This is a genomic window from Celerinatantimonas sediminis (assembly GCF_046054195.1).
GTDB lineage: Bacteria > Pseudomonadota > Gammaproteobacteria > Enterobacterales > Celerinatantimonadaceae > Celerinatantimonas.
Window position 1 is genome coordinate 1 of record NZ_JBEQCS010000012.1, and the last position, 57,671, is coordinate 57,671.

Genomic DNA, 57,671 nt, shown 5'->3' on the forward strand with positions numbered 1-57,671 from the left:
ATGGTGGGTCGTGCAGGATTCGAACCTGCGACCAATTGATTAAAAGTCAACTGCTCTACCAACTGAGCTAACGACCCGTTCATGTCTTAACGGCGGCCTATAATACGGATTTCGCGGTGATGTGCAATAGAAATCTTTATCTTTTCGATCGTTTGCTTAGCAAATAAGCAAGTGTTCACCTCAAAAGGCGTTTACTGACGAAAAAACAGGCCACTTATCGCCAATTACCCAAGGCAATTGGCGATAGGCGAATATTATTTAAGTGATTTAAGCTGATTTTTAGCTAAATCTGCCGCACTAGACTGGGGATAATTTTGAATAACTTTATTAAAATAATCTTTGGCTTGGCTTACATTTTTGCTTTGTAATACCAATTGCCCCAATTTAAGTAATGACTCAGGAACTTTATTTGAATCGGGAAATTGCTTAACTACCGTTTCAAATTGAGCAAGCGCTTTATCCTGATGCCCCTGCGTAAATTGCAATTGTCCTAACCAATAATGGGCATTGGGTAGATAGCTCGACTTAGGATGCTGAGTTAAAAATGTTTCAAAAGCACTGATAGCCTCATCGAACTTACGATCTTGCATCACAAGCTTCACAGCATTTTCATAATCAGCTTCACCATCGCCACCAATCACCGGCTCATTATCTGCAGCATTTTTCTGACCAGCAGCATCAGTAGATTGAGCAGACGGTTTTGTATCAGATAAGCGACGTTCAAGTTCTTGATACAAGTCGCGCTGACGCTTCACTATCTGGGCAATTTGATGCTGCTGTTGTTCTATCTGCCCGTTAATTTGGGCTAATCTATCTGAAAGCTGATTGAGCTGCTGGCGAATTTGCAACTGAGAAGAGCTTCGGGCATTAAACATTCGCTCTAATCGAGCAATTCGCTGTTCTTGGGTCAAATCAGCCGTGTCATCAAAATTCATTCCTTGTAAATTAGGCGCTTGAACTTGTGATGAGTTTGCACTCCCAACCGATGTTGATGAATTATCGGTCGATGAACTTTGGGAGTTAGCAGCAGTAATCGTTGTTGCTGTAGGCTGAGAGCTCAAATCCGTTACCGGAGCCTCGGCATAACTCATATTTGCAAAAAAGGCGACTGCTAGTGCAGCCGCTGACAGTTTAATCTGCTTCATGATTCTCTCAATATACTAAAACAGCTCGACGGTTTTTCGCCATGCCATCTGCGGTGTGTGAATTATCAACAGGTTTTTCTTCACCATAACTAATTGTTGAGATCTGATCAGCTGAAACACCTAAGCTTTCCAGGTATTGAGCAACAGCTTTTGCACGGCGTTCACCCAAAGCAATGTTATATTCTGGAGTACCACGTTCATCGGTATTACCTTCAATCAGAACATGTACAGATGGGTGGTTACGCAAAAATGCCGCGTGATCTTCTAACAATTTAACAAATTCACTTTTAATGGTCGATTTATCGAAATCGAAATAAATAGTTTGATTTTGTTTCAGCTCATCAAGCTGTTTCTGTTGGCGTTCTTGAGGAGTAAGAACCTGGTCAGCAGAACCAATTTGAACACCATCTTGGCCACTCTGCTGGCTACCATTTGAACTTGCTGAACCAGCTGTTTGACTACCATTAGCACCAGATGTACCACTGTGAGTACTACATGCGGTTAACGCACCCAGGGTCAGTGCAATCAGAAGGCCTTTACAGTAAGTTTGTAGTTGCATTTAATTTTCCTTTTATCAAAAAGATATTAATTATTAGTTAAAAAAGGCGACCATGCTGGCGAACGAACATCTCCATCGCGAGCGGGCAAAGTTGCTTTAAAACGGCCATCGGTTGAGACCAACGCGAGAACCTGTCGATGTTTCACAACAGTACTATAAATAATCATACTGCCGTTTGGTGCAATACTTGGGGATTTGTCCAAAGAGGTATTGGTTAAAACCTGCATATAACCCGTTTTCAAATCCTGACGGGCAATTCGATATTCCCCATTGGTACGGTTAACCATGGCGATAAATTGATCATCAGGCGCGACTTCGGCACTTAAGTTCATATCCCCTTCCCAAGTTACTCGTGTGATAGAGCGATCCGCGAGGTTATAGCGATAAATCTGTGGGTTACCGCCTCGTTCTGAGGAGAAGAAGATAGATTTACCATCATGAGACCAATTTGGCTCAGTATCGATTCGAGGACTATTCGTGACACGCGTCAGGTGGTGCGATGCTAAATTTTCGATATAAACCTCAGGGTTGCCATCTTTAGAGAGCACTAATGCCATATTTTTACCATCTGGCGACCACGCTGGAGCACTGTTGATCCCCGGATAATGTGGCAATTTGTGACGTTGAGCCGGATGACCATTGCTGGCATAAAGATCCTGAATATAAATATTGGCCCGGCGGTTTTCCATGCTCACATAAGCAAGCTGTTTACCATCAGGTGACCACGCAGGAGAAAATACCGGCTCATGAGAGCGCAATAAAACCCGCTCGTTATAGCCATCATAATCCGCCACCCGCAGCTGATATGGGTATTTTGCTTTCGGGTTATAAACGACATAGGCAATCCGAGTTAGAAATGCCCCTCGCTCACCCGTTAAAGCTTTATAAACCCTGTCAGAGATCAAATGCGCATACTGGCGCAACTGTTTAGCACCCACGGTTCCAGTGCGGCTGAGCAAGATATGTTGGTTATTTTGAACCAACTGGCCATCTTGTAATTTTGATGCTCCTCCCATCTGCCCTTGAACTGCATCCACCAGCTGATATTGAATCTGATATTTACCAGGCGTCGGTTCACTAATTTGACCAACTAAAACCCCTTCAACCCCCATTGAAGCCCATTTCTGATAATCAACGTTATCAGCCTGATGAGGGGTCTGTGGCATTTTGGCAACGGCAATAGGATTAAACTTCCCGCTGCGACGCAAATCATCAGCGACTACTTTGCTTACATCAGTTGGTAATGCCCCGGCTCCAGTCCATTTAAAAGGAACAACAGCCACTGGCCGAGCTGAATCAACCCCCTGAGTAATCAGAATATCTAGGGCTGCAAAGCTGCGTGAAGAAAGTAGTAATAGCCCTAACGTTAGTAACGCTCTAAATTTCATCATTTAACCACCGGGTTTAAGTGTAATATTTAAAACTTTCATTTTAGCGAACACATCTGCATCAGATGAGACTGGAACCTGCTGAGTCTTATAAACAGCTGATGTTGCAGCGCTACATGCTCTTGGGTCACCTTTAACATTGCTGACATTTACAATAAAACCATTGCGTGCCAAGGTCACGGTCAAATTACAGGTTTTACCTTTTAATGAATTATCAATAATTACATTTTGCTGAATCGCAGAGGTAATCATGGCCTGATATTTTTGGATCTCAGACTGAACTTGCCTATTACGGCGAGCCTGCTGTTCAGCTTTCATATCGTTAAGCAGCTGCTGCTCTGCCTGTTGCTTACGTTTTAATGCAGCCGCTTTTTCACGCGCTTTACGAGCAGCCTCTTCTTTGGCTTTGCGCTCAGCTTCAGCTTTACGCTCAGCAGCTTCTTGGGCTTTTCGTTTAGCTTCAGCTTTTGCAGCTGCCTCTTCGGCAGCTTTTTCTTTAGCTTGCGCCTGTTTACGAGCTTTTTCAGCCGCTGCTGCTTTTTGCTGTGCTAGTTTACGCTCTAACTCAGCCTTTTTACGTTGCGCTTCTTCACGTTGGCGCTGAAGCTTAAGCTGCTTGAGTTTTTTCTGCTGCGCTAATTCTTGTTTTCGAGCTTCTTCTTGTCGCTTCTTAATATCATCTAAGCGTTTTTGCTCATCTTGGCGCTTTTTCAAACGTTCTTGTTTTAACCGCTCTACCTGCTGCTCAACTTGCTGCTGAGAAACAGCGGTCGCCTGAATAATCGGCTTAGATGAAGCAGTGGGTTGCTCTGGTTTATGTTTGAATGAAAAAGATAATGATAGTGCTGCAATTAACAACACATGCAATACGATTGAGATGACAATACTGAGGCGATAAGATGATTTCAAACTACTAATCCTATTACTAATGGTCGTCCGGTTGGGTCATCAATCCGACAGATGGAACCCCGGCCTGTTGGCTTAATAGCTGCAATAAGGCAATCACCTGATCATAGCGTGCATTCTTATCCCCGCGAACGACGACAGGTCTGTTTTTGTTAAGTTGCAATAGTGCCCGCACTTTAACAACCATCTGCTGAGCAGACAACTGTTTATGAGCATTCGCATTATTAGAACCATCATCTAAAAAATAATTGCCATGAGCATCCACTGTCGCCACTAATGGCGGCTGAGAATCTTTTGGCAGTGGCTGCGAGTCAGCCTGAGGCAAGTCAACTTTCACCCCTTGCGTAATAAGCGGTGCAGTTACCATAAAGATGATCAACAGCACCAGCATGACATCGATATATGGCACGACATTAATTTCCGCGACAACTTTACGGCGCGGACGATAGTGCCCTGGTAAAGGTGTTCTCACGATTCACTCCGAGTTTGGCTGTTCACCTGACGAGATAAAATACCGTAAAACTCTTCCATGAAATTGGTGTAGTGGTTTTCAATCCGAGCAAGGCGAGTGGTAAAGCGGTTATAACCAATAACAGCGGGAATCGCCGCAAATAACCCCATAGCGGTTGCAATCAACGCTTCAGCGATACCGGGGGCAACCATTGATAAAGTCGCTTGTTGAACGTCACCAAGGGCAATAAACGCGCTCATGATCCCCCAGACCGTTCCAAACAAACCGATATAAGGACTAATTGAGCCAATCGTTGCTAACATAGGCAACTGGTTTTCCAGCTCTTCTAATTCCCGAGAAAAACTAACCCGCATACTCCGATAAGTACTATCCATAATGGTATCGGGTTCACGCTGCCCACTTTTATGAAGCCTTGCGTATTCTTTAAAACCACTATGAAAAATCTGCTCCATTCCGACTAAGCGGTCCGAGCGAGCATTGCATTCTTGATAGAGTTTATTGAGATCAACTCCTGACCAGAATTGTTTTTCAAAGCGACCAGAAGATTTCTGCGCATAGTTAAATTGTTTGCGTCGACTGAGCATCATTGCCCATGAAATAACCGACATGGACAATAAAATCAGCATAACGAGCTTCACTAAAATGCTCGCCTGCAAAAATAAACCAATGATTGAAATTTCAGAGTGCACGCTGGAAGACCTCTTTCATTTTGGCTGGAATTGCTTTGGGTTTCATTAAGTTAGGATCAATCGATGCGATCATCACATCCGCACTTGCAATCAATACTGACTCCTGATTGTGGATCGCTTGGTGAAATAAAATCCCGACCCGACGTAATTTTTCGATCTCGGTTGTTACAGTCAATAATTCGTTAAAACGAGCCGGATGATGGTATTTAATATTTATTTCAGAAGCGACAAAGGATAACCCTTCGGCCATCAATACGTCTTGCTCATAACCAAACTCTCGAAGCATTTCGGTTCGACCACGCTCCATATATTTCAAATGGTTGGCGTGATATACGATGCCTCCGGCATCGGTGTCCTCATAATAAACTCTTAGTGTTAACTGTGCCATTCGACTACACAAAGACCCTTATCGACTAACGCAATTGCTCTACTATAACTGAATCAATTTTGTTTGTAAGGATAGGGAAAACACTTATTTACCTAGATGTTAGGTAATAATATTAAAACCTACCCCATTTTAGCGATTTAACATGTCAAAAATTTGATTCTAGCAATTACTATCCCTTTTTCCCAAAAAGAGATATCTTATTGATAATTTTAAGAACAAATAAATAAAAAAAGACTTTGGGCGACTTTTGATAAAAATCCATTTATTTTATCTGAGGTTTCACTTTACCAAAGTGCAAAAATGCCCGATCGGTTGCGATGCGACCGCGAGGGGTACGCTGTAAAAAGCCCTGCTGAATCAAAAAAGGTTCAAGCACATCTTCAATGGTCTCTTTATCTTCGCCAATAGCAGCCGCTATATTATCTAAACCAACAGGCCCGCCATCAAAGCGCTCAATCATCGCACTTAGTAGTTTTGTGTCCATATAATCAAAACCTGCTTCATCAACATTAAGCATCGCTAGTGCCTGTGAAGCAATATCACAATCGACAAAACCATCGTGGCGAACATCCGCAAAATCGCGTACTCGACGCAATAATCGATTCGCAATTCGCGGTGTTCCTCGCGAACGTCTGGCTATTTCTTCAGCTCCATCGGGGCTCATTGACATATTCAGGTAATGGGCACTGCGAGTCACAATCTGGGTTAAGTCTTGTGTGTTATAAAACTCCAAACGCTGCACAATCCCAAACCTATCTCGCAAAGGCGAAGTCAACATGCCCGCCCGAGTGGTTGCCCCTATCAGCGTAAATGGTGGAAGATCCAATTTAATGGAACGAGCAGCCGGGCCTTCCCCAATCATAATATCCAACTGATAGTCTTCCATCGCCGGATATAGCACTTCTTCAACCACCGCACTTAAACGATGGATTTCGTCAATAAATAACACATCCCCAGGTTCAAGATTAGTGAGCAAGGCCGCTAAATCACCGGCTTTTTCCAAAACTGGCCCTGAGGTCGTTTTGATATTCACGCCCATCTCATTGGCAACGATGTTGGCCAAAGTGGTTTTACCCAATCCTGGAGGGCCGAAAATCAGCAAATGATCCAGAGCATCACTGCGCTTACGGGCAGCTTCAATAAAAATCCCAAGTTGCTCACAGACATCGGCTTGGCCGGTGTAATCAGCAAGCGTTTTAGGACGCATTGCTCGATCGACAAATTCGTCTTCAGTTTGGGCCGCGGCGCTAATTAATCGATCTGATTCAATCATGACAAAAATTACCTAAATTAAGAAACCATACTCTTTAACGCAGAACGAATGAGCTGCTCACTTGTGAGCCCATCACTTGAAAGCCGGCCAATCGTTTTTTCGGCCATCGCAGGTTTATAGCCTAACGCAATTAACGCTTCAATCGCTTCTTCTTTAGCACTCACCGGTTCTTGCAAAAGACTCTGTTCAGAAGAGGCACTCGTGGTCATCGACAAATCATCGGATGGTTCAGTGCTCCAGTTTTTAAGCCGGTCTTTCATCTCAACCAGAAGCCGCTCTGCAGTTTTTTTACCAACCCCAGGAAGTTTGGTCAGAGCGCTAATATCGTCATGATTAATAGCCTGAATAAACTGTTGAGTATTGAGCCCTGATAAAATAGCCAACGCGACTTTTGGACCGATGCCATTGACTTTTATAAGCTCTCTGAACAATCGCCTTGAGGCTTCATCATGGAACCCATAGAGTAATTGGGCATCTTCACGAACAACAAAATGGGTAATTAAAGTAACCGTCTGACCAATCTCGGGCAGCTGATAAAAGCAACTCATCGGCAGTTGTAGCTCATAACCAACGCCAGCGACATCAACCAATACATACGGGGGTTGTTTGTGTTCTAAAATTCCTCGAAGCCGTCCTATCACGATCTCTTTTTCCGTTGCTTATAGTTGAGAATAGCTTAAACGGACACTGGATTAATATCCAGTAATTCTATTAGTGAATCACTTGAGTTGAGCCTTTAAAATATTAATGATAAAATACTCAATAAATTAAACCTGAACAAATAGGCTATCAAACATTATGAATGCAAAATCTAAATTTCTAATTAGTTCACTACTCTTTGCGGCAAGTTTACCGGTGATGGCGGCAAATATGCCAATAAACATTAATACAGCCAACGCGGAGCAACTTTCTGAGCTCTCTGGTATTGGTCCATCTAAAGCAAATGCAATTATTGCCTATAGAAAGGCCCATGGCCCATTTAAAGACATTAGTGAGATAACCAAAGTCAAAGGGATTGGCCCCAAATTACTCGAACATGATAAAGCTCAGTTGGCATTAAAATAGCTTTACAATTGCCTGCTCATGCAGGCAATTGCCCATCCATTAACGCATCTGATTGGGTAAAACGTGGTCCATATCATCAAAGGTCTGATTCTCGCCAGCCATAGCCCAAATAAAACTGTAATTACTCGTTCCACACCCGGAATGAATTGACCAGCTTGGAGAGATAACAACCTGTTCATTTTGAACAATAATATGGCGGGTTTGGGTTGGCTCTCCCATATAGTGAAAAACGATGTTTTCATCGCTTAAATCTAGATATAGATAGACTTCCATACGCCGTTCATGGGTATGAGCAGGCATCGTATTCCACACACTCCCGGATGCTAACTGAGTTAATCCCATCGATAGTTGGCAGGTGGGCAGAACATCTGGATGAATATACTGATTAATAACCCGCTGATTTGAGTTCTCAGCTTGACCGGCTTGAACTTTTTTTGCCATTTTTTGTGAAATAAACTGATTTGGATAGTGACAATGGGCAGGTGAGCTGACCGCATAGAATTTAGCCGGGAGATTTGCATCATCACTTTTAAAGCAAAGCTCTTGAGCGCCTTGTCCCACATATAAGCCATCAAAATGATTCAACTGATAACTTTGCTGATCAACGCTCACACTACCACTGCCGCCGATATTAATAATGCCTAATTCCCGGCGCATTAAGAAATAATCGGTGCCAAAGTGTTTTGGCTCTAAAAAATCGCCCAACACAAGAGGCTGACTCACAGGTTCAATCCCGAGCACTACCATGCGATCAACATGACTGTATGTACATTGTACCTGATTGGGCACAAACAAAGTTTCAACTAAGAACTCTTGGCGCAGCTTATCGGTGTCATAGTGCTTAGCATCCATTGGAGATGCTGAGTAACGAATATCCATAATGAGGGCTCCATATCACTTTTAATTTATATATAAGAAATTAATTTTATATTTGATATATTATTTTATTGTGACTGGCTTCCCATAGTTCATTGCATCTTTATCGATGCTTAAGGGTTTACCCAAGAATGGCCGAGAAAAAAACGATTTATAAAGCCCCTGCCCTTGATAAGGGACTGGATATATTAGAATTACTCAGTGAAGTTGAAACAGGGCTAAATACCCGGCAAATTGCCAAAGCACTCGATCGCAGCGTAAATGAAATTTTTCGCATGCTGTGTGTTCTTGAAAAACGTGGCTATATTAGCCTGGATTCCCGAACGAGTTGCTATCAGTTAAGCTTAAAGTTATTTGAGCTATCGCATCGCCACCCTCCTACTGAGCGTCTGCTAAGCGCAGCCAATCCAGCAATGGAACAGCTAAGCGCATCGACTCAGCAATCTTGCCATTTAAGCGTTTATCAAGCGGGAGGGCTGTTAGTTATCGCAAGGCAAGAAAGTCCTTATAAAATGGGCTTTAGTTTAAGGTTGGGGGCAATCATTGATATCTTTGGATCCGGTAGTGGCTATCTTTTGCTCGCCTATAGTAGCCAAACACAACAAGAGCAGATCCTTCATGAATGTCATGCCAGCGCACAAGAGCGCCAATTAATGTTAGATGCAATCGAACCGATACTTAAGCAAGGCTACCACATTGGCGAAAGCCCGCAGGTAAGCGGGTTAACCAATATTACCTACCCGATATTTTCACGCGCACAAGAGCTAATTGCGATTATTACGATTCCATTTTTGACGCTGAACTCCCAACGAATGCACCATCAGGTACAATCGTTGGAAAGTGCTCGTGTTGCTCTTGAACAGGTTGCCAGAGAACTAACACAAAGCCTTGGAGGGGTATTTCATCTACCCAATTAATGGGTTTGATAGTAGCTATTGAGAACTTGCCAGAAATGTTCAAGCTCATCATGAGGGAGCTGATTAATTCCGGCTGCGGCCGCACGTCCCCCACCACTTGGGAACTGTGAACAGATTTCATCAGCGCCACCACGGCGGTTAATCGGCGCTCGGACACTCACCGTATAGGTTCTATCACCGTTATCAGTGACAACGCCATGGGCTCGATCCGGATTTTGGTTTGCCAATTCATTACCATAAACACCACTCACCCGGCGACTAAATGGCGCGTCAGCAAGCGAGATAATAACAGCACTATCGCTTTGATAAGCAATAGGTGAGCTTTTTGCCTGTGCCATATCTTGTTGATAGGCTGACTGCAATTTCGTAAATACGGAATCTTGAAGCGCCATTAACTCAAACGGGTCGGGATAAGCGCGTAATCGCTCAAACAATTGCGCGGGATGGTAATGCAAATCGCTTACCTCTCGCCCATACCCATTATAATTGAGCAAAATCCCGAGCTCTTTAAGAAAATGAGTTTGTTTCTCGCTTAAAGCTAATGAATCAGCGAGCTTAATGGCTGTTTCCGTTAAATTGTCCCCAAATGCAGCTGCAATAGCCCAGCTACGATAGGCACCATTTAAATATTGATCCACCAATGTGCTAGTACATTGATAAGGATCTGGGTCAATGCGAGTGACAAGATTAGGACTGTGAGGAAGGTCGCCACAGCGATGATGATCAACGTAAAAGACCTGCGCCCCAGCGTCAAGAATCCTTATTAAATCATCACTGTTTCGCTCAGCTGAGATATCTAAAACGCAGACATTATCGAAAGCTTCGACGCTAACCTTTTTTAGTAACTGAATATCGCGTTTCACCCCTGTGACCAGAGTGCTTTGTTTAGGATTACTCCAACGCAATTGCAAAAGAGCAACAATGCCATCAGCATCGCCATTAAATACATCAATATTACTCATAACGAACTCTGACTAATCACTTGTTTGGCAACTAACACATCAACCACTTGCTGAGCACATTGCTCAATGCAGAACAAATCGGTTTTAAGATGGACTTCCGGAGTAACGGGGGCTTCATAAGCTGAGTCAATCCCAGTGAAATGTTTAATCTCACCCGCCCGAGCCTTTTGGTAAAGCCCTTTTGGGTCGCGCTGTTCACAGACACTTAAGGGTGTATCGACAAAGACTTCAATGAAACGCTCCCCAAGTAATTGGCGAGCCTGGGCACGGTCTTGAATAAAGGGACTGATAAAAGCGGTGCTTACCACAAGCCCAGCATCCACCATCAGGTTAGCAACTTCGCTGATGCGCCGAATATTTTCAACTCGGTCTTGGTCATTAAACCCTAAATCACCATTTAGACCATGGCGAACGTTGTCACCATCGAGCACATAGCCATGCACACCCAGTTGATGAAGTTTTACATCAACAGCATTGGCAATTGTTGATTTGCCTGAGCCACTTAATCCGGTATACCACAACAAAACGCTGCGATGACCATTTAATTGCTGGCGCTGCTCTGAGCTAACTGAAGCCTGATGCCATGTCACATCCTGACTAACTTGCTGCATGAATTATCCTATTTTATTCAAAAGGTTATTAACTAAATAAGCCTTTATCAAAGCGCTGTTAATGAAACACAATTGGCACTAATGTTATCACGATTACACCATAAATTAGTGCCAGCGGGCCACCGACTTTTAAAAAGTCACTAATTCGATAATGGCCAGCATTGTAGACCATTAAATTGGTTTGATAGCCATAGGGGCTAATAAAACTGGCGCTTGCTGCGTATGCAACCACCATCAGCGGTCCAATCGGATTAATGCCAGCCGCCTGTGCCATTCCCCAAGCTAATGGAAACACTAACGCAGCAGCAGCATTATTCGTCACAAGCTCAGTCAGTAACCAGGTCACGATATATAACATCGCGATCATCAGCCAACCGTAACCAAGATGTGCCAAGGGAATTAATGCGTGAGTTAACTGAGCGGCTAATCCACTGTTGGTTAACGCTTGCGAGAGCAACAATGCGGATGCAACAATCAACCACAGCTGCCGAGGAAAACGCCGCACCAGTTCATTGACGCTAAGACAATTAGAAAAAACCAAAATGCCCAGTAGCACCACCAAACCTTTTAAAAGCGGAATGGCCCCAATGGCCGAGAGCAAGATTGCTAAGATGAAACCACCGATTGCAAGCCATTCTCGCCAACCAGTTAAATGTTTTGAGATAGCAACGCCGCTCAAGTGGATAAAGTTTTTCGCTAAATTATCGCGGCTAGAGAAGTCAGGACCGACAGCCAACACCAGAAAATCACCGCTTTGCAAAACTACTTCACCCAATTTACCCGATACCGGTTCACCATCGCGGCGAATAGCTACAACCGCAGCATCAAAACGTGAGCGAAAATTAACAGATTTTAAAGTCTTACCGATTAACATACTCTCGGGACGAATCACGACTTCGGTTAAATTTGATCCAAGTAAGCCATTACTATCAGCGAAAGTATCAAGCCCAGGGAATTGACGCAGCTGACTTACCTGCGCGACATCGCCGCTAAAAATAAGCCGATCCCCTGCTTGAATCAGTTGCCCCGGATGAACGGGGCTCATCAATTGTTTATCACGAACCAGCTCAGCGACAAACAGCGATTCCAGATGACGCAAGCCATTTGCTTCAAGGCTTTTACCAATCAGCGGCGAACCCTCACCGACTTGGGTATCAATCAAATAATGTTTATAGTGCCCCGGCTCCGCAGGATTCTCTGGCAACCACCGAATCGTTAAAAACAGCACGCCCCCACAGACCAACACCAGCACACAGCCAATCAGGGTGAAGTCAAAAAAGTGCAAACCGCTACCACCGACACTGCGATACATACTGCTGACAATTAAATTGGTCGAAGTCCCAACCAATGTGAGAGTCCCGCCCAAAATCGCCGCATAAGAGAGCGGCAATAATAACTTGCTGGGCGCGTGATATGGATTGTTGCGAACAGGAGCTAAAAGAGAAGCAACAATGGCAGTATTATTTAAAAATGCTGAACTTGCCGCCACTAACAAATAGAGACGAAACCCGCTAGTTGCCAGCGATGGTCGTAAAATAAAGGTAGCCAGCACACGCAGTAAGCGGGTTTTTTCAAGGGCTATAGAGCATAAAACCAAAAGTGTTAGCGTCAACAGCCCGGGGTTACTGATGGATGACAGTAATTGGTTAGTACTTACTAAATTGGTGGCGTACAACACCAGCATCACTACAGCAAACACGGCAGCTGGCTGGCGTTGAAAACGGATCAAACCAATCAGCGTCGCACCAAAGATGGCAAGAACAGCAACAGCAGATCCGGAAAGATACATTAGTCTAATACCGAAATATCTTTAGCTTGCCAGTGAGGGAAATGCTTACGAATCAGCGCATTTAGCTCAAGCTCAAACTCACTATAAGAGCTGTTTTGGCGTTTATCCTGACCTTGCTGCTGAATCATACCCGCCCCTACAGTCACATTACTCAGGCGATCGATAATGATAAATGAACCGGTATCACGGGTATCATCATACCGGTCAAACGCCAGTTGCTGAGAAAATTCAACATTCGCTAACCCAAGTTCGTTAAGCGCTAGCTGCTCGGCGGGATGACGCTCTAAGGTATTCACATCGATGCGAGCTTCGATTTTACTGATATGACCACTGGTTGTTTTCGTTGCCAGTTTAAAGTCATACGTTTTACCAGGAAGTAGCGCGTCTTCGCTCATCCAAACTAAGTGGGCACTTACACTGCTGCCAACTTGAGGTTTGAGCTCGCCTCTGGCAAGCAAGTCACCACGGCTAATATCAATCTCTTTATCCAGCGTCAGGGTCACTGCCATTGGAGCAAAAGCTCGCTCTAAATCGCCATCAAATGTCACAATGCGGCTCACGTTGGCGGTTTGCCCACTCGGGTAAACCGTAATTTGCTCGCCAACAGCGATGCTGCCACTTGTTATAGAGCCTGCAAACCCACGAAAATCCAAATTCGGACGGTTCACATATTGAACAGGCATGCGAAATAGTGATGGTTTGTAATCATGATCGATAGGCGCGCTTTCCAAAAGCTGCATTAATGTCTGGCCGTTATACCAAGGCGTATGCTCACTTTTGTTTACAACATTATCACCGCGCAGTGCAGAGATAGGGACAAAATGGATGGTATCGATTTTCAGTTTATCTGCAAACTGTCGATATTCTTGCTCAATTTGCTGATAACGCTGCTGTGAGTATTCAACCAAATCCATCTTGTTAATTGCAACAATCACCTGCTTAATGCCCAGCTCAGAGACGATAAAGCTATGGCGTTTGGTTTGAACCTGAACACCGTGGCGAGCATCAATCATCACCACGGCTAAATCACAGTTTGAAGCCCCGGTTGCCATGTTGCGCGTGTACTGTTCGTGTCCGGGGGTGTCGGCAATAATAAATTTGCGTTTATCGGTGGAAAAATAGCGATACGCTACATCAATGGTGATCCCCTGCTCACGCTCAGATTGCAGACCATCGACCAACAGCGCTAAATCAAACTCACCATCGGTTGTATTAAAGCGTTTAGAATCTTGTTTGATAGCAGCTAGTTGATCTTCAAAGATCATTTTAGAGTCATGTAATAACCGACCAATCAGGGTGCTTTTCCCATCATCGACACTCCCGCAGGTTAAAAAGCGCAGGAGCTGTTTTTGTTCATGTTGTTTTAAATAACTTTCAATATCATCAGCGATTAACGTAGATTGAGTCGTCATAACGGCCTCTTTTATAAAATTCAGAACACAAGTAAACGGCAAAAACGTGGCTTAGAAGTAACCTTCCATTTTCTTTTTCTCCATCGAGCCAGAGCTGTCTTTATCAATCACTCGCCCTTGTCGTTCAGAAGTTTTAGCCAATAGCATTTCTTGAATAATTTCTGGTAGTGTCGTCGCATGCGACTCAACAGCCCCCGTTAATGGATAACAACCAAGCGTTCTAAAACGAACCATTTTGTGTTGTATTTCATCAGGTTCAACGGGCATTCTGTCATCATCAACCATAATCAGCGCGCCATCGCGTTCAACAACCGGTCGAACAGCGGCTTTGTACAGAGGGACAATCTCAATATTTTCCAAATAGATATATTGCCAAATATCAAGCTCAGTCCAGTTAGAGAGAGGGAAAACGCGGATACTTTCGCCAGGATTCACTTTGGCGTTATAGGTATGCCAAAGCTCAGGCCGCTGATTTTTCGGATCCCAACGATGGTTTTTATCGCGAAATGAATAGATTCGCTCTTTCGCTCGTGATTTTTCTTCATCACGACGAGCACCACCGAAGGCGGCATCAAATTTATATTTATTAAGAGCTTGCTTTAATGCTTGAGTTTTCATGACATCTGTATGAGTCGCGCTGCCAAAGGTAAATGGATTCATTCCCATGGCTAACCCTTCTGGGTTTTTATAAACCAGCAGATTAAGGTCTAACTCTTTAGCAATGCGATCACGAAACGCGATCATCTCTTTAAATTTCCAGTTTGTATCAACGTGTAAAAATGGAAATGGAATCTTGCCTGGATAAAAAGCTTTACGAGCCAAATGCAGCATCACTGAAGAATCTTTACCAATTGAATAGAGCATCACCGGATTATCAAATTCAGCGGCAACTTCACGAATGATCTGGATACTTTCAGCTTCTAGAGCTTTTAGGTGTGTCAGCTGATCTGCTGATACCGACTGTGTACTCATGATTACTCCTTCACACCATCATCAGGCGCTAAATACATTTAATGCAAAAGTGATTGGTTCTTATGGCCCAAATCGGCTGTACTGAACGGATGTCGCGAGCATAGATAAAGCAATAGCAATTGAATAATCGTTATTCAAACTTTCCCACTCGTGCGATTCATCACCAAAGGTTTGCCCACAAGGCATTTCACGTTCGATGAGAAAAAGTATACAAGAATCATTATTCCAATGCGGCTTAGTTATGCATTCTACTTAGAACAATTATTTATATTTTATTGAGAGAAATTTCATCGACTTTTAATGAGGGTATTAAAAATAAACGTCTATAAATGCAAAAACCGCCTCCCTTAGGCTAAGGGAAACGGCTCTGAATAGATGATAAACAAGATACGATTTACAGCTCAATCGCTTTGTTATCAATCGTAATTTCGACCTGTTGCTGAATCAATTTGATTAATAAAATCGAGCGCTCTAAACCATCTGCCTTTTGATAAATCGCATCAAGCCCTTTGTATGGACCATCTTTGATAGAAACCTTATCGCCCCCTTTGGGTAAACGACTGCATTTTGCTTCTATCTGCTGATTTAGCTCTAAAGAATCAGAGCGCGCCATTAAATCGTAAACAAGTTCTTTTGGCACTGTGACAGGCGTTTGACCTTGGCGCACAAAATCAGAAACACCTCGTGTTGAGCGAATCGTCGTGTAACTAATCTGTTCATTACACAAGTCGATGAACAAGTAATTTGGGAAAACAGGTTCAGTCACGACAGTTCGTTTGCCGCGGATAATTCGCTCAGAAGAAAATACCGGGAAAAAACTTACAATATTCTGATTCGCTAAGTGAGCTGCAGCTCTTTGTTCGTTTCTGGCTTTGCAATACAACAAATGCCAAGAGGATGATTCACTCATAATGACCTTTTTGATATCTTTCTCACCCATTTATAATTAGGCTAAATACTGATGTCAAACATTCAAAGACAGTGTTTGGTCAAATAATTTTACCAAAATAAAACAAAAAGGTTATAAAACCGGTTCATTCAGAGGACAAAGTTTAAAACTTAAGCGATCCCCGAGTTGATTTGCTAACGAGAAATAAAGCCCCTGCGGATGAGCTTCTTGGTGCTTAACGCGGTAAGTTGCCCCATGAAAAACCCCCAACCCCATATCAGCCTGATGAAAAGGTTCTGGCAGGTCAATAATACCGGCATTGACAGCTTGGACTTGTTGGTGATTCACCACACAATAGAACATACCAATTGGTTCACTCAGTTGGCTACTTAACAAAATCGTGTTGATTTGATCCATTAATTTAGCAGGCTGAATCGCCAATAACTCGCCATATTGCTGATAAACTCGCCAAGCATCTTGCAACAAAGAATGTAAAATAACTGCCGCTATCGACATTTCACTCGTTAACAATCCAAAATCAATCACAACAATAGCACAATGTGTTTCATCGAGATTAGCAACCAATGGCAACAGAGAACTGCCTTTTAACTGATAGATGTACAGATAGTTACCTAACTGCATTCCTGACTCAGGTAACATGCGCATAAAGAGCTGGCTAGCAGCAAGGTCATTTTCTTTTAAAAACGAAAAGTGTTCTTGAAGTTCAGCTCGTTGATAGTCTTCTTTAAGTTGGGGAAGTTTTCGAATACTACTTAAAATGATGTCAGCAATCTGGTCAAATTCACAACCCGCTTTTATCAGAAAATCCACAGCGCCCAATTGCAGAGCACTGCGAATCAGCTTGAGATCGCTTTTTAAAGACATGGCAATACATGCCCATGGCCCCTCGCTCAAATAGGCAAGCAACTTTTCACTTGCATCATCACTGGCGTCAAAATCAACGAATATGATATCTGGATTTGCCCAGTCACAGGCACTCACAACCTGATAGCCATCGTGGATTAACGTCACAGATGCACCAAGACGGCAGAAATAGGTTTCCATCCGTTTAGCGAAAACTACATCAGCATCAATGATTAATATTCTGATGCCGCTTAGTTTTAATTGCTTGTTACTCATTAAGATTAATTATTTTTTTATTTATTAATCAAAAATGACTTTAGACTAAATGAGCTTTTGTTAACATCTAATTATCCCCTTCGATCTCATCCATATATTTACTAACGTCAACCTGCTGGCTTTTTTGCTCAGGTGGTTTACCACCATAATAACGATAACGACGATATTGCATATAAGCGTTTCTGACAAAACTGTACGGGTCTAACGCATTATCAACCACACCTTCTTGATCAATAACGGATGCCCGTCGATTCAACCCGTTAACGGTCCAGCGAACAGCTTTTTCCACCATATTCAATTGCGTGAATGGGAAATAGAACTGATCAACAATGTCACCAGTTATCTGGCGCGGTGTAGATGGCCCTAAAACAGGCAACATCAGATATGGTCCATCGCCCACGCCATAATGTCCTAATACGTCGCTGAAATCAGTCAGATGACGTTCAACACCCGCACGCCCCATCACATCGACAACCCCGAAAAATCCGAACGTACTGTTAAAGACAAACCGGGTAAAGTTATCTAGTGCTGCTTTAAATTTCAGCTGTAATAAATTGTTAACCATGCTGGCAGGTTCTTCCAGATTTTGCATGAAGTTATTTAAACTTCTGCGACCAGCACTGGGAACATGGTTTACATACCCATGAACAACGGGTCTATAAATAGGTTTATCTAAATAATTATAGTCAAAATTCCACATAACCCGGTTAAAAGGTTCTAATGGATCATGATTCTGGTAGCTATTACTTGCCTGCGACGACGCTTGCTCTGTTGTCTGGGCAGTTGATGGACTGTCCTTACCTTGGTTAGATGATGTGCTTGAGCATCCTGCTAACATCATCATCGCGGCCAAAATGAAACTCATCCGAATTAGTACATTTCTCGTCACTCGCACAACCCTTGTCGTTTTTATAGTGATTCTTTAAGACATCTGTTCATAGATACAAGCATGTATATATATCATATATGAGAGAAATTCTCATTTTGCAGAGCTTATTTCACACAACCAATTAAACTATGAACAATTATACATGAATTTAAATGCTCCCGACGAGCCTATCTATGCGCAACATCAATGTTCTTTAACTGCAATATGCACATTCTATTAATGAGTCAACACTAATTAACAGTTCAAAATAAAATCATAAGAAGCTGGAGGGAAAGATATGTCAAATCACAACGGACAAGTGTCAGGAAGCTGTCGCAGCTGCACATTAATGCTGATGTATCGCTGCTATAAGAAGCATTGGTGGTTTCATTTGATTCGCGATCCATTGGTGGCAGGGATGTATTTGATGGCATTTATCCACGGAATTCATGCCAAAAAAGATTATATCTGCCATGATGAGCGCTGTCAGGGATGTATCCGCTTTATGAAAACAGCTCTGCTAGAGCGTTCAGCATTATTTCGCTTTTTGCATCAGCTCATTGGCCCGCAATTTCGGCGTTTAGTTGGCAATATGATGCAAGAGCAAGATATGAAAGATGCCAAACAACGCGCTGCCGAATTTATGCAAAAACAACAGGCGCACAAAGCCCCTTAACAAACACTATTGTAGCGGATAAATAAAGCTTGCTAGACTAACAATACCAGTGAGGATTTGCTGGTCTAAATGTTGATATAGGGGCTTTATGAAAGTTACTCCACCACCTAAATCTGTGGTCGCACCAACGCCACCTGTAGCACCTCAAGCTCCGAAGGTGGCTCATAGCGCAGCTACGGCCCCGGTCAATTCAACCAATGCAATCAATCCAGCAAGTTCAATGTTGAGTTTACTCAGCACGTTGTTAGATTCTTCTCAAGCGGTGAAGTTTCCCCAGACCCAAACACCTGCGACCAGTAGTGTGTTAAGCCAGCTTATCACTTGGCTCAAACAGTGGGAAAAACCGCTGCATGCCAACCAAACTAAATCACTACTAGAGCAGCTATTACAATTTCGGCCAATGAACGCATCCATGAGCCAATCAAATCCTTTGGCAAATCCGTTTAATTTATTATTGGGTGCGCTCATCAGCCCGCAGCTCTCGGCCAATGCTGCACAACTGTTAAAACAACAACAAAATATTCCTCAGCAACTTATTGATGAGCTAAGCAAAGATCTGCAACTCGGTAAGGCCGTAGGCGAGTCATTAAAGCAGTTAGCCGGGCAAAGTATGAATGCACAGCTTGCGAGTGTATCGCAGCAAGATAATAATCCACCGCCACTTTTTCTCAACGTACCGCTGCCCATAAATGCAAACCTGCATCAAGTCGAGGCAAAAATAGAGCAGCGTGCAGCCTCTGGCAATAATCGCTCTCAATGGCATCTGAAGATGCTATTACCGGTGGCGCCGGATACTCGAATTCTGGCTGATATACTGCTCGATCAAGAGCAAAACACGACCATAGAATTTTACTGCCCTAGTCAAGATTGGCTTGCCAAAGTAAATCACTATCAACAAGCACTAAAAGAGCGTCTGGGCGAGCTTGGCATGAATAAACTAACGCTAGGGGCACAACTAGGGCTTGTTCCACAAACATTGGCCCCTAAACAATCTCGGTTATTGGATATTACGATATGAGTGAAAAAGAACAGGCGGCGGTTGCGCTTGGATACGATGGCAAAAATGCCCCCAAAGTTGTAGCCAAGGGGTACAATCAATTAGCTCAAGAGATCATTACAGCTGCAAAAAACGCAGGCATTATGGTTTATGAAGATAAGCAGTTGCTGGCAATGCTAGATCAACTGAGTCTTGATGAACAAATTCCGCAATCTCTTTACATCATTATCGCCGAGCTGATTAGTTTTTCCTATGTTCTACAGGGAAAATTTCCCGACCACTGGAATAATATTCACGCTCATATTGATGATAAAGTCTAAATATTTTGAATTTCTATCCAGACACTTAATACGCTGTTCAAGCTATTTAGTTAAAGGTTTGCCATGGAGTGTATACAATAACTGCGCTTCAGCCCGAGGTAACTCACACTCTCGCATCACTTCCTCAATATCAGCACCTAACTCAACCATTTTCACAGCGCGTGAATAAAGTTTACTATCAGGGTCTTGAGTGACAATTTCATTTTGCCGATTCATGGTCTGCTCAACCATCGATTCAAGATCAGCTATGCGATGAGCCATAGCATAATTGGCAGCATGAACTTCAACTAACTGCTTATTTAAACTTTCATTGCTCTTAACCACCCGCTTGGTTAAAAGCTCAAAACTCGATAATTTTTGCTGTTGGGCGGTCACTTTGCGCTGATAAATCCGAATGGAACTTATCAGAACCAAGGCACAAACGACCGCCACTACAGGGGCTATAAAATTAATCCAATTCATCCAGTTATATAGAACTTATCTCATCCCACTCTTCATCAGAGAGCAGTTTGTTCAAATCTACCAGAATCAACAACTGACCATCACGGTTACTGACCCCTTGAATGAATTTAGCACTTTCTTCAGTACCAACATTCGGCGCAGTATCGATTTCACTGCTACGCAGGTAAACTACTTCAGCAACGCTATCGACCAAAATACCGATGACTTGTTTCTCTGCCTCAATAATCACAATTCGCGTATTGTCTGTGACATCAGCAGGTGGCAAACCAAAACGAGAGCGGGTGTCGATTACGGTGACGACATTACCACGCAGGTTAATAATGCCCAAAACGTACTCAGGGGCACCAGGAACCGGGGCTATCTCATTGTAACGAAGGACCTCCTGGACTTGCATTACATTGATACCATAGGTTTCATTTTCCAATTGAAATGTCACCCACTGCAATACTTCATCACCCGCAATGTTTTCGGCAACGTTTCTTTGTTCACTCATCGCATCGTTCCTTTTATCTGTGCCTATAGGTACATAACAATTACTCTAACTAAGTTATAAAACGAATTTGCTTATATTCCCAGTTTCAAGTCAAATAAATTGATTATCGCCCATCTACATCAACACCCTTATCCAGCAAATTAACAAGTTCGCTGACATGGATAAGTGCGCACATTCTTTTTTTAATCATCCCTGCCAACCAAGGTCGTTTCCCTGGTGACTGGCGCCATTTAACATCATCCTGATTAAGCCATTCAGTCCCTTTTAAATGCTCACAGCACAAGCCCCAGCTGCTGTTGTCGAGCATCACAAGGTACTGATAATCCAAATCCCATTGTTCGTTGGGCATAACCCAACGCGCCATATCAACTGCGTTAAATTTTTCTTCTCGCTGGGCCATAATACCAGCAAACCACTTAGGCTTACCAAACAATGAAGTAATCTCAGTGATGCGATGAATACCACCTAATTCTGCCAGTGGTACAGCATAAGTGATTCCACCCACATCAAAAAATAGCGCCTGAAATGCCGCATCAACATCAATATTATGCCATGCTGGTTCAGTTGGCTCACTTTGAGTCTCAATTTCGACCTGAGTCTGTTCAATAATTTCAGGCTCAGCGACCTCTGGCGGAGCGATCTCTTCAAGCTGAGCGGGTTCAACAGCAGAAGTTAACTCCTCTGGTAAAACGGGCAGAACTTCAGGCAATTTCTCCTCTGGCTCGGCAAACGGCTTACTCAGAGATTCATTGGCTTGCTCTAAAAGCTGAGCTAATGGTTTTGCCCGAGGACGATACAAGTCTTTTTTAGCATCAACTGCCTGAGCCAATGACACAGGAGAGCGAGCTTTAGCACTCGCTTGCAACGACAAAGAACGCGGCGTAACAGGCTCTTTTGCAACGTGTACCGAGAGCACTGGCGACTCAGTTTTTACATCATCTTCAGGGAGATCTGCCAAAAGCGACATAAAATAATCAGCCAATGCTTCATCATTTTTTAAGCTCATACCGCCTCCTTCGCTAATCGAACTAAATAGCGAAGTAAGGTTTCATAAGCGAACACACCACGACATTTTTTCATATGAAATGAAGGAGGCATACGTCTGACACTGGCATCCCGAAATTTTGTATCGATCGGAATAACCGAATTCCAAACATGATCCTGATAACTATCCTGCAATTCTTTTAAAGCAACCAACGATGCTTTCGTTCGTTTATCGTACATAGTTGGAATAACAGTGTAACGAATTTTATTGGGACAAGAACGCTGCATCAACTGAAATGTGCGAATCATTCGCTCTAGCCCTTTTAGAGCTAAAAATTCAGTCTGAACAGGGACTAAAACTCTCTCACAAGCAGCTAACGCATTAACCATCATCACACCCAGTACCGGTGGACAATCAATCAGCGCGTAATCATATTGGCTTTCAACTTGATTAAGGATGCGCCGCAAAATCAGGCCCATCCCTTCACTTTGTCCTAACGTCTTATCAAGGGTAGCCAATGCCATACTGGCGCATATGAGATCTAAATTTTCAAACTCAGTATGTAAAATCGTTTTATTGACCTGTTCAAACGTGCGCCCTTCTCGGGAGCGGAACAACTCATATAAACTATTTTCTTGAGCATCAGAGTCATACCCTAAATAACTGGTCAACGAAGCATGAGGATCTGTATCAACCAGCAATACTTTTTCCCCCTGCTGCGCCAGCAGGCCTGCCAGAGTCACCACCGTTGTGGTTTTTCCAACACCACCTTTTTGGTTTGCTACGGTCCAGACTATCACTGTTTATCCTGCCTTGTCGTATAGCGCACCCCGCCTCCTGGCAGCGGTACCGTTAATATAGTTTTACTATCGCCTTGAGTATGACTTTCTTGAGGCTTATTTGTAAGCTTAGTTGATTGTTGTAACGCACTTTTCTGTTTTTCAACACTCTGCCAGGCAAAACGCGATATTGCGATCACAACCCGCCGATTTTCGCGCCGATTCTGCGCAGTTGTATTTGCCACAACCGGAGAGTATTGGCCAAATCCCTCAACTGCTAGTCGCTGCGGTGCAATACCTAACGCAACTAGCTGATGTAACACATTGGTTGCTCGAATGACTGACAACTCCCAATTTGAGCGGTACAACTCACTATCAAGTTTTTGATCGTCGGTGTAACCACGAACGCGCAAATAATTTTGGTTCTGGGTTAGAACCTGACTAATTATGGCTAAAACCTGCTTGGCCGAATCCAGTAAAGTCGCGCTACCACTTGCAAAAAAAAGTTGATTATCAAGGCTGATTGTCAGCCAATCTTGCTGGCGTTCTATCTTAATCGCATTGTTTTGACCGCTTGCATTAATGACCGCCTGTAACTGTTTATATACATCATCTAATGCTTCGCCATCATGCGTCTTAGCCACTTCATCGACATCGTTGTCATTGGCAACAACCTTAGCCTCATCGTGAGATTGGTTAGACTGCACCGGACCTTGCCCCGCGATAGCCTGAGTATTATTTTGATCAATCATCTCACGCTTGGGAAATTGCAAAGTATCTTTAGAAACAATATGTTGTGATTGTGCCGTTAAATGTTCTACGGCCTGATTGAGTTTTTCTAAAAAAACCGGATACTGACCTTTGTTAACTACTGCCATAGCATAAAGTACAACGAAAAAAGCGAACATCAACGTCATATAGTCAGCATATGAAACCAACCAACGATGAGTATCTTCACGTTTTTCAAGCTGATGATGCAATCGTCTGCGGCGCATAACTATGCTCCTTTGACAAAGACAGCAAGGCGACGCTCTAGGGCTAAACTAGTTTCACCAACAGCAATAGAGGTTAAACCGACAATCAGCATTTCCTGATAAATACTATAGCGATAAAACATCTGTCGCAGGCGATTCGCTACGGGTAAAAAAACGAGGTTAGCAAATCCAACACCATAAATCGTTGCAACAAACGCAACCGCAATCCCATTGCCCAGCTGCTCAGGTGAAGCCAAAAAAGACATGGCTTGAATAAGGCCAAGTACGGCACCAAGAATGCCCATTGTAGGACTATATCCACCCATGGACTCATAGATACGGGCATAACGTTCTAACTTCTCTTGCTCCATGTCCATTTGCTGTTCTAAGACATCTTGCAGAACATTAACCTCAATGCCATCAATCAGTAATGTGAGCCCTTGCGAGCATAATTCATCATGTGATTGCTCAAGCTCAATCTCAAGGCTTAAAAATCCCTCTTTTCGAACTAAGTTGCTCCAATGATGTAATTTACGGGCAAGCTGGCGAAGATCAAAATCAGGAGGAAATAAAACCCAAGAAAGATGTTTAAAAGCTCCCTTAAAAACAACCCAAGGAAACTGCAACATCACGGCACCAACCGTCCCGCCCAGAACGATGATAAAGGCATGTCCATTCAGCAGTAAGGCAATGCTACCACCACCTAACCACTGCCCAAAAAATATTGACCCAAATGCCAGCAGCAGCCCGCAAATGGCCAACTTATCCATGGCCTGCTTCCGTAACGATCGCATGAGCAAAACGATCAATTGGCAACTGCAGCTGAGCTAAACCCGCTTTTGCGATGGCTTGCGGCATGCCGTAGACAACACAAGTTTGTTCATCTTGAGCCCAAACAGTAGAACCATATTCACGAAGCATTCGGGCTCCATCTCGCCCATCGGCGCCCATTCCCGTCAAGACAATCGCTAAGGCTTTATCACTAAACGCTTTGGCAACCGAGGCAAAGGTAATATCAACACAGGGTTTGTAATTAATTTTAGGATCATCAACTTCCATAATCCGAATTCGATTACTCCCATGATTTTCCACGATCATCTGTTTGCCGCCAGGTGCTAAATAAGCGCAGCCAGGGCGAAGCTGATCGCCATCAGCAGCCTCTTTAACACTGATTTGACACAATGAATTCAACCGGGCCGCAAATGCCGAGGTGAAGGTTGAAGGCATATGCTGAATCAACAAAATAGGATGTGGAAAATTTGCAGGTAACTCGGTTAAAACTTTTTGTAGTGCAACCGGCCCACCTGTAGAGGTTCCAATCGCCACTATTCGATAATTTTTACCTGAACGCTTAACAACCGTAGCAGGTGTTGTTGACGCGCTAGGAGCATCATTATGAGCCGTTCTAGTTGCTGGACGAGCAGTTGATGAGGTAAAGGTTGAAGAGCGAGAAGAGGTCGATGGTGAGCGACTAAGCGGACTACTTGTTGAAGTAGTACTACTTGAAACCGAACTACGCCGCATTAAAAAGCGGCGCCGAGCAATCGCTTTCACGCTTTGTTGAAGCAATTTAATCGCTTCATCGCGATTTTTAGCAATATCTTCAAATTTTTTCGGAATAAAATCCAACGCACCAGCATCTAACGCATCTAATGTTGCTTTAGCGCCTTCATGAGTCAAAGACGAAAACATTAAAATTGGCGTTGGGCATTTTTGCATAATCTCCCGAACAGCTGAAATGCCATCTAAAACTGGCATTTCAACATCCATCGTGACGACATCAGGCTTCAGTTTGATGACCATATCGATAGCTTCGCGGCCATCTTTAGCCGCACCAATTACTTCTAACGTCGGTTCAGCATTTAATATTTCACTGACACGGCGACGAAAAAAACTCGAATCATCAACTACTAAAACCTTAACAGTCATTCAATCTCACTTATCCATTTCGCTTACATTCGCCGAGCATAATGCTTGAGCAAACTTGGAATATCTAAAATTAATGCAATTCGGCCATCACTTGTGATTGTCGCACCAGCCATTCCAGGCGTGCCGTGCAGCAGCTGGTCTAGCGCTTTAATCACGACCTCTTCTTGACCAATCAAGCTATCGACAACGAAACCAACCTGTAATGTGTTGACCTGAACCACAACAACATGTCCATCTTTTGGCTTACTGCCTTTAGGATGATTACGAATCAACCAGCTCTGCAGATAGAACAGTGGAATCGGCTTATTACGCACAATTACCGTTTCTTGGCCATCAACCACGTTTGTTTTTGTCAAATCCAGATGGAATATTTCATTCACACTCGTCAGAGGTAGTGCAAAAATCTGTTCACCCACAGAGACCATTAACGTAGGTAAGATAGCCAATGTAAGTGGAACTTTAATTCGCAACGTTGTCCCGACACCTTTGTGCGAATCGATATCTATCTGCCCGTTTAACTTGGTAATACCGGTTTTAACCACATCCATACCGACCCCACGACCAGAGATATCTGAGATCTCTTTTTTGGTCGAAAAACCGGGCGCAAAAATGAGGTTATACGCTTCATTGTCACTCATGCGAGCGGCAGCATCGGCATCCATCACACCACGTTCAATCGCAATTGACTTGAGTTTTTCCGGATCCATACCGGCCCCATCATCTGCGATTTTCAAAAGGATATGGTCGCCTTCTTGCGAAGCTGAAAGAGTAATGACACCAGTACGAGGCTTACCAGCAGCTTCACGCACATCTGGCATTTCAATACCATGGTCGACCGAGTTACGAACCAAGTGAACCAACGGATCAGCCAATGCTTCAACAAGGTTTTTATCTAAATCGGTTTCTTCCCCAACCAACACCAAGTTGATATCTTTTTTCAAGTTACGAGCCAAATCTCGAACAACTCGAGGAAAACGACCAAAGACTTTTTTGATCGGTTGCATACGAGTTTTCATCACTGCACCCTGCAGGTCAGCAGTCACTACGTCAAGATTGGATGTTGCCTTTGAAACTTCTTCGTCGTTACTGTTAAGGCCAAGGCTCACAAGACGGTTACGAACCAAAACTAGTTCACCGACCATGTTCATAATATCGTCAAGTGTTCGTGTATCGACACGAACTGTGGTTTCGCCTTGTGGCGCAGCAGCTGCTTTTTGTGGGTGCTCTTTAGCAGGCTCTGCTTTAGCGGCGCTAGGAGCAGCTGCCGGTGCAGGTTTAGCTGCTGCGGGTTTAGCTGCTGCGGGTTTAGGGGCCGCGGGTTGCTTCGCTGCTGGTGCCGGAGTCTGTGGCTTAGATGGTTTTGCCGCACTCGGTGCTTTGGGCTGACTTACTTGCTCAGAATCACCCGGAGCTTTGCCCGAACCATGCAATTCATCAAGTAATTTTTCAAACTCATCATCGTTGATATCATCGCCATTATTGGCAGGTTTTGCAGTAGCGGCTGGCGCTTTGGCGGCATCCGGCTTGCTTGTAGCTTGACTACCTGAACCATGCAATTCATCAAGCAACCGCTCAAACTCTTCATCCGTAATTTCGTCGCCATCACTACTTGTTGCAGAGCTTACTTTAGCTGGTTGTGCTGGTTTCGCCGGGCTTTTTTCCAAAGGTTTTGGCGCGGAAGATGAAGAACCATGCAACTCATCAAGTAACTGCTCAAATTCTTCATCAGTAATATCATCCACACTTGATGAATCACTTGATGCTCGAGGTTGTTCCTCGACAACTTCAGGCTCAGCTTGAGGTTCTTCTTCAGGTTCTGGTTCAGGAGCAGTCTCTTCAACTTCCGGTTCAGATCCTGCTGGTTTGCTTAACTGATGCAGTTTTTCAATAATTTCTGGTGCAGCAGGGGCCGGTTGTTCGCGGGCCTGAACCGAAGCGAACATCTCGTTGATAGCATCCAATGCCTCTAAAATGACATCCATCAATTCTGGGGTAACGGTCCGTCCACCATTACGCAAATTGTCGAAAACATTCTCTGCCCCATGGCAGGCGTCGACCAATTCATGTAATGATAAAAATCCGGCACCGCCTTTGACAGTATGGAAACCGCGGAAAATTGCATTTAAGAGATCGCGGTCATCGGGTGAATTTTCCAATTCAACCAACTGTTCAGATAATTGCTCAAGAATTTCTGACGCTTCAATCAGAAAGTCCTGCAAAATCTCTTCATCGACATCAAAGCTCATGAACCACTCCGTTAAAATCCTAAGCTGGATAATAAGTCGTCTACATCATCCTGTGATTGAACAACGTCATCCCTAGCTTCCTTGTTATGTATCGGCCCTTCAGCCTCAATACCTGTTTTCTTCGCTGAAGACGGCTCTTTGGAAGCAGCTCCTCCAAACAGGGTTAACATTTCTACTAGCCGACCTTCAACTTCTTGAACCAAAACAATTACTTTCGAAATCATTTGGCCAGTTAAATCCTGAAAGTCCTGAGCCATCAAAATATCCGTTAACATCTGTCTGAGCTTATCGGCATCAATTGCTGAATTATAAAGGAATTCATCCAATTGATGACAAAGCGTTTTAAACTCTCCTAAGCTTAGATTACGTTCCATCAAATTGCGCCATGAAGGCATAACATTAGCTATTTGATCATTTAAACGGTCAGCCAAAGGTAAACTCGCTTCTACTGCATCCATCGTCTTATTTGCAGCATTATTAGTCATATCAATGACATATGAAAGCCTCTCACGAGCATCAGGCATCTCATGGCTAGCTATTTCATTAATACGCATATTGACGTGAAAATCATTCAGCGAGTTGTGTAACTCACGCGTCAGCTCACCGACACGTTTAAACAACGCATCAGAGTTAGCAGCACAAGCTTGAGTTACAATAAGATTGGCCTGGGTCGCATCTCCCTGCTCCAGGAAAGCGACCAACTGTTTTGCCTCTTCCAGCGAAATCAGTGGTGCTTCGTTCGTCACAATAACCTATCCTATATTACTGAAGCCGCTCGAAAATTTTGTCGAGTTTCTCTTTTAACGTAGCAGCTGTGAATGGTTTAACAATGTAACCATTGACCCCTGCTTGAGCAGCTTCAATAATCTGCTCACGCTTAGCTTCGGCGGTTACCATTAGAACTGGTAAATGTTTCAAACTGTCATCTGCCCGGATATTTTTTAACAAATCAATCCCCTGCATCCCTGGCATATTCCAGTCTGTGACTACAAACTCGAAATCTCCACCTTTTAGCATTGGCAGTGCGGTACTTCCGTCATCGGCTTCATGGGTATTGTTAAAGCCCAGATCACGAAGCAAATTCTTAATAATCCTTCTCATCGTTGAAAAATCATCAACAATCAGAATTTTCATATTTTTATCCAAAGTATCCCTCCTACCAGGATATATTGTGCATCAACGATAATGCTAACGAACTGATACTTAGAGGCTAATTATGCCCTACCCAAACCGATCTTAGTAGAGTTAACCCCATAATTATTAGTCTATAAATAGCTATTGTGTCCAATCTTGCATGCGAACTTTTAATCGAGCCAACGCCTGACTGTGTATTTGGCTCACTCGCGACTCGGACACACTTAGCACTTCACCAATCTCTTTAAGATTCAATTCTTCATCGTAGTAGAGCGATAGTACGAGTGCTTCTCGCTCTGGTAAATGACTAATACAATCGCTTAAAGCCTGCTGAAAACGTTCATTGGCAAACCCTTCAAAGGGACGATTATGTGCTCTGGATGCTTCGTTACTTAAAACATCTTCACTCACACCTAAGTCGTCAATACCTAAGATCTTACCGCTGCTGACATCACTTAGCATGGCATGATATTCGCCAATCGACACCTCTAAATAAGCTGCAACTTCGGTATCTTTGGCATCACGACCTTTTTCACGCTCAACAGATGCAATGGCTTCATTGATCATCCTGCTGTTTTTGTGAACCGAGCGAGGGACCCAGTCACCACGACGAATTTCATCGAGCATAGCGCCACGAATACGGATCCCTGCATAGGTTTCAAAACTAGCACCTTTGCTTCCGTCAAAATTACGGGCAGCTTCAATCAGGCCAATCATCCCGGCCTGAATGAGGTCTTCAACAATCACACTGGCGGGTAAACGAGCCATCAGGTGATGGGCTATTCGTTTAACCAACGAACTGTGTTTGGCGACGATAGTCTCTGTATCATCCGCGACCATACTGCTGTATGCATAAGCTTTGTTCACGGCTCCCCCTCTAACTGCTCTGTGTATTCAGCAGACGTTCAATAAAGAATTCGAGATGGCCTCGAGCTTGGTCTGGTATCGGCCATGAAGCAGCCTTACTAGCCAGAGACCGAAAAGCTAATGCAGCGGGCGACTTAGGAAACCCGTCTACAATCACCTTTTGCTTGCGCACTGCCTGGCGAACATTATTGTCATATGGAATACATGCTACTAATTCTAGCGTAGCATCAAGAAAACGGTCAGTGACTCGTGTCAATTTGGTGTACAACTCTTGTCCTTCACGAAGGCTGTGGACCATATTGGCAACAATTTTAAATTTATAACAACCATGCTCATTGGATAGAATTTTAATTAACGCATAAGCATCGGTAATGGACGTTGGTTCATCACAAACCACAACCAAGATATCTTGAGCAGCTCGGGAAAAACTCAGCACCATATCGGAGATCCCAGCAGCGGTATCAACTAACAATACATCGATGGGTGTTTTTAGCTCGCTAAAGGCACGAATAAGGCCTGCATGTTCCGACTGAGACAACTCCACCATGGATTGCGTCCCAGAGGTTGCAGGTGCAATCAGAATGCCATTAGGGCCTTCGACAAGGATATCATCAAGCTGACATTCACCACGCAAGACATGCGATAAATTACGAGTGACCCGCAACCCTAGCATGACATCGACATTTGCCAGTCCTAAATCCGCATCCAGAACCATCACGCGTTTACCTTGCGCAGCCATGGCTACTGCCATATTCAGTGTCACGTTGGTCTTGCCAACACCACCTTTGCCACCAGTTACTGCAATGACTTTCACTTTTTTGTTCTTTTGCATCATTCTTAAGCCACTAGCCTGATTAAACTGAGTTAAATAATTATTGTACATGCTTGTTGGGCCTACACCTGTCGAGAATCACTGGGCCAATAATACGCGCTACTATTGGACTCTGATTCAAGCGCCTGAGCAACTAATTCATGGGCATCAGCCACAGCGATATCTTCTGGCACTCGCTGACCATTGGTAATATAACTAATCGGAAGCGCATGAGTCAGCGTAACATTGAGCACCTCAGCTAAACACAAACTTTCGTCAAGTTTAGTTAAAATAGTCCCAGCTAAAGGGATCCGGCTAAAGTGCTGGACCGTCTCTTCAATCACGCGCCGCTGAGCATTGGCAGGCATCACCAGATAGTTGTGAATATTCACTCGGCTATTTTTGACCAGCGCATCCAACTGTTCATTGAGTCTTAAATCGCGCTGGCTCATCCCTGCGGTATCGATTAACACCAACCGCTTTTCACGAAACTGATAGAGCAGTTCGGATAATTCTTCTTCATTTTGCGCCACTCGCACAGGACATCCCATAATCTTGCCATAGGTTGCCAGTTGTTCATGAGCACCGATACGATAGGTGTCAGTGGTAATCATGGCAACCTGTTCGCTGCCATAACGCTTGGCGAAACGAGCAGCTAATTTAGCAATGGTTGTAGTCTTGCCAACGCCAGTAGGTCCAAGCAGAGCCACTGCACCGCCTTCAAGAAGCACATCATCATCACTGGTTTCGACCTGCGCGGCTAATAATTCGTGGATCTGCTGCCAAGCTTCACTAGGCGCACAGTTTTCTGGCACCAAACTGGCTAATTGATCAGCCAGTTCATCGGCAAACCCTAAACGTTGCAACTCTTTGATCATCATGGCCCGAATCGGCTCTTCACGCTCAACTTCTTGGAACATCAAACCGGATACCTGATGCTCCAGCAATTTGCGCATGGAGGTCATTTCTGCTTTGAGCTCTTCAATCGCTTTGGCCTGCTCATCGACCTGTTGACGAGGATTGCTACGCCGAGCAACTGGTTTTTTAAACTCATTGGCAGCGCGAGCTCGGCCATTGTCCCAATGTTGCTGCTCAGCCAAAGTTTTCGGGCGGTGATTCGCAACTGGACGCTCTGGCGCTTCAGACTCCTTTGTTCGAGCCTCTTTTAAATTCTTTTGCTGACGACGTAAGAAATTAGCTAAGTTATCTTTTAAACTGGCTGATTCGTCAAAATCTTGTAACACGTCATTTTTTTGTTTTTTATAAGCTGCTGTTTGCGATGGTTTTTTCACCGCTCCAGACGAAATATTGACACTATCCTCAGCTAATTCCCGCTCAGCTGGTAACGATTCTTCACCGATCCCATAGTCAACTGCTGCGACAATCTCGATGCCGCCAGTTACTTTTTTGTTAGACATGATCACCGCATCACTGCCCAGAGTCTCCTTGACTTCTAGCAGCGCGCTACGCATATCTTTGGCAAAAAACCGTTTCATTTTCACTGATTACTTCTCCTGCCTATTGCCCAATAGAGCTCACAATCCGGATCTGTTTCTCTTCCGGTACTTCTTGATAAGATAGAACCCGAAGGCCAGGAATCGCATTTTTAACAAACCGCGACAGGCTGGCTCGTAATATTCCAGATGTCAGCAATATGGCTGGCTGACCTACTAATTCTTGATTCTGTGCTGCCTGAGTTAATGATGTCTGTAATTTCTCAGCTAAGCCCGGTTCTATCCCGGCTCCTTCATTCCCAGCAGCCTGCATGGATTGATGCAATATCTGTTCCAAATCTGGAGACAAGGTAATCACTGGTAGCTCTTGCTCTGGACCAATCAACTCCTGAACAATCATTCGTTTTAAGGCAATTCGGCAAGCGGCTGTCAGCACTTCATGATCCTGACTCTTCGGCCCATATTCAACTAACGTCTGAACAATCGTGCGAATATCACGGACCGGTACACCTTCGTTCAGTAAGTTCTGTAGAACTTTCACAACAACCGATAAGTTCAAAGTATCAGGAATCAGTCCTTCAACAAGTTTAGGATATGATTTGGATAACATATCTAATAGATTCTGTACTTCTTCATGACCGAGCAATTGCGCAGCGTGGTTGGTTAACAGTTGACTCAAATGAGTTGCTACAACAGTTGCAGAATCGACCACCGTATAACCTAAGGTCTGAGCATGTTCACGAATCTCGCTGCCAATCCATTTTGCTTCTAAGCCAAATGCCGGATCATGGGTGGGAAGCCCTTCCACTTCACCAAAAACCTGGCCGGGGTTAATCGCCATTTCCCGGTCGTGATAAACATCCGCTTCACCAAAGGTGATGCCCATCAGAGAGATCCGATACTGGTTCGGCCCTAAATCGAGATTATCGCGGATATGGACAGCTGGTACCAAAAAGCCTAATTCTTGTGAAAGCTTTTTACGCACGCCTTTAATACGCGATAAAAGCTCACCACCTTGCGATTTATCAACCAGAGGAATTAACCGATACCCAACTTCAAGCCCAATAACATCAACTGGTTGAACATCGTCCCAGCCCAACTCTTTAGGTTCAGCTGATGGTAAATTACTTGCCTCAACCGATGCTTTATCGGCTTCATCCTGCAGCTTTTTATTCACCCGCAACCGCCAGTATGCGCCACCTGCACATAACAGTGCGAAGCTTAAAAAAGCAACATGCGGCATACCAGGGACAGTACCCATAATGAGCAAAATGACCGCAGCGATCATCAGCACTCGCGGATTTTGCAGCATCTGCAACTGCACCGCCTCGCCCATATCCTGCTCGGTATTTTGCCGAGTCACGATGATAGCAGCAGCAATCGACAATAACAGTGATGGGATCTGCGCGACCAAGCCATCACCAATGGTCAATAATGTGTAAACTTGGGCCGCTTGCGAAAAACTTAAGTCATGTTGCGCAACCCCAATAATAAAACCACCGACAATGTTAATGGTTAAAATCAATATCCCGGCTATCGCATCGCCTTTGACGAACTTACTCGCACCATCCATCGAACCATAAAAATCCGCCTCAGAGGTCACATCCTGACGACGCTGTTTGGCTTGGTCTTGATCGATAAGACCCGCATTTAAGTCGGCATCAATTGCCATCTGTTTACCGGGCATCGCATCCAACGTAAAGCGAGCACTAACTTCAGAAATACGTCCAGCACCTTTGGTCACTACGACAAAGTTAATAATCATCAAGATTAAAAACACCACCAAACCCACGGCATAGTTACCACCGATGACCACCGAGCCAAACGCTTCAATCACCTGTCCAGCAGCTCCTGGCCCATTGTGACCATGAAGTAAAACTACTCGAGTCGATGCCACGTTTAGTGCCAAACGAAGTAATGTTGCCACCAACAGAACCGTTGGAAACGCGGCAAAATCTAAGGGTCGCTTGGTATAGACTGCCACTAACAAAATCACCATCGATAACGCGATATTGAACGAAAAGAGCATGTCCAAAATCATGGGTGGCATTGGTAAAACCACCATTGCTAGTGCGGCAAGAACCAACAACGGTGTACCCACGCCATGCAGCGCTTTGCCGCGCAGTTTGGTTATATCGCGTAACCGAAGATTTTGAAGAGAGTTAAGTAATTCCATAAAACGGCGATTTTCCGACAGTTCTAATACTCGATAAGGAACTAAAAGCAAAAATCGCGCCTAAGTAGTATTAATCCTGAGTAAATATACCGCAAAATGATTTAATTAAGTAATTTTTATTATTTAAATCATGATCATAAACAATAGGATTAATACTGTAGCTCGTCAGGAATAGGAAGATCAGTGGAAGGTTTGCGGGGACGACTCGCTTGTCCTTTGCGAAATTGTTCAAGCTGAAAGACATACGCCAAAATTTGGGCCACGGCGACAAATAGGCCATCTGGGATCTGCGCCCCTACTTTGGTCGTGTGATAAAGCGAGCGAGTAACAGCGGGGGATTCTAATACCGGGATTTCATAATGTTTGGCAATCTCTCGAATCTTAAATGCAATCACATCAGCGCCTTTAGCCACCACAATCGGCGCACCAGCCCGTTCTGAATCATATTTAAGCGCAACTGAGTAATGCGTTGGGTTGGTGATCACCACATCAGCTTGAGGCACATCAGCCATCATCCGTCGATTGGTCATCTCCATCTGCAACCGGCGAATTCGTCCTTTAATTTCAGGGTTCCCTTCGGTGTTTTTATGCTCGTCTTTGATTTCCTGCTTGGTCATCTTCAACTGTTTAATATGATTCCAGCGCTGAAATGGCACATCAATCGCGGCAATCAGTAACAGACTTAACGTCATCAGAAAAAATAACCATTGCAATAAATGCAGTGCATTGGCAATTGAACCTGGTACGGTTTGCATCGACAGATTCATCATGTCATCGAATTTAGCTTTAAAGATCCACCATACAGCGAGTGCGATCACTAGCACTTTGGCAATACCTTTAGCCAGTTCGACCATTGCCTGAATGCCAAACATGCGTTTAAAACCAGATAATGGTGACAATCGATTGAATTTAGGTGCGGCAGCTTGCCAACTAAACGCAACACCACCTAAAAGCGTATTACCGATTAACCCAGCGATAAGAATAATGACCATTATCCAGCCCATCGGCTTGACCAGAATTAACAACATACTGCCAATACCGTGGAACATCAGTTGTGGGTCAAAAACTTCAGCGCGCTCAAGTGAAAAAGAGGTTTTCATCACTACCGCTATCGCGGTTGCCAATTGCTGGCCCACCAGCATCAGTGCAACAGCTGAGCCGATTAACACCAGAGCCGTCGCCAGCTCTTTAGAGCGAGCAATCTGCCCCTTTTCGCGCGCTTCACTTAATCGTTTCGCGGTGGGTTGTTCTGTACGTTCCTGATCAGACTCAGCCATGACTATCTCTTAGTTATCTAACAGTTAATCTTAAGCAAAGAACACGCCAGTGTCCGCCCCGCTCGCCATTGATGTTCAAAGTGAGCTAAAAAGTTGCCGATGGTAAACCATAAAATAAATAGACCAAATAACATGCTCACCGCAAATCCAATCGAAAAGATATTTAGCTGTGGAGCAGCGCGAGTCATTACGCCAAATGCCAAGTTAATCAATAGCATTGCCACAATAGCCGCAATGGTCATGGCTAAAGCTGCATAAAACAGCTGAGAAAACCATAATGCTATCATTTTATAATCAAGGGCTGAGAATCCCATCTCACCGATAGGCAGCGTTTTAAAGCTCATCGTGATTAACCGAATAAGCTCTAAATGACCATTGAGAGAGAGAAAAATCAAAGTGGCTAGCAGCAGATAAAACTGCCCGACGACAGGGCTATTCTGGCCATTGGTCGGGTCAACCATAGAAGCAAACCCCAAACTGGTTTGCATGGCTATCACTTGGCCCGCTAAGACAAATGTTTGCATCACCAGTTGGGTGATAAAACCAATTGCAAAACCAATTAATAACTGCTGAGCGATGACCAAAAATGAGCGCAACGAGAAAAGCTCAATCCCATGCACCGGTGGTAACATAGGAACCACCGTATAAGAGATAGTGACGGCCAACAATAATCGCACGCGTGCTGGCACAGCCTGACCGCCAAACGGCACCATCACCATTAGCAAGCCGCTGATCCGCATAAATGACCAGAGATATAAACTCAACCAGTTTAAGATTACGTCAGCTGGAAATTGCATTCATCTGCCTCAAAACTTACGAAGCTTAATTAACGACTTGAGGGATCATATTTACCATATTAATAAATAAGTCCATCAGCATTCGCGTAAACCAGTGCCCAAACAGCATTAAAACCAATAAAGTGACGATTAAGCGCGGCAAGAAACTTAGAGTCTGTTCGTTAATGGATGTAGCGGCCTGAAAAATAGAGACAATTAACCCAACAATCAAACTCGGAATAATGGCCGCAGAGACCAAAATGACGACCTGACTGAGCGCATGGCGAAAAATATCTACAAATACTTCAGGTTGCATTGCGCGCTCCTATAATCCAAAGCTTTTAGCCAATGTTCCCATCACTAAGCTCCAACCATCAACCAGCACAAATAACATCAACTTAAATGGTAATGACACAATCATTGGCGAGAGCATCATCATCCCCATTGCCATCAATATCGAGGCCACTACCAAATCGATCACCAAGAACGGGATGAACAACATAAAGCCAATCTGGAAGGCTGTTTTTAGCTCGGAAGTAATAAATGCAGGGATCAAAACCTGCATCGGCACATCTTTCGGATCCTTGACTTTGACATTCGCGATTTCAACAAAGGTCTGCAGATCAGTTAACCGAGTCTGGCCCAACATAAAGGTTCGCATCGGCTTTTCTGCTTCATGAAACGCTTGCACGGAGGTTAATTTATCATTTAGATAAGGCTGCAAGGCATTGTCGTTAATTTTATTAAGTACGGGTGACATAATAAAAAAGCTTAAAAACAATGCAATACCAACTAATACTTGATTCGATGGGGTTTGTTGCAGACCCAGCGCCTGACGCAGAATGGCCAACACCACAATGATTCGGGTAAATGAAGTCATCATAATAACGATAGCCGGCAAAAAGCTTAATGCCGTCATCATCGCCAAGATCTGCAGCGTCACCGAATACTCCTGACTGCCGTCAGGATTAGTGGTTACGGTTAATGCAGGTAAAAAACTATCTTTAGCACTTGCCGGAATTGCGATAAACAACAGCAATAACAACAAACACCACTTTTTATTAACGGCCATTTCCTTTGAGAATCCGGTTGAGTTGCTTAGCAAAACTTGGCGCTTGAGAATCACCTTGCAAAGGTTCTGCCAGCTTGTCGATAAGTTCAATATGTTGATTGGTTACGCCCAATAAATATTGTGTTTGCCCCACTTGAACAACAATAACGCGTTCACGAGTTCCCAGTGTAAGGTTAGCAATCACTTTCATCTGGCCGTTGCCAAAGGCGTTAAAACGCGTTTTTTTGGCAAGCCAAGCGCAAATTCCAATGGCGATCAGAACAACCACCATCGATAGTATCCAAGAGAGCCAGTCAGCTGAGCTTAACGGTTGTCCATCGGCATTCAGCGACTCTTTGGCTTGGCTGACCAATGGCCAAAGAGTCAATAATATGACGAATATCGACCTCATTTGAGTTTTTTAATTCGCTCAGTCTGACTAATCACATCAGTCAAGCGAATCCCAAATTTATCGTTTACAACCACCACCTCTCCATGGGCCACTAATGTTCCGTTAACCATGACATCCAGCGGTTCACCAGCCACACGGTCAAGTTCAACAACAGAACCCTGGTTCAGTTGCAACAAATTACGGATATTAATGCTGCTACGCCCAACTTCCATTGAGATGGTTACCGGAATATCTAAAATTGCATCGAGCTTTTGCTGCTCTTCGTCTGAGAGTGATGAGCCAACTTTAGGGTCTTCGGCAAACTCTTCAAGTTCTACCTTTTCAGCCCCCATCGACTCGGCCATTGCGGCGGCCCACTCATCAGCTAAATCACCTTGATCTTGTGGTTCGTCACTCATATTTTTGACCTTTAATCATAACCCATTTCTTCATCTGTTTTACGGCGACTGCGCGCCACTACCAGTTCTATATCACTTTTAACCGATTCAGGACGTTTTAATTTCTCACTAATTTTCAGTGCTAAATTATCGCCGCGACGCCCGATCTTGGCATGAAAACTTGGTAAATCTTCAATAAAGACCAGTGCACTTTCTGGCATATCCACCGGGATCACATCTCCCGTGCGCATATTTAAAAGCGCTCGTAAAGACAGCTCAGCTTGTAACAGACGCGCCGATATGCTCACGGGCACATCCATAATCTCTTCTTTTAAAGCGCTACTCCAGCGCTGATCGGTGTCTTCATTATCACTTTGTACCCCAGCATCGAGTAGTTCACGAATCGGCTCAACCATCGAATATGGCATCGAAATATGAAAGTCACCGCCGCCGCCATCCAATTCAATATGAAAAGAGCTCACAACAATCACTTCACTTGGGCTAACGATATTAGCCATTGCCGGGTTTACTTCTGAGTCTAGATATTCAAATTCAACATCCATAACCGGCGCCCAAGCTTCGCGATAATCTTCAAAGACAATCTTGAGCAACATCTGGATGATTCGTCGTTCCGTTGGCGTAAACTCACGACCTTCAATTTTAGCGTGATAACGTCCATCGCCACCAAAGAAGTTCTCCACCAAAATGAAGACTAAACGCGCTTCCATGGTAATCAGCGCAGTTCCTTTAAGTGGCCGAAAACGCACCATATTCAAACTGGTCGGCACAAACAAAGTGTGAACATATTCGCCAAACTTGAGCATCTGCACGCCATTAATCGACACTTCAGCCGTGCGCCGCATCATATTAAATAGACTGATCCGCAAGTGTCTGGCAAAACGTTCATTCACCAATTCCAGCGTAGGCATACGCCCACGCACGATGCGATCCTGAGATGAAAAGTCAAACTCAGTGACATCGCCACTTTGTGCCTGTGGCGCTTCTTCCTCTTCAATATCGTCAACGCCATGTAATAGCGCGTCAATTTCATCTTGGCTTAATAAATCAGTCACGACGTCTCTTTGCTTATTGCATTACAAACCCAGTGAACAGAACTTTTTCAATCACGGGTTTATCGGTTAATCCCTGCATCGCTTTGCGAGTTGCATCCAATGCTTCATTACGTAGTTTATCTTTGCCACCTGGCGTTGAAAGCTGCTGAACTGTCGCGGCAGAAAATATATTTAATAACGTGCCTTCAATCAGTGGAATGTTTTTCTGGGCCAATTTTTCGTTATCTTCGCCCCGCACCATTAACTGCACTTTGATCTGCACCAGCCTATCTCTGTCTGTACCATTGACGTTAAAAACAAAGGGCCGTGGCATACCAACATAAAGAGCCTGCTCTTTTACAGCTTCAGTTTCTGTTTTAGCGCTCGACTGCGCGGCCCCTGGTTTAGCTGGCTCATCACTACCACCTAATAGGAAAAAAGCTGCTGCACCACCTGCTATCAGTACGACTAAAACAATTGCGATAATAATGATAAGTTTTTTCTTACCACCACCGGACTCTTCAACTTTTAACTCGCCTTCATCCGCCATTTTCGTCTCGTTAATCAATTACTTTGGTTGCATGCAATTATGGCATAGTTACAGCTAGTTAGTCATTTAGCAACGTTAAATTAGCTATCTATACCCGCTTTTCTTAAGCATAGTAGTCAATCCCATCATCTGTAGAAAGTTGTGAGCTTAAAAGATGAGGCAAACTTTCTTCAGCAACAACCTCACTCGCACTATGACCAAACGGCTGCTGACCCGCAAAACCACCTTGTGATTGCCCACCGGTTTGAGCAAATCCTTGTTGCTGTGGATTTCCAGAGTTTCCTTGGTTGATCTGGCTCTGACCTAATTGAATGCCCTGTTGCGCTAACATATCGCGCAGTTTCGGCATTGATTGTTCCAGCATCTCACGAGCTTGAGGATTGTGCACATGGATTTGCACTTGAGCCTGATCGTGATTTAAATTCAAACGAATTTGCATAGCGCCAAGATGACCTGGATCGAGACGAATATCGGCAGATTGCAACTTATTCGACACCATATAATTAATACGTTCATTAAGCTCGCTCGAAAGCTTACTTGGCTGATTCATAGCTAACTGGCTGGCAAACGACCCATCATTTTTAGATGCATTCGTCAGCGGATTATTCGAACCTAACTGCGCGCCACCTTGGTGCTGACTCTGCGCACCTAGCCCTGCATGTTGTTGACCTGCTGACAGTGATATCTCACTGTTTGCAGCCAAATGTGCAGCTCCCAATTGCGTGCTATTTCCTTGTTGCTGAGCCTGCGCTTTATGTTGCGCATGATTATCACCCGATTGAGCAGCCGCTATCATTGCTGCCTGTTCAGCATCTTTCACTGTTTGTCCGTGAGCTGCGCCATTTACACCGTTTGCATTTGCCTGCTGCGTTGGATTTTGCGCCAATGCTTGCTGAACGGATTGCGCAGCTGGCGTTTGACTTTGCGTCGTTGCTGAAGCTTTAGCCGCTGCATTGTGAATCGCCGCTGCGGCGCTAGCAAGCGTAGCTTTGCTCTTTATATCATCACGTACAGGGGCGGGTTCTAAGCTATCACTCGATTGCTGAACTATATTTTGAGCACTCGTAGTCTCTTTGGCGTGAATATGGCTTACTGGGATTTGACTCGCCTGACTGACTTTAGCCGTTTCAACCGCCGTATCTTTTGCCGTTTTTTCACCACTTACCAAGTGTGATAATTGAGCAGTTAACGCTGCAATTTTATCTGCTAACTTATTGACACTTTGAGTGTCAAAATCAGAGCTCTGTTGCTTATTATTCTGCAGATGTTGCATTTTTAACTCAGCTAGCGCTAACAAGGCGACATTTTGCACCATCTTATTTGTCGCGCCAGATGAGCCTGAAACAGGCTGCTGATTTTGTTCTGATGCAGAAGCGGTGTTTTGCGAAGTTTTTTTAGGCTCTGCTGGATTGAGCAAATGGGTCAATTGCGCTTGGAGCTGGCTAAGCAAGGTTGCATCATCATCACTTTGCTTCGGCTGATGTTTTGCTGATTTCATCGGCTCAATATACGCATCTGATTGATCAGCGGATGACTTTTCATCCATCGAACTGACTTGAGCAAGTTGCTCAGAGAGTTGTTCCAGCACTTTGCGCAATTTCGGATCTAATTGATTCAAATGTTCAGCATAATGGCTCTTACCGCTTTTTGATTGCGCAATTGCCTGGTTCAGCATCTGTAAAGTTTGATGCAACTGCAAAGAGCTAACATCGGCAGATTTTGACGTATCTAGATGAGCCTTGGCATCGCTACTTTGAACTTTTTGCAGCATCATCAACGCAAGTTCCATAGCGCTAGGCTGCTTGCCATCGGCCGATTGCAACTGTTTGCTAGCGCTTAATTTTTTCGCTTGTTCAAGCACCTGCATTGCAAGTTTGAGTTTATCGCTCATTGATGAAGTTTGCTCAAGCTGCATATCTGCATTTTGGGCCTTCTCAAGGCGAGCCAATAACTGCATCGCTCTGGACTCGTCTTCACTTACAACCACCGATGAATCATCTTTAGTGCTCACGGGGGCTTGTTGTTGCCCATTTTTTTTAACGCGAGCAATTTGCTCATGGTCTTTGCTAGGCTGGTTGGATTGAGCCTTATCCGTATCAGTTGGGTGGCTCTTTAATCCATTTTTTGCAGCTTTGCGTGAATCTTTATCACTTGCCACCTGACGATGCCCATCATCAGATGATGCCGATGTTCTCTCTGTAGAATTGTGCCGCGCAGCAGTGGTTTTGGAATTTGTCTGGCTATCCTTTGATGTATTTTTTACGTGATCATTATCGGTGGCTCGATGCGATTGAGAAGCTTTGGCCGGAGCTGTTTTAGCAGGTTCAGAATGTCCCTTAACAGAGGCATGTGACGGCATAGAATTGCCGCTTTTAGTACTCGAGTGATTTAATTGCTGATGAGCTCTTGAAAAAGCATCATTAAACACAGTTGCCGATGATGGGGAGGACAACATGCCAACCCGGGCATTGTCAGACTTTGTAGGAGCCAGTTGGCTAATGTTTGCAACATTTACCGTAGCCATCGATTTCATTTCCCTTGCCAATAATTTCCAGACTTCAGCTGTGGCCTAACGGCAACTCAGCAACCTTTCATAAGGATTAAGCAAAAATTAAACCAAGTTGTAAATTACGTAGAGAGTTGTCATGCAATGACTGCGACTCTTGGCAAAGATTCTATGGATGATTAATCAGAAAGCAGATTTCGCCGGGCGAACTGTGTCGTTGCATATTCATCCAGCAATTTCTGCTCAGAACGAGCTTGTTTTAGCGCTTCTTTTTGCCTTTGTCGCTCTATCAGCTGTTCAATTGCTTTATGGCGGTTGGCAAGATCTAGCCACTCGCGACGTTTGCGCTCCACATTGGTTCGCAATTGGGCAACGCTTTGTTGCTGTTCGATTTCAGCTTTTTCAATGGTCTGAATAAATGATTGGTATTGGTGAAATCCTGACGCGAGCATCCCATCAGAACCACGCTCCATCGCCTGCACCATATAATTATGACGATAACTTTCTAACTGCCGTAGTTGGTGTTCAAAAGAAGCCAATTGTTGACGGGCCAATGAAAATTCAGCAACGGCTTGTCGCTCTTGCTTTTCCAGTTGCTCGCATAAAATCGTTAACGCATTACCCGCCATAGAATGTTCTCACCGCTTAATTATTGATGATTCATCTGAGCCATCTGCATTAAGCGCTGCAGCTGCGTCAGACTTTCGTCAAAATGGATACTCTCTTTCATGGTTTGCTGCAAAAACTGATCCATTTGTGGCTTCAAATTTATAGCTAAATCAATTCGAGGATCTGAGCCGCGCTGATATGCGCCTAGATTAATCAAGTCACGGTTTTGCTGGTACTGGGCATAGAGCATTTTAAGTGCTCGGGCAAGTTGTTGGTGTTCATCGCTGGTCACCGCAGGCATCACACGACTAATCGATTTTTCAATATCAATGGCAGGATAATGACCGCTATCAGCAAGCTCTCGGGATAACACAATATGGCCATCCAAAATGGCACGAGCAGCATCGGCAATCGGGTCTTGTAAATCATCCCCTTCAGTTAAGACGGTAAAAAAGGCCGTAATGGAACCTTGCCCATTTAAGCCATTACCAGCACGCTCAACTAAACGAGGTAATTTTGCAAACACTGAAGGTGGATAACCTTTGGTTGCAGGCGGCTCGCCAATTGCTAACGCTATTTCACGTTGCGCTTGGGCATAACGGGTCAATGAATCCATTAACAGCAACACATTTAACCCTTGGTCGCGAAAATACTCGGCAATCGTTAACGTGGTATCACAGCCTTTCATACGCATCAGCGGCGATGCATCAGCAGGTGCTGCAACCACAACCGAGCGGGCCCGCCCCTGCTCGCCTAAAATCTCTTCGATAAACTCTTTAACTTCACGGCCACGTTCACCAATCAACCCAACCACGACGACATCAGCCGTAGTCCCGCGGGTCATCATGCCCATCAGCACACTTTTACCGACACCAGAGCCGGCAAACAATCCCATTCGCTGCCCCTGGCCAACCGTCAACACGCTATTAATCGCCCGAACGCCGACGTCCAAAGGCTTGGATATAACCTCGCGTAGCATTGGATTAATACGCTCGGCGCTAAGCGTTGCGCGCTGCTGAGTCATAATATCGCCAAGCCCGTCTAAAGGTTGGCCGAGGCCATCAATCACCCGGCCCAATAGTTCTGGTCCAACATGAATATCATGCTGTTGATTTAAAGGTGTAACTCGAGCTCCAGGTAAAACGCCTGTTAACTGCTCACTTGGCATCAAATAGAGTTTGTCATTAGCAAAACCGACCACTTCAGCTTCAAGATTACCGGTAATGGTTTGCACATGACAAAGCGAGCCCACGGGTGCCCGACAACCAATAGCTTCGAGAGTTAAGCCAACCACTCGAGTTAACTTACCTGCCACGGTTGGCCCTTGGCGAAGTTCAGAGACTTTGAATTGACTAAGTGTTTGGCAAAGATTCATCATCTTCTCCGCCAAAATGCTCATCATGGTTTTCATCATCTGATAAGTCCTGGCGCGACTCAGGAAGCGGAGTCTGTGACTCATCGCTCTGGTTTTCAGATGGTTGGGTTAAATCAGGCGCCGATTCATTTAAATCACTTGCACTATTCTCAGATTCACTTGACTCATGAGCTTGCGCAAGTGGCTCAACGTCTGGAACTTCAGGAGGTTCAACAGTACGTGCAGTTTTAATATTATCGCTTAAGAAACGTTTCAAAGCGCGGTCCACCACATCGCTCATTGAGTAATCGATGGTTGAGTTTTGCGCTTCAATCATGCAATCACCGCGATTTAAACTACCATCAGCGAGCAGCTGCCAATGTTTTTTCTCTTGTGTTTCTTTAGGAAAAACACCTTCAATCACCAATAAATCATCAGGATGCAGATGGATTAACAACGTCTGCTCATTAACCGGCATCGCTTGAACAGCTTCTTTAACCGTGTGAATAATAACTTGTTTATTGGTGGTTAATTCAGTTTGAATAATGGCTTTAGAAACTTCACAAATCACATCGACTAATTGTAACTGCACTTGGGCGGTGACCTGTTGCACGGGCATCACTAACTCTTCAATCAATTTTTGCCAATAGCCTGACAAAGTATCAATTTGCGAATGGCCTTGCTCCAACCCCTCTTTTAAGCCTTGTTGAAGACCTTCGGTTTTTCCAGCCTTGGCGCCCTCTTCATGGCCCTGGGCAAAACCTTGCTCATAGCCTGCACTGCGCCCTTCGGCGTGGCCTTCTTCATAAGCGGTTTGCCGAATCTGTTCAAGATCTTCGAGCGTCAGCGGTTTAATAGGCTCTTCGTCGTTGTCAGAGCGAGCTTGTTCGGCCTCTTCTTTATACCAATGGTAAGGTCTATCAAATGCATCAGTATCTTCATGGTGAGGCGCATTGCCGAAATTAGGAAGCTCATAATCCTGAGCTTCCACGTGACGAAACTTCGCTATATCTTCATCTTTAATATGATCGGCCATCGATTACAGGAACTCCTCACCACCACCGCTACCGCCTAGCATAATTTCACCAGCATCAGACAGACGACGGGCCGTAGACAATATCTCTTTCTGAGCCGATTCAACTTCGCTCACACGTACAGGCCCCATCGCATCTAAATCGTCTTGGAGCATTTCAGCGGCACGTTTAGACATATTCCGCAAGATTTTCTCTTTAAGCTGATCGTCCGCACCTTTAATAGCTTTAAGCAGTACTTCTTGCTGGACATCCCGCAATAGCGTCTGGATACCACGGTCATCCACATCAATCAGATTTTCAAAGACAAACATGAGATCTTGAATTTGCTGCGCCATCTCTTCGTCACTTTCACGAATTGAATCCATGAGCATCCCTTCAACATTGGTATCGAGATAGTTCATGATATTGGCAGCAGCTTTCAGGCCGCCCATTTTCGCAGCCTGAGCCCCTGCTTGGCCGGCAAATTGTTTTTCCATGATCTCATTTAATTCGGTCAATGCCGCTGGCTGAACCTCTTCTAAGTTGGCAATACGCATCATCAAGTCAAGGCGCACTTTGTCAGGGAACTGCGACATAATCTCGGCAGATTGTTCAGGTTCAAGGTAAGACAATACGATCGTCTGGATCTGCGGGTGTTCATTTTGAATGATGCTAGCAACCTGACGAGCATCCATCCACTTGAGTGAATCAAGCCCTTTAGAGCCACTGCCCATGATAATCTGATCAACCAAATTAGCCGCTTTATCTTCACCTAATGCCGCATTTAACGCATTACGAACAAAGTCCTGACTGCCAATCCCAATATTTGTGTATTTCTGGATATCTTCGATAAATCGCTCATGTACAGCAACGACCCGGTCATGGCTAAAATCTTCCATGGAGGCCATTGCCATCCCTAAACGCTGCACCTGCTTTGGCTCTAAGTGACGGAAAATTGTCGCAGCATCTTCTTCATTCAGACTGAGCATCAAAATAGCAGCCATATCCGTTCCGCTGGTATTTGATAGATCATATTTTTTTTCGTCATTTGCCATCGTTTATCACCCAATCTTTAATGACCATTGCCGCCAAGTCTGGTTCGTTAGAGACCAGCGCCCGAACCGCTTTAAGGATATCTTCATCACGGTGCATATCAGGTAATTGTAGCTGACCATTTTGAATACCAAAATCTGTGCCTGTGATATCAGCTGATAAGAGCTCTGCATCATCACTGGTGTCATACGCTGACATTGCTGTTTCTAAATCGGTATCATCGGCTTCTTCATCAACACCATTATTCAACAGTCGGTTCAATGTCGGCCGAACAACTGCCAAAATCAGCACCACTAATACCAATACAGCCCCAGCAATACGCATCGCCCGCCAGAACCAATCCTGTTCCCATACGGGGAGATCTTTGACGGTATCAACTTGTGGGCGAGTAAATGGCACACTCACAACTTCCAGCGTATCGCCTCGTGACATATCAAAACCGATACCCCCTTCAAGCAGACGTCGAATATTTGCCATTTCCTCAGCACTGCGAGGGGCGCGAGTCACCTGGCCATCAGCTCCAGGGGTTGAGACATAATCAACAGCAACTGACACACTTAACCGGCGCACCACACCAACTTGCTGACGAGTATGGCTGATGGTGGTATCTAACTCATAGTTGCGAGTTTCTTCTTTATGGCTACGGCCACTGACTGAACTCTGATTGGCTTGCGCTTCCTTCTGAGTCTCAGGAATATCAGATTTTGCAGGCGGCTGATTAGACAACGCCCCGGGGATACCGAGTGGATTCTGCCCGCTACTATTATCCTGAACGGTCATTTCACTGCGAATCGCAGGCAAGTCAGGATTGTAGCTTTTCTGAGTCTGAACCACCGAGGTGAAATCCATCGAGACGTCAACTTGGGCGGTATAATTTCCAGCACCTAATACAGGCGTTAGAATCGAATCGATTTTATCTTTGTATTGTTGTTCGCGATTTTGTTCCACCTGTAACTGGCGACGATTTTGTAAATCAGCCGCACTCTCGCTACCTGAGTTAAGTAACTGACCATTTTGGTCGGTCACTGTCACCCGTTGCGGGGTTAAATCCTGAACAGCCGACGCAACCATGTCGACGATAGAATCAACCTCATTTTGTTTAAGCCCTAAGTTGACGTTTTTTAAAGTAACAACAACCGTTGCTGAAGGTTTCTGGCTATCACGGGCAAACACGTTATATCGAGGAATGGCGAGTAAAACTTTGGCTTTAGATACGGCCTGAATTTGCGTAATAGCACTTTCTAGCTGCCGCTCACGGCTAAGCTTGAGTCGTTCTTGTTCAAGACGCTGACTCACGCCAAAGCCCATATCTTTAAGTAAGATATCATCGCCATCAGATTGGGTTGGCGTACTAGCAACGCCACCACGAAGCATTTTCAAACGAATTGCTGAATATTGGTCGGCACGAACAAATACCGTTTTGCCTTCAACATCATATTTGATGTCATTCTGATCGAAGAAATCTAATGCCTTAACAAGCTCAGGAGCAGTATAGGTGCCAATTGGACGCATCTCAGGTTGTTTTGCCCACATCAGCAAAAATACCCCAAGAGCTAAGCAAATAGCCAAAGCAAGGATCATAATAATCTGGCGCAAAATAACACCATTTTGTAAAAATCCTAGCCGTGAACCGCTTTGCTGTTCATTCTCTTCTAAATCCACCGCTGCGCTATCTGGACCGGTCAATAATGCAGTATCATCATTGATTGGGGTATCAGTTGCTTCACCTGCCACAAGCGTCTCCTCAAATCACACTAGATTGGCATAGCCATTATCTGTTTATAGGCTTCAACCACTTTGTTGCGAACTTCGACAGTTGCATCAAAAGCGATTGAGGATTTTTGTGCTGCAATCATGACATCCGACAGGCTGACATTTTTATCGCCCATATCGAAGCGGGTTCGCAAATCACTCGTATTGCTCTGCAATGAATTTACATGGTTAATCGCATCGCTCAGGAGCTGACCAAAATCTTTGCTGGCTGAATTGCCCTGAGTCATTCCGGTTACTGCAGATGCATCGCTGCGATCAGCTCGAATCGCCTGTTCTGGCGATAATCCAGCCTGTTGGCTCATCGATTGCATCTGTTGAAGAAGTGGTGCTGCGTCCAATTTCATTGTCTTATCCTTACTGCCAATTTCCTGACAATTCCGTAGTTAGGATGGATAAAGCAATTGTTAGGCCAAGATTATATACCTAAAATAAATACATATAATTCAATGCATTAAATACTTTCCAAGGCGGGAGTTAAGCGGTTTTCACCAAGATATTGACGCACAAAATCCATCCACGCCATAGGTTTGGCATAATGGAATCCTTGGACAAATTGACACCCAAGTTGTCTGGCTAAAGTTGCCTGTTTAGCCTGTTCAACACCTTCGATTAAAATATGGTGACCAAAGCTCTTACCAACCATAGCAATCGCTCTGACAATTTGTTGATCGCTAATACCTTTTTCAAGGCCAGCTGTAAATACTTGGTCAATTTTTAGATGGGTCACAGCAAGGTTTTTAAGATAAGCCATTGAGCTATAACCTGTACCAAAATCGTCAATGGCAATATCAAATCCCTGCTGACGTAATCTGGCAATACTCTGACGCGCGGCAACCAACGAGTTCATAATCGCTGATTCGGTAATCTCCAAACATAATTTACGTGGCGGGACATGCCAGCGCTGAATCGAATCGAGAACTAATTTTTCACACAATCCACGAGAGATAGAGACCGCTGAGAAATTCACCGACAGCCGAAAATCTTCAGGTAATAAGGACTGATATTTAGCTAGCATTGCAACTGAATGTTCACAGACCCAATGATCTAAACGTGCAATCAGCCCTGTTTGTTCAGCAATAGGTATAAACTGTGCGGGTGAAATAAATTTCCCATCAGGTGTAAACCAGCGCACCAAGACTTCGGCACCAACAAGTTTACGAGGCACAGTTAAACTAAATTGAGGTTGAACAAATAATGTCAGCTCGTTGGAGTCAATCGCCTGGCGCAATTTAGCCTCAAGAGCTAATCGAGCACGAGAACACGAGCGTTGTTCATCTAAATAAACACAATTTCGCTGCTGATGGACGATTGCTTGACGTAATGCCAGATAAGCTTCACCAAGCAACACCTCTGAGTTCACTGAAATGCGTAAACTACTGTTATCGGTCCAACCAACATGGCTGCGCAACCGCAGTTTTAGACCATCAACATTAACCCAGCCGCGACACGTCTGAGCAATTTGCTGGGCCATTTGTTGGTAGCTATGTGGCGTTTTACCACTGAGCAGAACAAAATAATTATCTTGCCAGCAATAAAGTTCACTTCCCGGATATAACTTTTTAAGCTGTTTGCGACAATTGCAAGCAAATACTCTCAACAGCCGCTGGCCAGTTTCTAAACCATAGCTTTCATAAAGCTCAATCTGCCTAGAAAACTCAAACATAAAAATGCCCAATGATTGTTCAGTTTGCAACCAACGGGCGATATCTCGATGCAACTGATTTTCACTTTTGAGAAAATCAGTCGCAACTAAAAAGGATTTTGGTAACTGCCGTCGCAATCGATAATAACGATAAATAATCCAACATAAACAGACCAATAATAAGATACAGATAACCAAAGCACTCACTAAAAGCCACTGATGCTCAGATGTGCTTGGTTGGTGATGGTCCAGAGTTAAATCATCGGCATTAATATTACGATTAATCTGCCTAATCCAATTTGCTCCAGGGGTGAATTTCAGAGCTGATAAGCGATAATCACGCCACAATGGCAATCGATAATATTCGATATTTGAATTAAGAAGCGCGAATTTCTTAAATATATGCCGAGGCATTAAAACGCCCTCAACAAGATGATTTTCAAGCAACTTAACCCCACCATTCCAAGAAGGAAACATCACGGTTTGACCGAGGAAGCTCTTCTCAGAAAGATGTTCAATGGCGCTATCTTGAATACCAAGTTTTAACGCTGACAGTTTCTCTAATGATTGTGGGTGAGGCTGGCCTGATAAAGTAATTAATCCCCAGTGTTCTTGAAACAGATCATCACTAGACACCCACTGAGGGTCATTTTCAGAAGGGGTTAACCATAAATCAATATGTTGCAAGCTTAAGGCTCGAATACCCGCATCAGCGTTATGAAAGGCTATCCAACTCACTTTGCGAGAAGGGAGTAACTTTTTGATGTAATTGACTAAATACCCATTAACGTGCTGTTGACGAACATAATTAACTGGCGAATCAGAAGAAAATCCAATTCGCACAACCTGTGCGGTTGCCTGAGGAATATAACTTCCCCATAAACAGCCGAGCAAGAAACAGACTGTTCGAAAAAGCTTCAAGAAATTCAGAGCCTAAGCGGTGCGATAGAGAAATATCCTACCAGAAAAAACCATCTGCTTATAGGTAGAAAATTGAAAGATATCAATCTAGCTCTAACTTTATATACAATTAATAAAAAAAGGTTGACGAATCGGAGCAACTCATCAACCTTTTCATTAATCTTTTTTGATTAATTCAGTCTAATTATGCGTTTGCTATCTGAGCAAATTTATCAAAATAATCAGGAAATGTTTTAGAAGTGCATCCAGGGTCATTAATTGTGACAGCAACCCCGGCTAAAGCCACCAGTGAAAAACACATCGCAATACGGTGATCGTTATAGGTATCTATCGCGGCATGTTTTAACTGCCCTTTAGGAATCACTTTAAGAGAATCCTTACCTTCTTCAACTTCAACACCTAATTTGTTTAACTCACAGGCCATCGCAGCGAGGCGATCGGTTTCTTTCACGCGCCAGTTATAAACATTACGAATAAACGTTGGCCCTTTCGCCACTAAAGCAGCGGTTGCCAGTGTCATTGCCGCATCTGGAATCTCATTGAGATCTAAATCAACGCCGTGTAATGGCTGCACATGTCGAGCGCGAATAAAATCGTCACCCCATTCGATTTGTGCACCCATTTTTTCTAGTACATCAGCAAATGCGACATCCCCTTGCATCGATAAACGTCCGACACCTTCAACGGTTACATCACCAGACATCGCTCCGGCTGCTAAAAAATAAGAGGCCGATGAAGCATCCCCTTCGACTAAAAAGTGCCCGGGACTCACATAACTTTGCCCGGCAGGAATAACAAAACGTTGATAATCGTGATTTTCAACTTGAACGCCAAAGCGCGCCATCATTTTAAGGGTAATATCAATATAAGGCTTAGAAACTAACTCACCTATAATAGTGATTTCGGTGCTCTTTCGAGCTAACGGTGCAGCCATAAGAAAAGCGGTCAGAAACTGACTTGAAACCGAGCCATCAATATCGACTTTGCCACCAGCAAGACCGGTCCCTGTAATTTTAAGAGGAGGATAACCGGGGTTCTTTAAGTATTCTATCTTCGCACCGCTTTGAACCAATGCATCAACCAATGGCCCGATAGGACGCTCTTCCATGCGAGGCTCACCAGTGAGTTCAAATTCGCCCTGGCATAGCGTTAATGCAGCACACAAAGGCCGCATAGCCGTACCAGCATTTCCCAAAAAGAGCTCACTTTGAGCAGCTACAGGCTGCAATGCTCCTGCTAAACCATCCACTTCACAGCGCGTTTTATCTTCGCTCAAACGAACAGTTACGCCCAGTTGTTCAAATGCTTTGAGCATATGACGAATATCATCGCTATCCAGAAGATTTGTCAGGGTCGTGGTACCTTTGGCCATTGCCGCTAACAGAAGCGCTCGGTTAGAGATACTTTTTGAGCCAGGCAGGTGAATTTTGCCCGCAACAGTGTCAATTGGCTGAAGGGTCAATTGCTCGGTCATTCATTCCTCAATCATGGTTTTATTTTAGATCTAATAAAGCACCCATAATGGGTGCTTTGATTTTTTAGCCGTGACGTTTTTCAAAGTCTTGCATGAAATTAACCAGTGTTTGCACGCCATCTAGCGGCATTGCATTATAAATGCTAGCACGCATACCACCAACGACGCGATGCCCTTTAAGAGTCATCAATCCGCATTCACCCGCTTCGGCTAAGAAAGCAGAGTTAAGTGCATCATCGGCTAAGAAAAATGGCACATTCATTTTTGAACGGTAAGCGCTATCAACTTGGTTGCGATAAAAATCACTTTGATCGATATAATTATACAATAACGCAGCTTTAGCACTATTGCGTTTGGCCATCGCACTCAAACCACCCTGCTCTTTCAGCCATTTGAAAACGAGTCCAGACAGATACCAAGCGTAAGTTGGAGGGGTATTAAACATTGAGCTATGTTTAGCCGCAATTGAGTAATCTAAAACACTTGGCGTATGCTGCATCGATTTGTCTAGTAAATCATCACGCACAATCACAACCGTTAAGCCTGAAGGACCAATGTTTTTCTGAGCACCAGCATAAATGATACCGAATTTGCTAACATCCAAAGGTTCAGAAAGCAGAGTTGAAGAAAAATCACCGACAAGTGGCACATCAACATCAGGAGCTTGATGAATCGCTATCCCTTCAATGGTTTCATTTGGGCAATAGTGTAAATAGGCGGAATCATGACTATAACGCCATTGACTAACTGGGCGAACAGAGATGTTACCTTCGTCGTCTTTTAATAAAGCATCGAACACATCAGCTGACGCATATTTTTTCCCTTCATCTAGCGCACAATGAGACCAGTGGCCAGTAGTGACATAACTTGCCAGTTTTTTGTCACCTAGAATATTCATTGGTACGGCGGAAAATTGCCCACGCCCACCACCGTGACAAAACAGAACTTTGTAATTATCAGGGATAGCTAAAAGATCGCGCAGATCCTGTTCTGCTTCTTCAGCCATGGCGATATAGTCTGCACTGCGGTGACTAATTTCCATGACGGAGACACCAAGGTCACGCCAGTTGGTAAATTCTTGTTGTGCTTTTGCCATTACTTCGGTCGGCATCATCGCCGGACCTGAACAAAAGTTGTAAATCTGTGTCATGCTTCGTTCCTTCATTAACCGCTTCAAGTTAAATCTGAGGCGTAAAACAAATCATCACTATTATTGGTTCTATGGTGATAATCCTTGCCCTGCTAGATTTTTTATCCAGGCCCAGCTGCCCAGCCCTGCTGGCATCACATGCTCATACAAAACAATTAATTGCTAAATATGCTGCTCACAAGCAAAGGGGATAAAGAAAACGAGCGGCATCATGCCGCTCGATAATCGTTATTGCTTATTCGCCATCATCAGGTTGATCGGGTTCCTGCGGTGGCTGACTATCGATCGCCTCGTCTAAGCTATCTTGCTCATCTTCGTCGACTTCGTCAATACGTTGTAGTGCAACAACTTGTTCATCATCGGCAGTTCGAATCAAACGAACCCCTTGCGTGTTACGCCCAACTTTAGAGACGTCACCAGCGCGAATGCGAACTAATATACCACCGTTGGTAATCAACATCACCTGGTCGCCTTTAGGTGGCAATTCTTCGCCAGTTTCAGGGTCTATCAGCCCTTCTTCAACGCGAACTTGAACAGCACCAACAACTGCGCCATTGCGCTCATTGACTTTAATAGAAACGACACCTTTAGTTGCGCGGCCTTTGGTTGGATATTCGCTCTGACAAGTCCGTTTACCATAACCATTGGCAGTTGCGGTGAGGATATCAACGTCTTCTTGCGGAATAATTAATGAGACAACGCGTTGGCCATCATCTAAATTAATCCCACGCACCCCAGCAGCCGTTCGGCCCATTGCGCGAACATGGTCTTCACTAAAGCGAACCACTTTACCCGCATCTGAGAACAACATAATTTCGTTGCTACCATCAGTCAACGCCACGCCAATCAGGGCATCCCCTTCATGCAAGTTAATGGCTTTAATACCGCTAGAAAGAGGACGTTTAAACGCTGACAGCGATGTTTTCTTAACCGTGCCTTCAGCAGTTGCAAAGAAAATAAATTTATCTTCTTCATATTCACGAACCGGCAAAATCGCGGTGACTCGTTCATCACTTTCAAGCGGCAACAAGTTAACAATCGGTTTACCACGAGCCTGACGACTAGCCTGAGGCAGCTGGTAAACTTTCAGCCAGTAGACCTTACCAATGCTTGAGAAACAAAGTACTGTGTCATGGGTATTGGCGATCAGTAGTTGATCGATGAAATCTTCATCTTTCATCTTAGTTGCTGATTTACCTTTACCACCACGGCGCTGCGCTTCGTAATCTGTCAGTGGCTGATACTTGACATAACCGCCGTTTGAGAGAGTTACGACTACATCTTCTTCAGTAATAAGATCTTCAATGCTTAAATCAGCGCTATTGGCGTTAATCTGGGTGGCACGCTCATCACCGAACTGTTCACGGATTTCGATAAATTCATCACGAATCACTTCCATCAGGCGAACAGGAGAACTTAAGATAAGGATAAGTTCAGCGATTTGATCCAACAGACCTTTATATTCTTCAAGGATCTTGTCGTGTTCTAAACCTGTTAAGCGGTGCAGACGTAAATCCAAAATAGCCTGAGCCTGAACTTCACTTAAGTGATACAAGCCATCTCGAACGCCAAATTCTGGTGCTAAATCTTCTGGACGAGCCGCTTCATCATCACCTGCGCGCTCCAGCATGGCTGCAACCACACCCAGTTCCCATCCGCGAGCGACCAATGCAACTTTCGCTTCAGCGGCAGTCGGGCACTGACGGATCAAAGCAATGATTTCATCAATGTTAGCCAGTGCAATCGCCAAACCTTCCAAGACATGCGCACGTTCACGAGCTTTACGCAGTTCATAAACGGTACGGCGTGTCACCACTTCGCGGCGGTGGCGGATAAAGCAATCGAGCATATCGTGCAGGTTCAGCAATTTTGGCTGACCATGATCCAAAGCGACCATGTTCATCCCAAAAGAAACCTGCATTTGTGTCAGTGCATAAAGGTTATTTAACACAACCTCACCAACAGCATCACGTTTAAGCTCAATGACAATGCGCATGCCGTCTTTATCGGATTCATCGCGCAGAGCCGAAATGCCTTCGACTTTCTTATCCTTAACTAGCTCGGCAATCTTTTCAATCAGCCTTGCTTTGTTAACTTGATAAGGGATCTCGTGGACGATAATGGTATCGCGTCCGTGAGAATCAGTTTCAATATCAGCTTTAGCGCGGATAGAAACTTTTCCTCGGCCGGTGCGATAAGCCTGAATAATTCCAGCTCGACCATTGATAATCCCAGCGGTTGGGAAATCAGGGCCCGGAATATATTCCATCAAGCCATCAACATCGATATCCGGATTTTCGATCATAGCTAAACAGCCATTGATCACTTCAGTGAGGTTATGTGGCGGAATATTTGTCGCCATCCCAACCGCAATACCGGAAGCTCCGTTAACCAATAAGTTTGGAATGCGGGTAGGTAAAACTTCAGGGACCTGTTCGGTATCATCGTAGTTGGGGATGAAATCGACGGTTTCTTTATCGAGATCGGCTAACAAAGAATGGGCGATTTTCGCCATTCGAATTTCGGTATAACGCATTGCTGCGGCCGAGTCACCGTCTACAGAACCGAAGTTCCCTTGACCATCGACTAAGGTATAACGCAATGAGAAAGGCTGTGCCATACGCACGATAGTGTCGTAAACAGCAGTATCACCATGAGGGTGATATTTACCAATCACATCCCCCACTACACGAGCCGATTTTTTATATGGTTTATTCCAGTCGTTACCCAACACATTCATCGCGAACAATACGCGTCGATGCACGGGTTTCAAGCCGTCACGAACATCTGGTAATGCTCGGCCGACAATTACACTCATCGCATAATCAAGATAAGATGTTTTTAGCTCATCTTCAATTTTTACGGGTGTAATCTCTTTGGCAAGATCGCTCATAGAAGAAAGAATCCCTATTTTTTAACGCTTAGCTGCAAATAGTGCAGTGAAGCAGAAATTTTACCACAAACTCGAATAAGCCGGAAAACAAAACAACGGTTTTAACGCAACATATTCCTTTACCTGTTCAAGATGGATAAAAATTACTCAATTTTTAAAACTCGTATATAACTCTTGCCTATGCTGGCAGAAATGATTCGTCAACACCGAGTGTGAACTTTATACTAGAGACAAATTTTGCCTGTCAAAGAGAAACCATGACTTACGATAACGTGGACCAAACTGAAATTGACAAATTTGCCTCGCTAGCCTCCCAATGGTGGGATGAAGATGGTGAATTTAAGACCCTTCATCAAATAAATCCGCTGCGATTAGAATTTATCGAAACTCACAGTGATGGATTGTTTGAGAAACAGGTCTTAGATGTGGGTTGTGGCGGTGGCATTCTCAGTGAAAGTATGGCTAAACGTGGGGCAAAAGTGAGCGCGCTCGATATGGGGCAAGCTCAGATTGAAGTTGCTCGTTTACACGCCCTTGAGTCACAGGTCGAAATTGATTATCACATGGTAAGTGCTGAGAGTTTTGCGCTTGAACATAAAGATAAGTTTGATGTCATTACCTGCATGGAAGTGCTAGAGCACGTGCCAGAACCCGCTTCAGTTTTACAAGCACTTTATACGATGCTTAAGCCGGGTGGACAGCTGTTTTTATCCACAGTCAACCGCAATCCAAAATCATACTTGTTAATGTTAGTTGCCGCAGAAAAATTATTGAAGCTCGTTCCCCAAGGCACGCATCAATACAATAAGTTTATTAAGCCCTCTGAACTGCTCGGATGGTGTGATGTGGTTGGCTTTGAAACAAAACACCTTACAGGGGTCAGTGTCATTCCATTTCTAGACATTTATAAGCTCAGTCGCGATGTCAGCGTCAATTATATGGTGCATTTAACCAAACCCGATATTTAATTCACAAGTGCTGAGAATTACACCGATTTCTGGTGGGGAATTAAGCCACCAGAAATAATTCAAATTTTTTCTCCAAGGGGTTGCAAATTGATAACTTTAATTACACTCTGGTAACTTATGTAAGTAGCCACTTACATCGCTTAGTTATCCACAGCCTATCCCCTTTACCATGCCTTGCATATTAAACCAAACCTCA

At 44.2% G+C, this 57,671-nt stretch carries 57 protein-coding genes and 1 tRNA gene; 6 read left to right on the forward strand and 52 right to left on the reverse strand.

What is annotated here, in order from left to right:
• Position 1: 1 nt before the first annotated feature.
• From ABTQ23_RS13665 to ruvA, 10 genes are all read right to left on the reverse strand, one after another.
• Positions 2-77: transfer RNA gene (locus ABTQ23_RS13665), tRNA-Lys, on the reverse strand.
• A gap of 177 nt (positions 78-254) precedes the next feature.
• Positions 255-1,145, reverse strand: a complete 891-nt coding sequence (ybgF, locus tag ABTQ23_RS13670; protein ID WP_408616296.1) for a tol-pal system protein YbgF — start codon at positions 1,143-1,145, stop codon at positions 255-257.
• A gap of 7 nt (positions 1,146-1,152) precedes the next feature.
• Positions 1,153-1,704 carry a peptidoglycan-associated lipoprotein Pal gene (gene pal, locus ABTQ23_RS13675; protein WP_408616297.1) on the reverse strand — a complete coding sequence of 184 codons (552 nt, stop codon included), beginning with the start codon at positions 1,702-1,704 and terminating at the stop codon, positions 1,153-1,155.
• A 26-nt stretch (positions 1,705-1,730) separates the two neighbouring features.
• The gene (gene tolB, locus ABTQ23_RS13680) at positions 1,731-3,092 is read right to left on the reverse strand and encodes a Tol-Pal system beta propeller repeat protein TolB (RefSeq protein ID WP_498038936.1); all 1,362 of its coding nucleotides are present in this window, start codon (positions 3,090-3,092) and stop codon (positions 1,731-1,733) included.
• 3 nt (positions 3,093-3,095) lie between these two features.
• Positions 3,096-4,001: a cell envelope integrity protein TolA gene (gene tolA, locus ABTQ23_RS13685; RefSeq protein ID WP_408616299.1), complete on the reverse strand. Its 906-nt coding sequence runs from the start codon at positions 3,999-4,001 to the stop codon at positions 3,096-3,098.
• Positions 4,002-4,017: 16 nt separating this feature from the next.
• Complete coding sequence (locus ABTQ23_RS13690) at positions 4,018-4,389, reverse strand: ExbD/TolR family protein (RefSeq protein ID WP_408616414.1); 372 nt, start codon at positions 4,387-4,389, stop codon at positions 4,018-4,020.
• A 77-nt stretch (positions 4,390-4,466) separates the two neighbouring features.
• The gene (tolQ, locus tag ABTQ23_RS13695; protein WP_408616300.1) at positions 4,467-5,159 is read right to left on the reverse strand and encodes a protein TolQ; all 693 of its coding nucleotides are present in this window, start codon (positions 5,157-5,159) and stop codon (positions 4,467-4,469) included.
• Positions 5,149-5,547, reverse strand: a complete 399-nt coding sequence (gene ybgC, locus ABTQ23_RS13700) for a tol-pal system-associated acyl-CoA thioesterase (RefSeq protein ID WP_408616301.1) — start codon at positions 5,545-5,547, stop codon at positions 5,149-5,151. Before ybgC ends, tolQ begins: the two co-directional genes overlap by 11 nt.
• Positions 5,548-5,809: 262 nt before the next feature.
• Positions 5,810-6,820 (reverse strand): Holliday junction branch migration DNA helicase RuvB, encoded by a 1,011-nt coding sequence (ruvB, locus tag ABTQ23_RS13705; RefSeq protein ID WP_408616302.1) that lies wholly within the window; start codon positions 6,818-6,820, stop codon positions 5,810-5,812.
• Positions 6,821-6,837: 17 nt separating this feature from the next.
• Positions 6,838-7,461, reverse strand: a complete 624-nt coding sequence (gene ruvA / locus ABTQ23_RS13710) for a Holliday junction branch migration protein RuvA (protein WP_408616303.1) — start codon at positions 7,459-7,461, stop codon at positions 6,838-6,840.
• A 157-nt stretch (positions 7,462-7,618) separates the two neighbouring features.
• Between ruvA and ABTQ23_RS13715 the strand changes: the two genes are divergently transcribed.
• The gene (locus ABTQ23_RS13715) at positions 7,619-7,885 is read left to right on the forward strand and encodes a ComEA family DNA-binding protein (RefSeq protein WP_408616304.1); all 267 of its coding nucleotides are present in this window, start codon (positions 7,619-7,621) and stop codon (positions 7,883-7,885) included.
• A gap of 39 nt (positions 7,886-7,924) precedes the next feature.
• Here ABTQ23_RS13715 and kduI read toward each other — a convergent pair whose 3' ends face one another.
• Positions 7,925-8,764 (reverse strand): 5-dehydro-4-deoxy-D-glucuronate isomerase, encoded by an 840-nt coding sequence (gene kduI / locus ABTQ23_RS13720; protein WP_408616305.1) that lies wholly within the window; start codon positions 8,762-8,764, stop codon positions 7,925-7,927.
• Between the two features lie 128 nt (positions 8,765-8,892).
• On the opposite strand from kduI, the gene ABTQ23_RS13725 reads away from it, so the two are divergent.
• The gene (locus tag ABTQ23_RS13725) at positions 8,893-9,678 is read left to right on the forward strand and encodes an IclR family transcriptional regulator (protein ID WP_408616306.1); all 786 of its coding nucleotides are present in this window, start codon (positions 8,893-8,895) and stop codon (positions 9,676-9,678) included.
• Here ABTQ23_RS13725 and ABTQ23_RS13730 read toward each other — a convergent pair.
• The 8 genes from ABTQ23_RS13730 to ABTQ23_RS13765 all read right to left on the reverse strand — a co-directional run bounded on the left by ABTQ23_RS13730 (position 9,675) and on the right by ABTQ23_RS13765 (position 18,342).
• A complete protein-coding gene (locus ABTQ23_RS13730) occupies positions 9,675-10,640 on the reverse strand; it encodes a DHH family phosphoesterase (RefSeq protein WP_408616307.1) in 966 nt (321 codons plus the stop codon). The two genes, ABTQ23_RS13725 and ABTQ23_RS13730, sit on opposite strands and share 4 nt — an antisense overlap.
• On the reverse strand, positions 10,637-11,251 hold the full coding sequence (cysC, locus tag ABTQ23_RS13735; protein WP_408616308.1) for an adenylyl-sulfate kinase: 615 nt from the start codon (positions 11,249-11,251) through the stop codon (positions 10,637-10,639). The genes ABTQ23_RS13730 and cysC overlap by 4 nt, the downstream gene beginning before the upstream one ends.
• Before the next feature lie 58 nt (positions 11,252-11,309).
• Positions 11,310-13,040, reverse strand: coding sequence for an SLC13 family permease (locus ABTQ23_RS13740; protein ID WP_408616309.1), 1,731 nt, complete (start codon positions 13,038-13,040; stop codon positions 11,310-11,312).
• Positions 13,040-14,452: a sulfate adenylyltransferase subunit CysN gene (cysN, locus tag ABTQ23_RS13745; RefSeq protein ID WP_408616310.1), complete on the reverse strand. Its 1,413-nt coding sequence runs from the start codon at positions 14,450-14,452 to the stop codon at positions 13,040-13,042. Before cysN ends, ABTQ23_RS13740 begins: the two co-directional genes overlap by 1 nt.
• Before the next feature lie 51 nt (positions 14,453-14,503).
• A complete protein-coding gene (gene cysD / locus ABTQ23_RS13750) occupies positions 14,504-15,424 on the reverse strand; it encodes a sulfate adenylyltransferase subunit CysD (RefSeq protein ID WP_408616311.1) in 921 nt (306 codons plus the stop codon).
• A 394-nt stretch (positions 15,425-15,818) separates the two neighbouring features.
• A complete protein-coding gene (gene rfaH, locus ABTQ23_RS13755; protein ID WP_408616312.1) occupies positions 15,819-16,334 on the reverse strand; it encodes a transcription/translation regulatory transformer protein RfaH in 516 nt (171 codons plus the stop codon).
• 111 nt (positions 16,335-16,445) lie between these two features.
• A complete protein-coding gene (locus tag ABTQ23_RS13760; protein WP_408616313.1) occupies positions 16,446-17,453 on the reverse strand; it encodes a response regulator in 1,008 nt (335 codons plus the stop codon).
• Positions 17,454-17,520: 67 nt separating this feature from the next.
• Positions 17,521-18,342, reverse strand: a complete 822-nt coding sequence (locus ABTQ23_RS13765; RefSeq protein ID WP_408616314.1) for an MlaA family lipoprotein — start codon at positions 18,340-18,342, stop codon at positions 17,521-17,523.
• Between the two features lie 277 nt (positions 18,343-18,619).
• On the opposite strand from ABTQ23_RS13765, the gene ABTQ23_RS13770 reads away from it, so the two are divergent.
• From ABTQ23_RS13770 to ABTQ23_RS13780, 3 genes are all read left to right on the forward strand, one after another.
• Positions 18,620-18,997, forward strand: coding sequence for a nitroreductase (locus ABTQ23_RS13770; protein ID WP_408616315.1), 378 nt, complete (start codon positions 18,620-18,622; stop codon positions 18,995-18,997).
• 88 nt (positions 18,998-19,085) lie between these two features.
• Positions 19,086-20,015: a hypothetical protein gene (locus ABTQ23_RS13775; protein WP_408616316.1), complete on the forward strand. Its 930-nt coding sequence runs from the start codon at positions 19,086-19,088 to the stop codon at positions 20,013-20,015.
• On the forward strand, positions 20,012-20,314 hold the full coding sequence (locus ABTQ23_RS13780; RefSeq protein ID WP_408616317.1) for an EscU/YscU/HrcU family type III secretion system export apparatus switch protein: 303 nt from the start codon (positions 20,012-20,014) through the stop codon (positions 20,312-20,314). The genes ABTQ23_RS13775 and ABTQ23_RS13780 overlap by 4 nt, the downstream gene beginning before the upstream one ends.
• A 42-nt stretch (positions 20,315-20,356) precedes the next feature.
• On the opposite strand, the gene ABTQ23_RS13785 is transcribed toward ABTQ23_RS13780, so the two are convergent.
• The 33 genes from ABTQ23_RS13785 to gyrA all read right to left on the reverse strand — a co-directional run bounded on the left by ABTQ23_RS13785 (position 20,357) and on the right by gyrA (position 56,507).
• Positions 20,357-20,776, reverse strand: a complete 420-nt coding sequence (locus tag ABTQ23_RS13785; RefSeq protein WP_408616318.1) for a DUF2802 domain-containing protein — start codon at positions 20,774-20,776, stop codon at positions 20,357-20,359.
• A 4-nt stretch (positions 20,777-20,780) separates the two neighbouring features.
• Positions 20,781-21,269, reverse strand: coding sequence for a chemotaxis protein CheW (locus tag ABTQ23_RS13790; RefSeq protein WP_408616319.1), 489 nt, complete (start codon positions 21,267-21,269; stop codon positions 20,781-20,783).
• A 103-nt stretch (positions 21,270-21,372) separates the two neighbouring features.
• Entirely contained in the window at positions 21,373-22,275 is a 903-nt protein-coding gene (locus ABTQ23_RS13795) for a chemotaxis protein CheW (RefSeq protein WP_408616320.1), read from the reverse strand.
• On the reverse strand, positions 22,272-23,054 hold the full coding sequence (locus ABTQ23_RS13800; RefSeq protein ID WP_408616321.1) for a ParA family protein: 783 nt from the start codon (positions 23,052-23,054) through the stop codon (positions 22,272-22,274). The genes ABTQ23_RS13795 and ABTQ23_RS13800 overlap by 4 nt, the downstream gene beginning before the upstream one ends.
• Positions 23,051-24,028 carry an OmpA family protein gene (locus ABTQ23_RS13805; protein ID WP_408616322.1) on the reverse strand — a complete coding sequence of 326 codons (978 nt, stop codon included), beginning with the start codon at positions 24,026-24,028 and terminating at the stop codon, positions 23,051-23,053. The genes ABTQ23_RS13800 and ABTQ23_RS13805 overlap by 4 nt, the downstream gene beginning before the upstream one ends.
• Before the next feature lie 2 nt (positions 24,029-24,030).
• Positions 24,031-24,768, reverse strand: coding sequence for a flagellar motor protein (locus tag ABTQ23_RS13810; RefSeq protein WP_408616415.1), 738 nt, complete (start codon positions 24,766-24,768; stop codon positions 24,031-24,033).
• Between the two features lies 1 nt (position 24,769).
• Positions 24,770-25,936 carry a protein-glutamate methylesterase/protein-glutamine glutaminase gene (locus ABTQ23_RS13815; RefSeq protein WP_408616323.1) on the reverse strand — a complete coding sequence of 389 codons (1,167 nt, stop codon included), beginning with the start codon at positions 25,934-25,936 and terminating at the stop codon, positions 24,770-24,772.
• A gap of 23 nt (positions 25,937-25,959) precedes the next feature.
• Positions 25,960-28,182 (reverse strand): chemotaxis protein CheA, encoded by a 2,223-nt coding sequence (locus ABTQ23_RS13820; protein WP_408616324.1) that lies wholly within the window; start codon positions 28,180-28,182, stop codon positions 25,960-25,962.
• A gap of 11 nt (positions 28,183-28,193) precedes the next feature.
• On the reverse strand, positions 28,194-28,931 hold the full coding sequence (locus ABTQ23_RS13825) for a protein phosphatase CheZ (RefSeq protein ID WP_408616416.1): 738 nt from the start codon (positions 28,929-28,931) through the stop codon (positions 28,194-28,196).
• 13 nt (positions 28,932-28,944) lie between these two features.
• Entirely contained in the window at positions 28,945-29,328 is a 384-nt protein-coding gene (gene cheY, locus ABTQ23_RS13830; RefSeq protein ID WP_408616325.1) for a chemotaxis response regulator CheY, read from the reverse strand.
• Positions 29,329-29,457: 129 nt separating this feature from the next.
• Positions 29,458-30,183 (reverse strand): RNA polymerase sigma factor FliA, encoded by a 726-nt coding sequence (locus ABTQ23_RS13835; protein WP_408616326.1) that lies wholly within the window; start codon positions 30,181-30,183, stop codon positions 29,458-29,460.
• 10 nt (positions 30,184-30,193) lie between these two features.
• Positions 30,194-31,066: a MinD/ParA family ATP-binding protein gene (locus tag ABTQ23_RS13840; protein ID WP_408616327.1), complete on the reverse strand. Its 873-nt coding sequence runs from the start codon at positions 31,064-31,066 to the stop codon at positions 30,194-30,196.
• An 11-nt stretch (positions 31,067-31,077) separates the two neighbouring features.
• Positions 31,078-32,496: a flagellar biosynthesis GTPase FlhF gene (gene flhF, locus ABTQ23_RS13845; RefSeq protein WP_408616328.1), complete on the reverse strand. Its 1,419-nt coding sequence runs from the start codon at positions 32,494-32,496 to the stop codon at positions 31,078-31,080.
• 16 nt (positions 32,497-32,512) lie between these two features.
• Entirely contained in the window at positions 32,513-34,624 is a 2,112-nt protein-coding gene (gene flhA / locus ABTQ23_RS13850) for a flagellar biosynthesis protein FlhA (protein ID WP_408616417.1), read from the reverse strand.
• Positions 34,625-34,773: 149 nt separating this feature from the next.
• The gene (flhB, locus tag ABTQ23_RS13855; protein WP_408616329.1) at positions 34,774-35,901 is read right to left on the reverse strand and encodes a flagellar biosynthesis protein FlhB; all 1,128 of its coding nucleotides are present in this window, start codon (positions 35,899-35,901) and stop codon (positions 34,774-34,776) included.
• A 17-nt stretch (positions 35,902-35,918) separates the two neighbouring features.
• Positions 35,919-36,698 carry a flagellar biosynthetic protein FliR gene (gene fliR, locus ABTQ23_RS13860; protein WP_408616330.1) on the reverse strand — a complete coding sequence of 260 codons (780 nt, stop codon included), beginning with the start codon at positions 36,696-36,698 and terminating at the stop codon, positions 35,919-35,921.
• 25 nt (positions 36,699-36,723) lie between these two features.
• On the reverse strand, positions 36,724-36,993 hold the full coding sequence (gene fliQ / locus ABTQ23_RS13865) for a flagellar biosynthesis protein FliQ (protein ID WP_408616331.1): 270 nt from the start codon (positions 36,991-36,993) through the stop codon (positions 36,724-36,726).
• Between the two features lie 9 nt (positions 36,994-37,002).
• The gene (gene fliP, locus ABTQ23_RS13870; protein WP_408616332.1) at positions 37,003-37,749 is read right to left on the reverse strand and encodes a flagellar type III secretion system pore protein FliP; all 747 of its coding nucleotides are present in this window, start codon (positions 37,747-37,749) and stop codon (positions 37,003-37,005) included.
• Positions 37,739-38,140: a flagellar biosynthetic protein FliO gene (gene fliO / locus ABTQ23_RS13875; RefSeq protein WP_408616333.1), complete on the reverse strand. Its 402-nt coding sequence runs from the start codon at positions 38,138-38,140 to the stop codon at positions 37,739-37,741. The genes fliP and fliO overlap by 11 nt, the downstream gene beginning before the upstream one ends.
• Positions 38,137-38,538, reverse strand: a complete 402-nt coding sequence (gene fliN, locus ABTQ23_RS13880; protein ID WP_408616334.1) for a flagellar motor switch protein FliN — start codon at positions 38,536-38,538, stop codon at positions 38,137-38,139. The genes fliO and fliN overlap by 4 nt, the downstream gene beginning before the upstream one ends.
• A gap of 11 nt (positions 38,539-38,549) precedes the next feature.
• The gene (fliM, locus tag ABTQ23_RS13885; RefSeq protein WP_408616335.1) at positions 38,550-39,590 is read right to left on the reverse strand and encodes a flagellar motor switch protein FliM; all 1,041 of its coding nucleotides are present in this window, start codon (positions 39,588-39,590) and stop codon (positions 38,550-38,552) included.
• A gap of 13 nt (positions 39,591-39,603) precedes the next feature.
• Positions 39,604-40,119 (reverse strand): flagellar basal body-associated protein FliL, encoded by a 516-nt coding sequence (gene fliL, locus ABTQ23_RS13890; RefSeq protein WP_408616336.1) that lies wholly within the window; start codon positions 40,117-40,119, stop codon positions 39,604-39,606.
• A 103-nt stretch (positions 40,120-40,222) separates the two neighbouring features.
• Positions 40,223-42,643 carry a flagellar hook-length control protein FliK gene (locus tag ABTQ23_RS13895; RefSeq protein ID WP_408616337.1) on the reverse strand — a complete coding sequence of 807 codons (2,421 nt, stop codon included), beginning with the start codon at positions 42,641-42,643 and terminating at the stop codon, positions 40,223-40,225.
• Between the two features lie 161 nt (positions 42,644-42,804).
• Complete coding sequence (gene fliJ, locus ABTQ23_RS13900; protein WP_408616338.1) at positions 42,805-43,254, reverse strand: flagellar export protein FliJ; 450 nt, start codon at positions 43,252-43,254, stop codon at positions 42,805-42,807.
• A 20-nt stretch (positions 43,255-43,274) separates the two neighbouring features.
• Positions 43,275-44,612 carry a flagellar protein export ATPase FliI gene (fliI, locus tag ABTQ23_RS13905; RefSeq protein ID WP_408616418.1) on the reverse strand — a complete coding sequence of 446 codons (1,338 nt, stop codon included), beginning with the start codon at positions 44,610-44,612 and terminating at the stop codon, positions 43,275-43,277.
• Entirely contained in the window at positions 44,587-45,624 is a 1,038-nt protein-coding gene (fliH, locus tag ABTQ23_RS13910) for a flagellar assembly protein FliH (protein WP_408616339.1), read from the reverse strand. Before fliH ends, fliI begins: the two co-directional genes overlap by 26 nt.
• A gap of 3 nt (positions 45,625-45,627) precedes the next feature.
• Positions 45,628-46,656 carry a flagellar motor switch protein FliG gene (gene fliG, locus ABTQ23_RS13915; RefSeq protein WP_408616340.1) on the reverse strand — a complete coding sequence of 343 codons (1,029 nt, stop codon included), beginning with the start codon at positions 46,654-46,656 and terminating at the stop codon, positions 45,628-45,630.
• Positions 46,646-48,388 carry a flagellar basal-body MS-ring/collar protein FliF gene (fliF, locus tag ABTQ23_RS13920; RefSeq protein WP_408616341.1) on the reverse strand — a complete coding sequence of 581 codons (1,743 nt, stop codon included), beginning with the start codon at positions 48,386-48,388 and terminating at the stop codon, positions 46,646-46,648. Before fliF ends, fliG begins: the two co-directional genes overlap by 11 nt.
• Before the next feature lie 20 nt (positions 48,389-48,408).
• Positions 48,409-48,771 (reverse strand): flagellar hook-basal body complex protein FliE, encoded by a 363-nt coding sequence (fliE, locus tag ABTQ23_RS13925; RefSeq protein ID WP_408616342.1) that lies wholly within the window; start codon positions 48,769-48,771, stop codon positions 48,409-48,411.
• 107 nt (positions 48,772-48,878) lie between these two features.
• Positions 48,879-50,990, reverse strand: coding sequence for an EAL domain-containing protein (locus tag ABTQ23_RS13930; RefSeq protein ID WP_408616343.1), 2,112 nt, complete (start codon positions 50,988-50,990; stop codon positions 48,879-48,881).
• A 184-nt stretch (positions 50,991-51,174) separates the two neighbouring features.
• Positions 51,175-52,464, reverse strand: a complete 1,290-nt coding sequence (gene aroA / locus ABTQ23_RS13935; RefSeq protein WP_408616344.1) for a 3-phosphoshikimate 1-carboxyvinyltransferase — start codon at positions 52,462-52,464, stop codon at positions 51,175-51,177.
• Between the two features lie 64 nt (positions 52,465-52,528).
• The gene (gene serC / locus ABTQ23_RS13940) at positions 52,529-53,614 is read right to left on the reverse strand and encodes a 3-phosphoserine/phosphohydroxythreonine transaminase (RefSeq protein ID WP_408616345.1); all 1,086 of its coding nucleotides are present in this window, start codon (positions 53,612-53,614) and stop codon (positions 52,529-52,531) included.
• Positions 53,615-53,849: 235 nt separating this feature from the next.
• A complete protein-coding gene (gene gyrA, locus ABTQ23_RS13945; RefSeq protein ID WP_408616346.1) occupies positions 53,850-56,507 on the reverse strand; it encodes a DNA topoisomerase (ATP-hydrolyzing) subunit A in 2,658 nt (885 codons plus the stop codon).
• Between the two features lie 257 nt (positions 56,508-56,764).
• Here gyrA and ubiG point away from each other — a divergent pair, with 257 nt between their 5' ends.
• Positions 56,765-57,475, forward strand: a complete 711-nt coding sequence (gene ubiG / locus ABTQ23_RS13950; protein WP_408616347.1) for a bifunctional 2-polyprenyl-6-hydroxyphenol methylase/3-demethylubiquinol 3-O-methyltransferase UbiG — start codon at positions 56,765-56,767, stop codon at positions 57,473-57,475.
• Positions 57,476-57,671: the final 196 nt, after the last annotated feature.

What these genes read in the sequence shown, in the direction of transcription:
- fliN (WP_408616334.1), bottom strand. Translation starts at nt 38,538, where the DNA reads ATGAGTGACGAACCACAAGATCAAGGTGATTTAGCTGATGAGTGGGCC.
- ABTQ23_RS13730 (WP_408616307.1), bottom strand. Translation starts at nt 10,640, where the DNA reads ATGAGTAATATTGATGTATTTAATGGCGATGCTGATGGCATTGTTGCT.
- fliE (WP_408616342.1), bottom strand. Translation starts at nt 48,771, where the DNA reads ATGAAATTGGACGCAGCACCACTTCTTCAACAGATGCAATCGATGAGC.
- fliR (WP_408616330.1), bottom strand. Translation starts at nt 36,698, where the DNA reads ATGCAATTTCCAGCTGACGTAATCTTAAACTGGTTGAGTTTATATCTC.
- cysD (WP_408616311.1), bottom strand. Translation starts at nt 15,424, where the DNA reads ATGAGTACACAGTCGGTATCAGCAGATCAGCTGACACACCTAAAAGCT.
- fliH (WP_408616339.1), bottom strand. Translation starts at nt 45,624, where the DNA reads ATGGCCGATCATATTAAAGATGAAGATATAGCGAAGTTTCGTCACGTG.
- fliP (WP_408616332.1), bottom strand. Translation starts at nt 37,749, where the DNA reads ATGGCCGTTAATAAAAAGTGGTGTTTGTTGTTATTGCTGTTGTTTATC.
- cysC (WP_408616308.1), bottom strand. Translation starts at nt 11,251, where the DNA reads ATGCAGCAAGTTAGTCAGGATGTGACATGGCATCAGGCTTCAGTTAGC.
- ABTQ23_RS13805 (WP_408616322.1), bottom strand. Translation starts at nt 24,028, where the DNA reads ATGCGCCGCAGACGATTGCATCATCAGCTTGAAAAACGTGAAGATACT.
- fliL (WP_408616336.1), bottom strand. Translation starts at nt 40,119, where the DNA reads ATGGCGGATGAAGGCGAGTTAAAAGTTGAAGAGTCCGGTGGTGGTAAG.
- gyrA (WP_408616346.1), bottom strand. Translation starts at nt 56,507, where the DNA reads ATGAGCGATCTTGCCAAAGAGATTACACCCGTAAAAATTGAAGATGAG.
- ABTQ23_RS13690 (WP_408616414.1), bottom strand. Translation starts at nt 4,389, where the DNA reads ATGCTGGTGCTGTTGATCATCTTTATGGTAACTGCACCGCTTATTACG.
- fliO (WP_408616333.1), bottom strand. Translation starts at nt 38,140, where the DNA reads ATGAGGTCGATATTCGTCATATTATTGACTCTTTGGCCATTGGTCAGC.
- ybgC (WP_408616301.1), bottom strand. Translation starts at nt 5,547, where the DNA reads ATGGCACAGTTAACACTAAGAGTTTATTATGAGGACACCGATGCCGGA.
- ABTQ23_RS13895 (WP_408616337.1), bottom strand. Translation starts at nt 42,643, where the DNA reads ATGGCTACGGTAAATGTTGCAAACATTAGCCAACTGGCTCCTACAAAG.
- ABTQ23_RS13715 (WP_408616304.1), top strand. Translation starts at nt 7,619, where the DNA reads ATGAATGCAAAATCTAAATTTCTAATTAGTTCACTACTCTTTGCGGCA.
- fliJ (WP_408616338.1), bottom strand. Translation starts at nt 43,254, where the DNA reads ATGGCGGGTAATGCGTTAACGATTTTATGCGAGCAACTGGAAAAGCAA.
- ABTQ23_RS13760 (WP_408616313.1), bottom strand. Translation starts at nt 17,453, where the DNA reads ATGAGTAACAAGCAATTAAAACTAAGCGGCATCAGAATATTAATCATT.
- fliQ (WP_408616331.1), bottom strand. Translation starts at nt 36,993, where the DNA reads ATGCAACCTGAAGTATTTGTAGATATTTTTCGCCATGCGCTCAGTCAG.
- ABTQ23_RS13775 (WP_408616316.1), top strand. Translation starts at nt 19,086, where the DNA reads ATGAAAGTTACTCCACCACCTAAATCTGTGGTCGCACCAACGCCACCT.
- fliG (WP_408616340.1), bottom strand. Translation starts at nt 46,656, where the DNA reads ATGGCAAATGACGAAAAAAAATATGATCTATCAAATACCAGCGGAACG.
- ABTQ23_RS13790 (WP_408616319.1), bottom strand. Translation starts at nt 21,269, where the DNA reads ATGAGTGAACAAAGAAACGTTGCCGAAAACATTGCGGGTGATGAAGTA.
- tolB (WP_498038936.1), bottom strand. Translation starts at nt 3,092, where the DNA reads ATGAAATTTAGAGCGTTACTAACGTTAGGGCTATTACTACTTTCTTCA.
- aroA (WP_408616344.1), bottom strand. Translation starts at nt 52,464, where the DNA reads ATGACCGAGCAATTGACCCTTCAGCCAATTGACACTGTTGCGGGCAAA.
- ABTQ23_RS13740 (WP_408616309.1), bottom strand. Translation starts at nt 13,040, where the DNA reads ATGTATCTTTCCGGATCTGCTGTTGCTGTTCTTGCCATCTTTGGTGCG.
- ABTQ23_RS13840 (WP_408616327.1), bottom strand. Translation starts at nt 31,066, where the DNA reads ATGTACAATAATTATTTAACTCAGTTTAATCAGGCTAGTGGCTTAAGA.
- flhA (WP_408616417.1), bottom strand. Translation starts at nt 34,624, where the DNA reads ATGGAATTACTTAACTCTCTTCAAAATCTTCGGTTACGCGATATAACC.
- ABTQ23_RS13795 (WP_408616320.1), bottom strand. Translation starts at nt 22,275, where the DNA reads ATGAGCTTAAAAAATGATGAAGCATTGGCTGATTATTTTATGTCGCTT.
- ABTQ23_RS13725 (WP_408616306.1), top strand. Translation starts at nt 8,893, where the DNA reads ATGGCCGAGAAAAAAACGATTTATAAAGCCCCTGCCCTTGATAAGGGA.
- pal (WP_408616297.1), bottom strand. Translation starts at nt 1,704, where the DNA reads ATGCAACTACAAACTTACTGTAAAGGCCTTCTGATTGCACTGACCCTG.
- kduI (WP_408616305.1), bottom strand. Translation starts at nt 8,764, where the DNA reads ATGGATATTCGTTACTCAGCATCTCCAATGGATGCTAAGCACTATGAC.
- ABTQ23_RS13815 (WP_408616323.1), bottom strand. Translation starts at nt 25,936, where the DNA reads ATGACTGTTAAGGTTTTAGTAGTTGATGATTCGAGTTTTTTTCGTCGC.
- ABTQ23_RS13780 (WP_408616317.1), top strand. Translation starts at nt 20,012, where the DNA reads ATGAGTGAAAAAGAACAGGCGGCGGTTGCGCTTGGATACGATGGCAAA.
- ybgF (WP_408616296.1), bottom strand. Translation starts at nt 1,145, where the DNA reads ATGAAGCAGATTAAACTGTCAGCGGCTGCACTAGCAGTCGCCTTTTTT.
- ubiG (WP_408616347.1), top strand. Translation starts at nt 56,765, where the DNA reads ATGACTTACGATAACGTGGACCAAACTGAAATTGACAAATTTGCCTCG.
- rfaH (WP_408616312.1), bottom strand. Translation starts at nt 16,334, where the DNA reads ATGAGTGAATCATCCTCTTGGCATTTGTTGTATTGCAAAGCCAGAAAC.
- ruvB (WP_408616302.1), bottom strand. Translation starts at nt 6,820, where the DNA reads ATGATTGAATCAGATCGATTAATTAGCGCCGCGGCCCAAACTGAAGAC.
- ABTQ23_RS13785 (WP_408616318.1), bottom strand. Translation starts at nt 20,776, where the DNA reads ATGAATTGGATTAATTTTATAGCCCCTGTAGTGGCGGTCGTTTGTGCC.
- fliI (WP_408616418.1), bottom strand. Translation starts at nt 44,612, where the DNA reads ATGATGAATCTTTGCCAAACACTTAGTCAATTCAAAGTCTCTGAACTT.
- flhB (WP_408616329.1), bottom strand. Translation starts at nt 35,901, where the DNA reads ATGGCTGAGTCTGATCAGGAACGTACAGAACAACCCACCGCGAAACGA.
- serC (WP_408616345.1), bottom strand. Translation starts at nt 53,614, where the DNA reads ATGACACAGATTTACAACTTTTGTTCAGGTCCGGCGATGATGCCGACC.
- ABTQ23_RS13820 (WP_408616324.1), bottom strand. Translation starts at nt 28,182, where the DNA reads ATGAGCTTTGATGTCGATGAAGAGATTTTGCAGGACTTTCTGATTGAA.
- ABTQ23_RS13770 (WP_408616315.1), top strand. Translation starts at nt 18,620, where the DNA reads ATGTCAAATCACAACGGACAAGTGTCAGGAAGCTGTCGCAGCTGCACA.
- cysN (WP_408616310.1), bottom strand. Translation starts at nt 14,452, where the DNA reads ATGACGACTCAATCTACGTTAATCGCTGATGATATTGAAAGTTATTTA.